Below are 57,417 nucleotides of genomic sequence, written 5' to 3'. Positions count from 1 at the left end.
TAAGGGCTCAGCATGCGCTAAGCCCGGAGGAAGTTAAGGATCACCCCGCGTTCATCCGCGACGTCATCATCATCGATGCGGGACATGGCGGCGTCGACGGAGGAACGTCATTCCAGAATATTTTGGAAAAAGACATCAACCTTGCCATCGCGCAAAAAGTGTTTATGCTCCTTCGCAGCATGGGCTACCATGCCGTGCTGAACCGGACAGGCGACTACGCGCTGAGCGAGGAAAACCATTGGCTCGGCACGAGGTCCAGGCATTTGCGGGATTTGGCGCAGCGAAAAGAGCTCAGCCGGCAAATCCCGACCCTGGTGGTCGTCAGTCTGCATGTCAATTGGGGACGAAACACCTCCAAACGCGGCGGACTCGTCCTTTTTCAAAACGAAGGCCGCAGCGTCCTGCTTGCTTCGGCCATTCAGCAGCAGCTGGATCAGCTATACGGCTTCAAAGGAAATATCGAGCATGGCCGTCCATTTTACCTGCTGAACCAAATTGCCGATCCGGCCGTCATTGTCGAAACCGGCTTTCTCAGCAATGCCGCAGACCGCGCCATGCTGACCGACCGCAGAGGCCAATTGCAAATCGCCAAAGCGATTGCGGACGGGATCAATTATTATTTGACGGTAATATAGGCGAAGGTTGCCAACCCCATATATCCCGCACCAAGTCGCTGATGCCGACGAAAGAGACATGCTCCTGCATTTTCGGGGCAACGTTTTTCAGCACTTCGGCCGTCTTTTTGCCTTGCGTTCCGACATGTCCGATCGTAATGCAGTTATCATGTTCGAGGGCATACGCTTCGACGGCTTTCATTTGTTTGGCAATATGGCTGACCGTGTGGGAGTCGTCGAGAAAAATATGGTTGGCGACCGGCGGCATGCCCATGTTTGCGGCCAGTTTGCCTACGACCGAGTGGTAGTTCGTTTTGCTGTCGACAAAAAACAGCCCCCGCTCGCGGCATACCTGCAGCACGATGGACATGATCCGCTCGTCGCCCGTAATTTTCGATCCCATATGGTTGTTCATCCCGATCGCATGGGGAACGTTATCGATTGCCTCTTCGACCTTTCTCCGCACCTCTTCATCGCTCATTTTGGACGTAATCGCTCCCGGTCCGAGCCATTTCGGGTTTCCATGCTTCGGTTCCATCGGCATATGGACAATGACGTCGTAACCTTTTTGATGAGCCAGCTCCGCATCGGTTTGCGTCGTCGGAAGGAACGGCATGATCGCGACGGTGAGCTTGATCGGCAAGGACAACATCTCTTGCGTCCCCCCCTGCCCGTTGCCGAAGTCATCGATGATTACCGCAACCTTTTTTTCTTTTTTCGCGGCCTTTTGCGCGGCTTCCCCGTGTTGTCCCTGTTCAAGGAACGTTTTCGAATCCGCATACGCACCGTACGACTGCTGCGCCGATGCGCCGAATGCGGGGACGGCGGCCAAAAGCAGGACCAGCCCGGCGGTTTTCATGCACATGCCCCAACGTGATGTCTTCGATGATTTCAAGAGCCCTCTTCCTCCTTTTCGCTTGCTGCAATACTTCTTCCCTCATTGTTTGAGAAAGCAGGTGGAAATATGTATTCGTCTCCAAAAAGGAAGAGATAAAAAAGCGACCAACGCGTATCATCGCGTCGATCGCTTCATCATGTTAGCCAAGGTTACGGTTTCGCCGGCAGTCCGTTCGCCTCCCGGATCAGGGTGAAGAACGGATCAGCGAGAACCGGCTGGAACTCCGGACCCAGCGAATCCGACAATTTTACCACATCGGTCGGCGTCATGCTCCAGGCCAGCAGTCCGAGCGATACGAACAGCGGCGATCGGCCGTCCCAGTCCGCTTTGGCTTCCGCCAGCACCTTTTGCCCGTCCTCTACCGTGCCGATGCCCCGGATCGTCGACACCGGCAGGTTCCCCTTTAGAATGTCCACGCCGAAACGATCTTCCCAACTCAGGAACAGTCCGTTCGGACGGTAATTGTCTGCATAGGCTTTCGCCACCGAATCGCTAAGCGGAACGTTTTGGTTCGCCACGCGGTTCAAGACATATGGAACGGTCATGCCGGTCTTTTTAAGATAGGAAGAAGTCTTCTTCAGGAAATCGGGCAGCGTCTTCTCCGGCCAGGCGTTCGGGTAGAAATAACCGCCGCCGGACGGGCCTGCGACCAATTGGTCGTTGGCGGTGGCGGTGCTCCGGTAATAGCTCAGCATCGCAGGCGCGCCGTCATAGAGCAGCGGGCTGGAGGTCCAATTGATCGGCACTTTGCCGCGGTTCGGGTCGTCCCACAAATGGCGCAAGCGATGCTGGTTGTACTGGAAGTTATCGCCTTCGCTGAAGGTATAAGTGACATATATTTTATTTTCAAGCTTCGGCGCCTTGACCTTTTCGTTCGGGAGCGGACCGAGACCTTTCGCCTGCGTGCCGGAGAATACCGTCAGGTTGCTGAACCAATCGGCAGCCAGCACGTATACGCTGTGATTCGACAAAAGCTCCACCCCGTTGAACTCGCCTTCGGTATCATTGCTGAACCAGCCGAGATAGGGCGTCCCTGCCGGAACGTCGGACAGGATTTTTTCGAACAACGCCTTTTGCTCCGGCGTATTGGTGCCCAGCCAGAACACCATCGCTTTGTTGGCGACCGCGTAATCGCGCAAATACCCGTAAGGCTCCTTCCGTTCCGAAGAAGGCGGCGCTTCGTTGCCGGCATATACCTTGAACTGGTTCCACATGTCCACCGAAGCCGTCAACGACTTGGTCCCTGCCGGCAATTTAAACGCGTAGACGAAGTACCGGCCGTTGTCCGCAAACCGGTGTCCGCCGCTGCCGCTCGAGAGCTGGGAGTTTTGGGCATCGTACAGGAAAGGGGTTTCGCCGTCGGTTCCAGGCACGAATCGGGCGATGGTCCGGCCGTCGGCCCGCACCGTTACTTCATGAACGGCGGAGCCCCATCCGTCCTGCTGGAAAGCATCCTCGAACCGAAGGTATACCGCATCCCTGCCCAAAAAAGAGGTCAGATCGAGATCATACGTGTTGCGGTTCTTGGCATCGCGTTCCTGGGTTTTCTCTTCCGCCACCACCTTAAACGACGGCGGCAGTCCCGGAGGCAGCTTCACCGGCGTATCCGGGCTGAGACCGATCAGCATCCGGTGCGTCGTCTGCTTCCATAAGTTCTCGTACTGCCAATTGTAGGCGTCCATCCGATCCTTGAATTTGCCTTGAAGATCATCGAGCACGTTCAGGCCGTATGGAGCGGACGTGAGCTTCGGCACAAGTTCCGGACTGGCCACAACGGCATCCTTCAATCCGGCCAGCGTCGTCGCCACGTTGATGCTGTCCGGCACCTTCGGATCGTATACGATAAGCCCCTTCGCTTCATGCTTGAATTCCGATACCACTTCCCAAGGGTCGTTATGCACCGTATAAGGCACCTGAAGATCGTTCAGCCAGGTCATTTTTCCTTCTTCCTCGTTTTCAAGCAAATAAATCCGCGGTTGATTCCGGTTGACGATGCCCTGCAGCGTCGCCAGCAAAATTTTGACATCCCCAGGCGCGTCGTAGACATCCGCCACATCCAGGTGTTTAACTTTGGCGAACGACGGGAGCGCTTGCGAATCGGGCCACTTGATCCCCTTGGAGGAGGATGACGGTCCGGCTGCCGGGTCGGCTGTTGCATGAAGGGACATGGACAGCACGCAAACCAATGCGAGACAAAGCGTGGTGAACTTTCGTAACATGAACAATGCACCTCAACTTTACGCTGAATTGGTCGGCAAATGAAAGAAACGACCTTGTTCTTCCGGCTGAACATTCAAGAATCCCGCACCCGCTGTCTCGCCTGAAACTGAACCGATATTTCTTTCACTGCAGATATATAATACATATTTAATATATTTAATATGCATATACAAGACATTCGACAAAAGTAGTGTAAAAATAGGGCTGTCGGCGCATCGTTAATCGGTTCAATCAGCCCGTCTCTTTCGATTGATATTCCGGCAGTACCCTAATCCGCATACGACTCTCTGGCCATGATGCCGGCCGGCTTATCGATCGATTGCGGCGGCATGACGCTTTTCACGAAATTTATTGCAATTGGGAATAAATGGAGACGAGTCGGCATGTTTATAAAATGATAGGGTACACGCCGATGGCCGGACCGATTCCGCTTGATATCGTCGTCCCCCGGCCAAGGCGGACCACTTCATATCAAGAGAGGGGTACGCTATGCGAACGAAACCAAAATCCATGCTGGCCGTGCTGTTATTAATGGCTGTAAGCGTTTTCATGAGTGCTTGCGGAAACGGCGGCCAGGACGCCAACTCTTCCGCGCCGCCGAAGACGACCAATGAAAAACCCGCCGATCCCGCGCCCGGGAACAAAACCGAAACGCCGAAGGAGCAGGTCTTCCGTTTCAATCTCCATTCGAATCCGCCAACGCTTGATCCCGGTCAGTCGCAAGACAACGTGTCGTTCGCCGTGCTTAACGGGCTGTATGAAGGGCTGACGCGGAGCAACCAAAACGGCGAAGTCCTTCCGGGTACCGCCGGGAAATGGGATGTTTCATCGGACGGAACCAAGTATACCTTCCATTTGCGGAAGGACGCGAAATGGTCGAACGGAGATCCCGTGACTGCGGCTGACTTCGAGTTTTCGTGGAAACGGGTGCTCGATCCGAAGACCGAACCTGCGCCGCCGTACGCCTATCAGCTGTACTACATCAAGGGAGCGGAAGCGTATAACACCGGAAAAAACGCCGATCCGAATTCGGTTGCCGTCAAAGCCGTCGATGCCCATACGCTTGAGGTCGAATTGGAGCACTCCACCCCGTATTTTTTAAGCCTTCTTTCATTCCAGACCTATTTCCCTGTTCATTCTTCGGCGAAAACCAATCCGAAATGGGCCTCCGACGCTAGCACCATCATATCGAACGGCCCGTTCAAAATCAGCGAATGGAAGCAGCAAAGCTCGCTTGTGCTGGTTAAAAACGACCAGTACTACGCCAAGGACGATATCAAATTCACGAAAGTGCAGATGACCATGGTCGACGATTCCGGTTCGGAGCTGAACATGTACGAGACCGACCAGCTCGATTTTGCCGGCATGCCGACCGGACGCATTCCGAACGAGCAGATTCCGGTCCTGAAACAGACAAAAGCGGACGAACTCGAGATTAAGGGCATCGCCTCCAGCTACTATTACTTGTTCAACAATAAACAGGTGCCGTTTAATAACGTCAATATTCGCAAAGCTCTTGCCATGGCGATCGATCGCCAGCAGATCGTCGACAAGGTGACCCTCGGCGGACAGCTGCCCGCATTTGGCATCGTTCCTCCGGGAATCGCGGGCGAAAACGGCGAATACCGCACGGAGCATAAGGACGATTATTTCAAGGAAAACGTAGAGGAAGCCAAAGCGCTGCTTCAGAAAGGGCTCAGCGAGTTGGGGCTGTCCGCCATGCCTGAATTCACGCTCGCCTACAATACCGACGAAAGCCACAAAAAGGTAGCCGAAGCCGTCGCCGACATGTGGAACAAAAATCTCGGCATCAAGGCGAAAATCGAAAACCAGGAATGGGGCGTCTTCCTGAAGAACCGCACCGCCCTTAATTATCAGATGGCCCGTGCCGGATGGATCACCGACTACAACGACCCGATGTCCTTCATCGATCTGTACATGACCGGAAGCGGCAACAACGATATCGGATACAGCAATCCGGAATACGACAAGCTCGTCCGCGAGGCGAAACAATCGCTGGATAACAAGGAGCGCATGGAGCTGATGGTGAAGGCCGAGCGCATACTGATCGAGCAGGATCAGGCTATTCTTCCGATATATTACTATACCAACGTCGCCCTAAAAAAACCGAATCTCAAAAACGTGTATGTCGACTATCAAGGAAATATCGTCTACAACCGGGGTTACTTCGAATAACAGCGCTTGCGCCCTTGCCGGTATGAGGCCCTCCGGGATGCATTGGCCAAGTGCCGGTGCGTCCCTCTTCTTCATACCCATGGGGAAGCAATGAACTGACTGGAAAGGAGGATGCAGCGATGTTTCGGTACTCCTTAACGAAACTGTTCTATCTCGTTCTGTCGCTGTGGGTATTGGCTTCGGTCACGTTTTTGCTCATGAAGTCCATCCCCGGCGATCCGTTCATGTCGGAAAAAGCGGTTCCCCCGGAAATTCGCGCCCGGCTCATGGCCCATTACGGACTCGACAAACCGCTTTACGAGCAATATTTCGTATACTTGTCCAACCTGGCGAAAGGCGATTTGGGGATTTCGATGAAAATGCAGGACCGGGAAGTCGGCCAGACGATACGCGATGCTTTTCCCTACTCCCTGAAGCTTGGCATCGTCTCCATCATCGTCTCGGTGATCGTCGGCATCGGCCTTGGCATGGTGGCGGCGCTGCGGCACCGCAAGCTGCTTGATTCCGCCTCGATGGTCATCGCAGTCTTGGGCGTATCGGTTCCCAGCTTCGTGCTGGCTTCGTTTTTTCAATATATTTTCGGCGTACAGCTGAAATGGCTGCATGTCGTCGGCCTGAACGGGCCGCTCGATTACATTATGCCTACCCTGGCGCTCTCCGCCTTGCCGATCGCCTTTATCGCGCGCCTGACCCGTTCGAGCATGCTTGAAGTGTTGACGGCCGATTACATTAAAACCGCCAAGGCCAAAGGCTTGTCCAGCAGCGCCATCATCCGGAGGCATGTGCTGCGCAACGGCATTCTGCCCGTTGTCACCTACCTTGGGCCGCTCACGGCCAACGTCGTGACAGGATCCTTCATCATCGAGCAAATTTTCGGGATCGGAGGGCTCGGCAAAATATTCGTCACGAGCATCAGCAACCGCGATTACTCGCTTATTATGGGCATTACCCTATTCTATGGACTCATTCTCATGTGCGCCCGTTTCATCACCGACATCGCGTACGGACTCATCGATCCCCGCATCACGCTCGTATCGGGAAAGGAGAAAGCGGTATGACCATGCCCCATTCCTCGACTGCCGAAGAACGCGCCTTGACTTTGGAAGATTTCCGGAAGGCCGACGTCGGCGAACATGCGGCGGAAGCGATCGGACAACCAAGCCTGTCCGCATGGCGCGAAGCCTGGCTGCGCCTGCTCGGCAACCGGGTTGCCATGGCGGCCCTTGCCTTCCTGCTGCTGATCATCTTGATGGCGATCATCGGCCCGGTGCTGACGCCCTACGATTATTACTCCAACAACTTGGAGCAGACGAATCTGCCCCCTTCCGCCGAACATTGGTTCGGAACCGACGATCTCGGCCGCGACATGTTCGCCCGAACGTGGATGGGCGCCCGCATTTCGCTCACCGTCGGCTTCTCCGCGGCGGCCATCAATCTCGTGATCGGCGTGGTCTACGGCGGCATCATGGGTTACGTCGGCGGACGCCTCGACGACGCGATGAACAAAATCTCCGAAATCATCTACTCCGTTCCCGATTTGCTGGTGGCGATCCTGCTCGTGGTGGTCTTCGAGCCGAGTCTGGGCACGATTATTTTGGCGCTGTGCGTGACCGGCTGGATCAATATGTCCTGGATCGTGCGCGGGCAGATGATGCAGCTCAAAAACCAGGAGTATGCCCTCGCCTCCCGTTCCCTGGGTTCGCCTCACATGCGCATTCTGTTCCGTCACCTCCTGCCGAATGCGATGGGCCCGATTATCGTCACCTTGACCTTGGCCGTGCCGACGGCCATCTTCAGCGAAGCGGTGCTGAGTTTCCTTGGGCTTGGCGTGCAATCCCCGGCCGCGTCCTGGGGGACGATGATCAATGACGCGCTGAAGACCATGATCATTTATCCTTGGCGCCTTGCTTTCCCTGCGCTGTTCATCAGCTTGATGATGTTGTGCTTCAATCTGTTCGGAGACGGGCTTCGCGACGCGCTCGATCCGAAAATGAAAAAATAAGGACAAGGAGGGTTCTCCCATGCAACCGTTGCTCGAAGTCCAAGATCTCCGCGTCTCCTTTCCCGTCCGCGGCGGCGAAGTGCAGGCCGTGCGCGGCATCGGATTCCATATCCAACCCGGCGAAGCGGTCGCCATCGTCGGCGAATCCGGCTGTGGCAAAAGCGTGACCGCCCAAGCGATCATGCGGCTTTTGCCGCAGCATCCCGCCCGAATCCGCGAAGGAACGATCCGGTTCCAGGGAAAAGATCTGCTGCGTTTGAAAGAGCGGGAGATGCAATCCATTCGGGGCAAGGATATCGGGATGATCTTCCAGGATCCGATGACATCGCTGAATCCGACGATGACGATCGGCCGCCAGATTACCGAAGTGCTGCACAAACATCAACGTTTGACGGCTAGCGAAGCCAAGCGGCGGGCGATCGATATGTTGGAGATGGTCGGGATTCCCCATCCCGCCTCGCGCTTCTCGCAATATCCGCACGAATTCTCCGGCGGGATGAGGCAGCGGGCGATGATTGCCATGGCACTGGCCTGCCGCCCGGCGCTGCTCATCGCGGACGAGCCGACTACGGCCCTGGACGTGACGATCCAGGCGCAGATTCTGCGAGTGCTAAAATCTCTGCAGCGCGAATTCGGGACATCGATCATCCTGATTACGCATGATTTGGGCATCGTGGCGGATCTGTGCGACCGCGTGATCGTCATGTATGCGGGCCAAATCGTCGAGACCGGCACCAAGCGGGAAATATTCAAGCAGCCGCAGCACCCGTATACCCGGGGATTATTGCGGTCCCTGCCGCGCATCGACCGGAGCAAGGATGAGCCCCTCGTGCCGATCTACGGCACGCCGCCCGATCTTTCCAATCCGCCGTCCGGCTGTCCGTTCTGGGCCCGCTGCGGGGATGCGATGCGCATCTGCCGGGAGCGGCTGCCGGAAAAGACCGCCATCGGGGAAACGCACAGCGCAAGCTGCTGGCTGCTGCATCCGCTGGCACGGGAGGTGGCCAGATGAACACAGAGCCATTGCTCCGGGTCCACCGGCTGAGCAAGCATTTTCACTTGGGACGGGGCCAGACCCTGAAGGCCGTCGATGACGTGAGCTTCAGCGTCCGCCAAGGAGAGACGCTTGGAATGGTAGGCGAATCGGGATGCGGAAAGTCGACGGCGGGACGGACGATCCTCCGCTTGTACGAGCCGACGGAAGGGGAAACCTGGTACGGAGGAACGAACATTTATCGGCTCAAGCCGCGCCAGCTGAAGGCGCTCCGCCGGGAGATGCAGATGATCTTCCAGGATCCCTACGCATCGTTGAATCCGCGCATGACGATCATGGACATTATCGGGGAGGCGCTGGACATTCACCGTCTCGCCGACAGCCGTTCGGCGCGCAGGCATCGGGTCGAGGAACTGCTCCACATGGTTGGCTTAAACCCCGATCATGCCACCCGCTACCCTCACGAGTTCTCGGGCGGACAGCGCCAACGTATCGGGATCGCCCGCGCGCTCGCGGTCGATCCGAAGTTCATCATTTGCGACGAGCCAATCTCGGCGCTGGACGTATCGATCCAGGCCCAGGTCGTCAACCTGCTGAGAGATTTGCAGAAACGGCTTGGACTGACGTACCTGTTCATCGCGCATGATCTGTCCATGGTCAAACATATCAGCGATCGCGTTGCCGTCATGTATTTGGGGCAAATCATGGAGCTGGCCGACAGCGAAACGCTGTATGCGGAACCGCTGCACCCGTACACGCGCGCGCTCATGTCCGCCATCCCCGTCCCGGATCCCGACGTGGAGGCGGGCAAGGAGCGGATCGTGCTCAGCGGCGAGCTTCCCAGTCCGCTCAAACCGCCAAGCGGCTGCCCCTTCCGGACGCGATGCCCTTACGCGGCGGCGGTCTGTACGGAAAGCAAACCCGAGCTCCGGGAAGCGAAACCGGGGCGCATCGTCGCCTGCCACCTCGTTTAAGAAACCGCGACTCGCCAATTTCTTTGCGGATTGCATAAAAAAACAGACCCGTAAATTATGAACATAATTTACGGGTCTGTTTATAAGCGATGCGGTCGAGAGGACTCGAACCTCCACGGGGGGTTAGCCCACACGGACCTGAACCGTGCGCGTCTGCCAATTCCGCCACGACCGCATATGTATTCATCGCTTAGCGCTTTCGTTGTTTTATAACTCTTTGGCGGCGACAAGATAGATCATACCATGATTTTAAAATATAGTCAACGCTTTTTCGATATTTTTTAGGGATCCATTTTATGTTTATGAAAATCGGAAGCAACTGCCAGCGAAAAAGCATTGATTAAAATGCGGCAGGCGGGATAAAATAAGAACATGAGTTCCCATGAAAGGCGGTGATCCTTACATGACTGCACCAGGCATAACCCGCGACGAACTGGCGCTGATCAAAAGTTATCTTCTGCTGCAATACATTCACAAAGTGTTTGAGCGGGACCTTCGCATCATGGAAGAAAGCGGCGTGTTCAAAACGCCCGAGCTGTACATGGAGGTGGTGGCCGGAGGCGACCGCCAAGCCTTAACGCTGCTGTCCGGCGTCAAACGCGAATTCAAAAGCCGCCGAATCCGCGTATACCGCATCCTTCAAGACGAACGCGGCATCGGCGCGGAATATGTATGCAGGGGTTACACGGGCGAAATGAACATTTTATGGCCGGCTTTCCGCAGCGAAATGATGGCCCGCATGAAGGCTTATCTGGGACTCGTTCCGAATGTCGGCACCGGCTTTTCTCCGGGCAACCCTCTTTCCCCTCCTGTTTCGACGACGTAAGGAATCCCTTGTTCTTCCCGGATCGGCGGCACAGAAGTTCGGGCTGAAGCCGGAACCTTTTTTGGCGCGCAGCGCCGGAATATGCATTCCCCAGCTGCAAAAAAGCCGCTTTAACACCGGAGAAGCCCTGCTCTGCCATGTAGGCAGGAGGATTCCTTAGGTTAAAACGGCTTTGCTTACAGCTATATCATCCCGAAAGCTCAAGCTTCGGGGTTTTTGCGGGGCTCGTCCGCCGGCTGGAACAAATAATTCCGGTCAAGCTTGACGACCTTCCGGTTGCGGCGCCGGATCAGCACATGATTGTCGTCCCACGCCACCACGATGCCTTTTACGTCGTTTTCTTCAAGACTGTCGCGAACCACCCTGACCATTTCTCCGGAAAGGCGGTAGTTGTTGAGCTGTTCGTCGGTAATCATCGCAAGCGGCCTCCTTTCCTTTGTTCGTATCACAAAAAAAGACCTAAATGGATTCATTTAGGTCATATCTTTTGCAGCGGCTTGCCGGCTGAATTCCACGTTCGTGCAAGAATTAGCGTTGCGCATGCTCTTTGCTGTCATTTTTCTCAAACCAAAAATCAAGCACTGTAGAAGACATCACCCGTTTTTCGACATACTCCACTTGATGAGGGGCGAACAAATCCTTCCAGGAAAAGTCAAGCTCATCACACATACGCACGATGGTCAGAAGTTCCGACCAGGCGACGTAACGTTTGTACCAGAAAAATTGAGGATGCTCCATCATGTAGGGATACAGATCATCAAACTCCGTATGTTTGCAATCCAATGCGCGTTCGAAATGATCTTTGGCTGCAGCCAGTTTATCGACGAAAAACTGTTCGGTTACCGGTTCTTTCCCCATTTCGCTGCCTCCCCTCTCGAGTTCTTAAGTATATTATAAGCGAAAAGGACGCCACTTGAAAGAAATTGTTTATATTTGGACGATCAGTCGGCAAAGGTGATGGTTCCGTGATCGAGCGACTCGATCCTTACAAGCGACTCCAAACGGATTCCCTGCTCGCGGATCGTGCGCGCGCCGGCCTGGAAGCATTTTTCGACGACGACGCCGAGGCCGGCCAGCTCCGCGCCCGAACGTTCGATAATTTTGACGAGCCCTCTGGCCGCATCGCCGTTGGCGATAATGTCGTCGATAAACAGCACCTTATCCTCTGGCCGGATGTACTTGCGCGACAGCATGATATCGGTGACGATCCCTTTCGTAAAGGACGGGACACGCTCGCATAACGCGTCGGGGTCGGCCAAAAGCGTTTTTTTGCGGCGCGCGAACACGAGCGGCACCCCAAGCTCCAGCGCCGTCGCAAACGCGACGGAAATGCCCGAGGATTCCACCGTGATGACGCGCGTGACGCCTGCATCCGCAAACCGCGCGGCAAATTCCCGGCCCATCTCCATCGTCAGTTCGGGATCCACCTGATGATTCAAAATGCCGTCCAAATTCAGCACCTGCTCCGACATGACCGTGCTTTCTTCAATAATCCTTTGCTTTAATTTTTCCATTTCATAACCCCCAAAACGATTAAGAAAAACGTCGATCGACGTCCTTTCAAAAAAATTCATACCCTGTAACGGAAACGGCGAACCACCGCGTTTAACGTCTCCGCCGCCAAACGAACCCCGCGACCGCAAGCATTGCAACGAGCAGCACGGTCACCAGCACCCCGACCTTGAGCGACGACCGCTGCATCATGATCGCGATTTCGTTCCAATGATACCCGACCGCATGCCCGATCAGCAGAAACGTCGAACAAAACAGCAGCGCGCCCAATGCCGCATAAGCGGCGTAACGTCCCACGGGCAGTTTGGATATCCCGGCCATATAGGAAGACAAGTGGCGCAATCCGGGAATGAAATACCCGATCACGATGCTGAAGGCGCCGTACCGCTTAAACCAGGCTTCGGCGGACTTCAGGCGCCCCGGCGTGAGCCGGACCCATTTGCCGTACCGTTCCAATAGCGGCTTCCCTACTTTTCTTCCCAGCGCATAGCTGATCATCATCCCCGTCATGCTTCCCGTAAACGTGACGGCAAGCGCGACGGCAAAATGAAAATGCCCCTGCGCGATCATGCCGCCGAAGGCCGCGATCAGCGTTTCGTCCGGAACCGGCACGCCCACGATTCCTAATGCCAGCAAAACAAATAATGCGATATAACCGTATTGTGTCAGGTAAACCATAATTTCCGTCAAACGTTATGCCTCTCTTTTCTCATGCTGTGGCAGCAGTTGGATATTTTTTCGAGGTCTAACCGATGGGGACACGCCTGAGTCATGTCCTACACAATCCCATCATAACCTGTACTAAGCGAAGTACACAATAGCGCCGCTTTAAAGCAGGGAGGAACCTAATGAAAACCGGGATACGCATCATCCAAATCGCATTTACATACATCGGAACGGTCGTCGGGGCCGGATTTGCCACCGGACAGGAAATCATTCAGTTTTTTACCCGATTCGGCAAATGGGGCGCCCTGACCATCTTGCTTGCGACGATTCTGTTCATATGGCTCGGCACCAAAATGATGCTGTTGTCGCGCCGGATTTCCGCCCGCTCTTACGAGGATCTGAACAAACATCTTTTCGGCCCGAAGGCGGGGTCCGTCATCAGCATCATCATGCTGTTGATTTTGATCGGGGTCAACAGCGTCATGCTCGCGGGGGCGGGCTCCGTATTCATGGAGCATCTCGGCATGCATTATCAAACCGGACTGCTCATCACGATCGTAGGGACGTTTTTTTTGCTGAAGCACGGCATGAATGCCATTATGCAGCTCAACAGCATCGTCGTTCCGCTAATGCTCTCCTTGTCGGTCGTCCTGATTCTCAATACGGCCAAGCTCCCCACCGCCGACCGTTTTCTCAGCCTGCCCGCCGATTCGCATTGGTCCGTGGTTTGGCTATCGCCGATCATTTATACCGCTTTTAACCTCGTTTTGGCCCAAGCCGTCCTCGTTCCGCTCGGAAGCAAAACCGAAAGCGCGGCCGCCGTCAAATGGGGAGGCATAGCGGGCGGAATCGGCGTCGGGCTGATGCTGCTCTCGGCCCATATCGCCATCTCGGCGCATATGCCCGGCATCCGGCAATACGAAATCCCTATGGGCAGCATCGCCTCCCATCTGGGAACGGCCGTCCATTTGATCTACGTCATCCTGATCTTCCTGGAAATCTTCAGTACGTTCGTGGCGGATTTGTACGGGGTGACGCTTCAGCTGCAGCAGCATATTTCCATTTCCCCGAGGCTCATTACGGCATCCGTTTTGTTCATCTGTTTCCTGCTCAGCCAAATCGGGTTTAGTTCGCTTTTATCCGTGCTGTACCCGCTGTTCGGCTGCCTGGCGATCGTCTGGGTGGTCAAGCTGATGCTCAAATCCGGATGATTTCGGCCTGAGGCAGCCTTTGCCTTACATGATCCAGAATATAACGGTGGCAGGTCAGCATGATGATTTGCCGCTCCGCCGCCAGCTTGCCCGCCAGATCGAGGGCGGAGCACATCCGCTCCTCGTCGAAGTTGACGAACAGATCGTCGAGCAGCAAAGGCACGGCCGTTGTGCCGTTCATGCTCCCGGCAAGGGCGAAGCGCATCGCCAGGTACAGCTGTTCGGCCGTTCCCCGGCTTAGCAGCGTGCTGTCGATTAGTCCGGCGCTGCGATGTTCGGCCAGCAGCCTTTTGTCGCCCAACTTCATGACGACTCTGGCGTAGCTCCCCCGCGTCAGCTCGGCAAAATAAGACGAAGCGAGCTTCAGCAATTGCGGTTGCTTCTCCCGTTCGTAAATGCTGCGCGTGTTCGCGATCATTTCGGCGCACAAGGCACGAACCGCGTATTGCCCGGCGATGTCCTTAAGCGCCGCCTTCTGTTCCTCAAGCTGCTGCAGAGCCGTATCCTGGGCGCATAACCGCGCCAGATCGTCCCGTTCCTGCAGCAGCCTGCCCTGCAGCTGCCGCAGCTCGCTTAGCAGCAGCTCCGCCTGACCGAGCTCCCGTTCCGCTTCCTTCACCGCTTCGTCGAGGGAGGCGGCGTCATGCTCGTCCAGGACGCAGCGAAGCGCTTCTCCCCGTTCCCGGGGCCAGCCGCCGAACATGCCGACCGCAAGCTGGCGGATGTTGCGCTCCAGCTCTTTGCGCCGCTCCGATGCGGCCCCGAGCCGCAAAAACTGCTCTCCGTCCGCCGCTTTCGCTTCGGCAAGCAGGGATGCCATGGACCGCGTGACCGCTTCGATTTCCCCGTTCACCCGGATACGCTCCTCCTGTACAGGCTCCAATCTGGAGATCACGATTTCCCTTTGGCGCAGCAGCTTTTTCTCTTCATCCCACGCCCGCTCGGCCGCTTCAAGCCGGAAAAACGTAGAGGGTCCGCTTTCTTCCCGATCGGGCAGAACCAGCCGGCATTCCTCTTCATAAGCCCGTATTTCCTGCTCAAGCCCCCGCATTTTTCTATCAAGCCAATCGAGACGCCGCACAAGCTCCATTCCCTGCTCGGCAAATCCGAACAGGTCCATCACCGTCTCGGGCGAGGAGGATGCCTGGAGTTCCCGCTCCGCCAGCCAGTGCTGCCACTCCTTTTCAAGCTCGGCGAAGATCCCCTGCTCCTTGTCCATTTTACGGCGGAGCGACGCCAGCTCATGCCGCAAAGCCTCGGTCCGCTGGCGCGCCGACAACGCTTCGGCTTTGCTTCTTTCCAGTTCGTCCTGCCACAACAGCCAGGCGTCCACCAGTTTGCGCAGTTCGCGCAGGGCCGATTCCAGATCCTGTTCGGCAAAGAAGGCGTCCCGTCTTCCTTCCCCTTTGCCCTCCGCCCGGGCGGAAGCGGCCAGCGGGTCGGCAACTAGCGAGGAGATGAGCGAAGACAACCGGCTTTCCTCGTTTCCCGGATCATAACTTTTTGCATGCCTTCTGCTTGTCCTCTCCGCTTTCGCGGAGGACCGCCTGCTTCCCAGCCATAGCCCGGCATCGGCTGCAGCCAACAAAGCCAAGGCCGCACCGGCTCCCAGGGGGGACTGCAGCAGCCACAGCGCGCCAGGGAGAAGCAACGTCAAGAGGACGCTCCCCCATAACAGCTTCCGGTACAAAGCCCTTATGCGTTTATCGACGGCGGCCTCGCGTTCTTCCATTTCCTGAAGGGAAAACCGTTCAAGACGGGTTTCGCGCCAACGTTCCGCCGCCGATTGGATTTCGTTCCAAACGGGGAGCAATTCGGCTTTGGATTTCGGGATGAACATCGCGAAACGGGCGGTTCCGTCTTCTTTTTTCTCGCCATAAGCGGCTTCCGCCCGCCGAAGCTCATATTCGGCCGCTTCCAGCTGCCTGCCCTTTTGCTCCCGCTCCCATGCAAGCGACTCCATGCGGCGGTCATACCCGGCAAATCCGGCGGCATACCGCCGGACAGCCTCCCGCTCCGCGGCGCTGCCCGAAAAAGCCCGCAGTTCGGCCATGCCCCACCGCGGGTCCATCTGCCGGAGCAATCGTTGCAGCTGCTCCCTTAAGGCCGCCTCCTCGCCGGAAAATTCCTGGAGTTCCTTGATCCTCACTTGGATCGGCTCCCGCCTTGCCGCCAGCCTATCAATCAGCGGCCCCTTGGCCAGCAAGCTTTCGGCGGGCTGAAGACGGCCCAACTGTTCGTTCATGGCGGCTTCCGCATGCTCCAGTTCTTTCTGCCGGATCCTCAGCCGGTCCAGCTCCTCTTGAAGCCGATGCCACCTCAAGACGCCTTCCTCGGGGTAACTTGCAGCTTCGGGAAGCCCGGCCAGCTCGAGCGCAGCCTCCTTCCACTTCAGCCACTGCGGCCGGATGTCCTGCGCCTTTCGAAGCAATACCAGCCTGTCGGATATCCCGGCCCGTTTTTGTTCCGTTTCTCCGATGCTCTTTCCGGTTTCCAGCAGCTTCGAATCCGCCGCCATATATTTGGAGAGATAAGCGCGGCTTTCCGAGATCTCCCGCTCAAGCCGCTCGATGGATTGCAGCACCTTTGCGCTTTCTTGAACCCGTCCCCGCGGCTTGTACAGCCTTTCCATCTCCTGAAACAGCCTCCGCTCGGCCCGGACGATCCCGGCGCCGCCGCCGAAACCGGCATGGAACAAGTAGCTGCCCATTTCCTCGGACTGCAGGGTCCGGATTTCCTGCAGCTCCGTCAAGGTCACGGCAAACAGCTGCTTGAACATGTCCCTCGACAATCCGCCCAGGAGCCCCTTTTCCAAATCGTCTTGCGTCATATGTACAGCCGTTCCTTGGGCGGTCGTTTTGACGATCGACAGCCGTTCTCCCCGTCCGGAGGCCGATCCGCCTTCCCTGGACGCAAACCGGGAGACGGTCCATGCCGAGCCGTCTTCGGCCCTGGCGGTCAATACGCCGCCATGCGCTCCGCCTCCCGGCGGTTCGAAACGCTCCCCGGGGTAGGACCGGCTCGGTATGCCGTACAGCATGGCCCGCACAAAATGCAGGATCGTGCTTTTGCCGGCCTCGTTCGGGCCCGCCAATACCGTGATCGGGGCGTTTAGCCGGATGTCGCGGTCCCGGATCCGGCCAAAACCTTGAATTTGCAAACGCTCAATGTGCATCCGATTCCTTATCCCCTTCCGTTTCCGGGCCAAGGTCCGCCAGCAGCATGACCGCCATCTCTTCGGCCCGCCGCAGCCACCCCATCCGCTCCTCTTCGCCGGTTTCGGCCAGCAGCCTGCGCAGCTCGCCGTTCGCCGCCAGAGGCTGCAGCGCGCCGCGGAACAACTCGGAACGGATCCGCTCGTCCTGGCCGGCCCGCTTTCCGTATCGCAGCAATTCGCCGAGAAAGCTGTCCTCCTGAAGCAGCGCTTCCCGGTCGATCCATGGGCCGGAACGGATCTCGAAGCTTTCGATCCATACGAGCCCGCGGAATCCGCCGGGCCCTTCCGCCGCTTGAACCGCTTGTCGGCGGAACGCATGCAGAAGCTCTTCCGCCATCCCTTCTTCCAGCCGATCATGAAGACGGCCTCGGCCGATCACGGTCAACCGGACGATGCTCATTTCCCCGGGACGTTCGCGGCGAATAGCCTCCAATCGAGCCTCCACCATCTGATGGAACGACTCTTCGCTTTCCAGGCCGCCGATGGCGAGCTCCTCCCGGAACCAACGCACCGTATCCAGCTCATGAAACCGCAGGCCGACGTTCCCTTCTTCATCCACCTGAACGGCATAACAGCCCTTCGCCCCGGTTTCCCGAATGCTGCGGCCCTGGATATTGCCCGGATAAACGATATGGGGGTTTTCCTGCAAGATTTGCCTTTTATGGATGTGTCCCAGCGCCCAATAATGGTAGCCTGCCGCATTCAGGTCGCTCCGGGTGCAGGGCGAATACGTTTCATGCGCGGGATCGCCGTCCACGTTGGCGTGGAGAAGCGCAATATGGAACAAGGATGAATCCTTGCTCCTTTCAAAATACCGGGACGTATTTTCGGTAACTTTGGCCGTCGGATAAGAAATGCCGCCGATGACCGCTGCCGGCCGGCGATCCTGCCTGCGGTATGCGACGACCCGTTCGAATTCGGGGCCAAACACGTGCACATGCTCTTTCGGGGAAGTGCCCATGCGCGGGCCATCAAGCGGATCGTGATTGCCGTGGATGACGTACACGCCGATACCGTGCTCGCCGAGCCGGTCCAGCGCCTCCCGGAAACGGAGCTGGGCCTGAAGCGACGCGTCCTTGGCATCGTATACGTCGCCGCTAATGACCATAAAATCGGCCCGCTCCCGGACGGCCAGCTCCGTCAGCCGCTCCAGGGAAGCAAAGGTGGATTCGCGCAAATATGCGCGGATGTTGTCCGAAAGCCCGCTGATGCCTTTAAACTGGCTGTCGAGATGAAGGTCCGCGGCATGGATGAATTTAAAAGAAACCATTCCATCACTCTTTCACCGGTGAGTATTGTAAATATAATTTCTTCAGTTCATTGACCGCATGGGTCAGCGAATAATGGCTTTTGGCTTTGTCCCAGGCCGAACGCGCCAGTTCGTAACGATAAAGCGGGTCGGCGATGACCTTCTCCAGCGCCTCGCTGAGCGCGACGTAATCCTCGGGCGGAACGAGAAGGCCGTTGACGCCGTCCTCGATCTGTTCGGCAATCCCGCCGACGTTCGTGCCGACGAGCGCCAGGCAGCTGAGCGCCGCTTCGGCAAATACCGAACCGAAAGCTTCCGCCCGGGAAGGCAGAACGAAAATATCGAAAAACGGCATAAACTCTTCGGGGTGCAGCGTATAGCCGTAAAATATCGTTTCATTGTAAATGCCGAGCTGCTTGGCCAGCGTTTCAAGCTCCGTGCGGTACGGGCCGTCGCCGATGATATGCAGGACATAATCGAGCCCTTTCTTTTTCAGCTCCGCGCACGCTTTAAGCAGGACGTCAAGTCCTTTGGCCGGGACGAGCCGGCAGACGGTGATCAGCTGCGGAACGTCGTTTTCGTGGGGAACCGGCTTAAACCGTTTCTCGTCGAATCCGTTCGGCGTTACCGCGATGCGCTCCGGATGTTCCACGTAGGCTCCCAGATAATCCGCAAACGAACGCGAAACCGTCAGCATCCGTTCGCTTTTCAGCTCGAGCTCGCGGTACAAGGACACCAGGAATCGGTGCTCGGGGCCGTCCGCCTTGATTTTGCCGTTCAAAATCAGTTCTCTTTCGTAGCTGGAATGGATAGTTTGGATGAGCGGCACGTCCGGAAACGCCTGTTTCATGGCGAGGCCCGCGATCGGATGGTGGGCATGGATCAGATCGTACGGCTTTTGGATCCGAAGCTTCGTCCACCATAAATAATCTTTGTAGGTTTGAATGTATTTTTGAACGATAGGATGGTCGCCGTATTCCGTCCAGTCAAAGGTTTCGAACCGGACGTCTTCATGTCCCTTGTTCCGGATCCGCTTCGGAAGCCAGAACATCTCCATGTCCCATCTCGAGGATTGAAAACGCTCCTGCATGTAAGGAATCATCGAGGATACGCCGCCCGGCTGTTCCGGCGGGAAAAAAAGTGCTTGCAGTAATCTCATGGGGAAACGCCCCTTTCTAGTATCTCTTTCTATCTGTTTTGTGCTGTCCACTCGTTTCGGGATCTTCGAAATTATGATATATTGGAACATATGTTTCAGTAAAGGAAAACCATTTCGGGAGCCGATGGAGGATGACGCCTTTCATGTCCGGATCACCCTACGCCGTTTCGGCCGGCATTGCTGCGGCATGCTGTTTCTATATCATACTCATCATGACGATGATGTGCCTCATTATGTACAGCAAGCAGCGGAAAAAGGCCTATGTGTCGATGATCGTCGCCTTTCTATTTATTATGACATACGAAGGTCTGAACATCCATTTCGCCTTGTCGCCTGCAGGCAGCCGGAGCGGGAGCTATTCCCGGATCGCCGATTTGCAAATTTTTTCGTTCCTGCTGCTCAACCTGGCCGTGTTTCAGCTTTACCGCCGGATGAGCCGATCCTCGACTCTGATTTTTGCATCGCTTGCGCTGCTGTTTCTCGTGCCGCTGGTCTCTTACGTCCTGCCGTTCGGAGGGACCGGATGGCAGAAGATCTACTTGGATGTCTACCAATTGGGCATCTTATATGCAGGCATTTCATTCATTCTGCCGCGGATCGGGCAGCGCGGAAAATATTTTGCCGGCATCGGCGTCTACTTCGTCTACGCGGCTGTCGGGATGCTGGCGCGTTACGCCGGCTGGCATGCCTCATGGATCGACGCCGCGACGGTCTGGCTTCCGCTTGCGTATTACACGATCGTGTTCCTGATCCTGTTCGAGCGGATCGTCGAGCTGATGCAGTCGATTTACCGTTCCTCCATCACCGACGGACTGACGAATCTGTATAACCGCCGCTTTTTCATGAAACAGCTGAACAAATATGCGGAGCAGGGCGTCAAGGTATCGATGCTCTTTTGCGACATCGACAATTTCAAAAAGCTGAACGATACCGAGGGCCACCAACGTGCCGATCAGGTATTGAAGCAGGTGGCGGCGATCATCGACGAGGAAGTGTCCGAGGTCGGCCTCAGCGGCCGTTTCGGCGGAGAGGAGCTTGTCGCCCTGATCGTGGACAAACGGGCTAATCCCGCCCAAATCGCGGAGCGGATCCGCGCCCGGGTCGCCGAAGAAACGATCGTTACCTTAAGCATCGGCTACAGCTCGCTCCGCAAAAACGGTACCGCGGAGGAATTGGTCAAACAAGCCGACCAAGCGATGTACCGGTCCAAAACGACGGGCAAAAACAAGGTGTCGCCTTACCGCACGCCCTCCTCGAAAAAGGAACCGGCGGAGGAAACCGGCTCATGAGGGCAACTCCCTAACCATAAAAAATTTTCCGGCCATCGCGGCATCACGAAACGAAAACTGCAAAAAGGAGCTTAAACGATGGGCAAAGAATCGCTGCCTTCCGCGTACATTGAACAAATGAAATCTATTCTGGGCGGGGATCTCCCCGCCTTTTTGCACTCCTACGATCTTCCGCGAACCCACGGATTGCGCTTCAATGAATCCAAGGCCACGGCCGCGCTTCAGGAAAACGTGATCCGAATGTTCGACCTGAAGCCCGTTCCCTGGTGTTCGACCGGTTATTATTACAACGAATCCGCGCGCCCGGGCAAACATCCCTACCACCAGGCCGGACTTTACTACATCCAGGAGCCTTCGGCCATGTCGGCGGTGGAGATGCTCGATCCGCAGCCGGGCGAAACGGTGCTGGATCTGGCGGCCGCTCCCGGAGGCAAAAGCACCCATATCGCTTCTAAAATGCGCGGCCGGGGGCTGCTGGTCTCCAACGAAATCCATCCGGAACGCGCCAAAATCCTTGCGGAAAACGTCGAGCGGATGGGCATCGCAAATAGCGTGGTCACCTGCGCCCCGCCGGACGAGCTGTCCCGCCGGTTTCCCGAGGCATTCGATCGGATCATGCTTGATGCGCCTTGCTCGGGCGAAGGCATGTTCCGCAAAGATCCGAACGCGCTCGAAGAGTGGTCTCCGGCCATGGTCGAACTCTGCGCCGCCCGCCAGCGCGACATTTTGGACCATGCCTACTTGATGCTGAAACCCGGAGGCACGATGGCCTATTCGACCTGCACGTTTAACCTGAGCGAAAACGAGGAGATGATGGCGCATTTCACAAGCGCCTATCCGGATATGGAGTTGGTCTCCATGAAACGGCTGTGGCCGCATGAGGAAAACGGAGAAGGGCATTTCGTGGCCGTGCTGCGCAAAAAGGATGACGGAGAGCGGACGGGAAAGCAAAAACGAACCCGCAAACCGCAAGACAAGGGCAAAAACAAAGCGGAGTTGGCGGCGTATCGCGACTTTGCCGCCTGGGCGGCGGAGGAGCTTCCCGGATTCGTCCCGCCGGCGGGAACGCCCGTCTTGTTCGGGGAAGCCTTGTATCTTCTCCCCTCCACCGAACCGCTGCCGATCGACGGGCTGAAGGTTCCCCGGGCCGGGCTTCATTTGGCCCACTTGAAGAAAAACCGCGTCGAACCGGCCCATGCGCTTGCGATGGCGCTGGCCCCCGAACAGGCCAAGCAGCGGCTCCTTCTGGAAGCGGACGGGCCGGAGGCGGCGGCCTATCTGCGCGGCGAGACGCTGCCCGTTGCGGCCGATCTCCGCGGCTGGACGCTCGTGACGGTGGACGGCCTTCCGGTGGGGTGGGGCAAAGCCAGCGGAGGGCAGCTGAAAAATCATTATCCGAAAGGACTCCGCCAATTCTGATCCCGAAGGGAACGCGTTCCCTTAACAAACGAAGGTACCTTGAAGGCTTGTCCGCAAGCCTTCAAGGTACCTTCGTTTTTATATATCCGTTACTCCATCAAGACAAGCAGTATTTGAGCAAAGCCGCATGCACGCCGTCTTCGTTGTTCGAGGCGGTTACCTCGTTGGCCGCCGCTTTCACTTCCAGCGGGGAATTGTCCATGGCGATGCCCATGCCCGCAAAGGTCAGCATCGTGATATCGTTATAGTAGTTGCCGATCGCCAGCACCTCTTCGGGGCGCACCCCGCGGCGTTCCGCCAGCTGCTTGAGCGCGTTGCCCTTCGATGCGTCCGGATGCATCAGGTCCAGGAAATATTCGCCGCTTCGCAAAATGTTGAATTCCGGCGTCCATTTGCCGATTTCCTCATGGACCTTGTCCAGCACGTCGGCGTAATCGAATGCCGTCACCTTTACGACCGGCTCGCCCAGCTCTTGAATCGGCGGCAGGTTGGCAGGCAGCATCAGGAAATTCTCGTACATGCTGCGGACCTCGACAGCCATCCCGTCCACGTCGTCCACATACATGCGAAATGCCGTATTGACGTCAAAATGAACCTTTTTATCGCGGAAATAATCCATATACGGCTGGATCGCTTTCGTATCCATGGAGAATTGGTGCACGACTTCCTTCGTGACGACGTCCACCGTCGCCGCCCCGTTATGGCTGATCACATAACCTTTAAGCCCGATCTCTTCCATGAACGGAATCGAGTTTTGCGGGCCTCTCCCGGTGCAGAGCACGATTTCCGCTCCGGTTCGCGATACCTCCTGAATGGTTTGTTTCGTTTGCTCGGTCAGTTCATGGTTGTCGTTCAGCAGCGTTCCGTCGACGTCGAGAGCGATCAGCTTGTATTTCATGTCTCCACCCATCCTTTTTCTCTATTTTAGGGATTTGGCTTTGAAACCCCTTCGATTGATGCAAAAAACCATTCCTTTGCTTTATACAGAAACGTCATCTAGTCATCTGCGCGCAAGTCGTTTTTTTACTGCGCTTTAATCCTGCGGGCCCGTTAGCAAGGCCAGTTCGTCTTCCGTTAATTCCCGGTATTCCCCGAGCTGCAGCGAAGGATCCAGATCCAACCGGCCCATGCGGATCCGTTTCAAATAGACCACCTTTTTGCCGACCGACTGGAACATCCGCTTGACCTGATGGAACTTGCCTTCATGAATCGTCAGCTCGATCCGGGAGACGACCTCTTCCCCTTGACGATCGTGCCCTAGCACGACGAGCTCTCCGGGTTGCGTCACGTAGCCGTCGTCCAGCGTAACCCCTTCGGCGAACCGCTCGACGTCCGCCTCGCCAACCTCTCCGAGCACCAATGCCATGTAGGTTTTCGGCACATGCCGCCTCGGGGACAACAGCTCATGCGCCAGCTTGCCGTCATTGGTCAGCAGCAGCAGCCCTTCGGTGTCCTTGTCGAGCCGCCCCACCGGAAAAGGTTCGAACGCCAAATACTCGGGCGCCAGCAAATCCAGCACGGTCCGGTCCCGGTTGTCTTCGGTCGCCGATACGACGCCGGGCGGCTTATGCAGCATCACGTAGATGTGCTCCCTGTAATGGATCCGCTCCCCGTCCAGCAGGATTACGTCCGTTTCCGGATCGACATGCATCCCGCTGTCTTTTGCCCGGACGCCGTTCACCGTAATCAGGCCCTGTTTCACGTATTTTTTGATGTCGCTTCGGCTCCCATACCCCAAATGGGTCAGCGCCTTGTCCAATCGCAGCGTATTTCTTCCTTTTGCGCTCACGCCGAGGTCCACCTCCACCCTGCCGGGTATTCGTTTTTCAGCATTCCGTCCTGCCATTTGCCAAACCCCGCCGAATAGCCGTCGATGCATACAAGCACGTATCCTTTGGGCAGGACCCCGTCCGTGCAGCGGATCCGGTCCGCTTCGACGTTCAGCGTTTCGCCCTTTAAATACCGGACCGCCTCGCCCGTTTCCGACGACAAGGAAAGCACGCGGCAAAACTCCTGCGGGCGCAGGGCGGTGGCCAGCGGATGGGCCGGCACGAAGCGGCCGTTTTTGGCATCGCCCATATACCACCCCGGACGAACAGCCTTCAGCCCGTCCAATGCTCCCGGCGGAAGCGGCGATTGATAGACATGCTGGCCGAACATGATCGTATACCCGCCCGGAACGAACCCAAGATGGTCGCGCACGAAATTCCCGTAGGCTTCCAGCTGGGCGGCCGGATCATCCCCGTCCGGCTTTTTCGCTGTTCTTTTGCCTTTTTTGGGTATTCCCTGGCTTCGTTCCTTTCGGTCTTTGCCTTTGCCGTCCAAACGTGCCCCGCCCGAGGAACCGCGATCCGTCGCAGCCAGAAAACGGCCGGGCTCGTCCGTGCCGGTTCCGTCATGCTGCAGCACGGCCACGAAATGGCCTTCGCCTTCGATCAGATGCGGCCATAAACGGGAGGTCTGCTCCGCCTGCTCCCAGATGTCATCCGGGATTTGGTCGGATTCCTCCATATGGCCGCGAAGCCAGCCGGCGGCTCCCGGAGCGAACAGCCCGCTCGGAGGCGGAGCGACGCTAAAACATGGTTGCTCCAGCAGGAATTCGGCGATGATCGCCTCGTTTTCTTCGGGAGAAAACGTGCAGGTGGAATACACGATCCGCCCGCCCGGCTTCAGCATGTTGGCCGCCGATTTCAAAATTTCCCGCTGCATGGCGGCGTATTTGTCCGGCGATTCTTCCGTCCACTGGCGAACCATGTCCTCGTCCTTGCGGAACATGCCTTCGCCCGAGCAGGGGGCATCCACGAGGATTTTATCGAAAAAGGCCGGGAAGCTGGCGGCGATCCGCTCCGGATGCTCCTGAAGCACGACGCCGTTTCTCACCCCGTAAAGCTCCAAATTTTTCGCCAGCGCCTTCGTCCGTTCCTGGTTCAGGTCGTTGCTGACCAGCAGTCCTTCCCCTTGCAGCTTGGCCGCAATTTGGGTCGACTTGCCTCCGGGAGCCGCGCAAAGGTCCAGCACCTTGTCGCCGGGACGCACATCCAAAAGCTCCACGGGCGCCATCGCGCTGGGCTCCTGGATATAATACAGCCCGGCATGATAATAGGGATGTTTGCCCGGCCGGTCGCCCGGCTCCGTATAAAATCCCGTTCCGCACCAAGGAATCGGCTTCAGCTGCCAAGGGCTCGACGCCAGTAGGTCGCCGACGGATATTTTTAACGTGTTGACCCGGATTCCGCTGTACGGATCATGGTCATATGAAGCGATGAAACGTTCGTACTGATCCTGCAACAGCGACTTCATGCGCTCCTGAAAAGCGGCAGGCAGCTGCAATGCCATGTTTCTCATCATCCTGTTCTGTCTTGTTAAAATCGGTTTCGCTTATGCACCATCAAAAACAACAACCCGCTGTTCCTAAGACAGCAGGTTGAACGTATGGATGATGTTCGTCTTGACGACAGGCTTCCGGAAGCCGGCGCCTAGTCTTCTTGCGAGTCGTTCTTGCGGCAACCCGCCATCACCCGTTTGACTTCTTCGAGCAGCTGCTTCATCTCATCCATGTCGGGGCGGCCGTCTTGGCTGGACCAGATCCGGTTGAACCGTTCTTGGAATTCCATCGCCTCGTTGACGAGATGATAAAAATACAGCTGGTGAATCAAGGTCAGCACCTGGGACGTCACGTTGGAATCGTCCTCGAATTTTTTCTGCGCCTCCAATATTTCTTCGCGGATGCCCGACATTTCATTATCCAGAATAGCCGCCGCTTCCGCCGTTTTTTGCAGGCGTCTGCGCACGTCCTCCGGCAGCATTTCGCGGTACTTATAACTTAAAGAATGCTCGATCGTCGCCCAAAAGTTCATCGCAAGCGTCCTGATTTGGATCTCGGCAAGCACCTTTTTCTGTCCAAGCGCCGTTTGCACGGGATATTCCACGATCATATGAAAACTGCGGTAGCCGCTTTCTTTGTAATTGGTAATGTAATCTTTTTCGTATAAGAGCTTCAGGTCCTTGCGGTTGCGGATATATTCGGCCACGCGCCGGATATCCTCCACGAACTGGCACATGATGCGAATCCCGGCGATATCCTCGATGCCGGTCTCCAGCTGGTCCATCGGGACGTTCAGCCGCTTCGCCTTCTCCAAGATGCTGGAAATCCGTTTGACGCGTCCCGTCACGAACTCGATCGGCGCATATTCTTCGCGTTTTTTGAGTTCGGCGCGCATCGTTTTGAATTTCACTTTCAGTTCCTCAACGGCTTGCTCATACGGTAGCAAAAATAATCCCCAATCCCTGCCGTCCATTCACATGCCTCCTGTCTGTCACCCTCAGCGATGGTCCGCTCCTACGGCTTCGGAAATATTCGAAAATCCGTCACGGCGCAGAAGCTCCCTGAGTCCGGCATGCAGCCGGCGGTTCACTTCGGGCCCTTCGTATATAAGAGCTGTATATATTTCGACCAGGCTGGCTCCGGCCCGGATCTTTTCGTACGCATCCTCCGCGCTGAAAATGCCTCCCGATCCGATAATCGGCAGCTTGCCGGCCGTCTGCCTGTAGACGCGCGAAACCACTTCCGTGGAACGCGCGCGGAGAGGTCTGCCGCTGATTCCCCCGGTTTCCTTTTTGTTCGGATGGGTCAGCCCGTCCCGCCCGACCGTCGTGTTTGTGGCGATAATGCCGGAAATCCCGCTCGCGGAAAGGGCGTCAACCATCATCTCGAGCTCCTCGTTGGCGACGTCCGGAGCGATTTTGACGAGAATCGGCTTGGATTTGCCGTGCTTTTGCGCCTGCAGACGCATCTCTTCCATAATATGCGCCATCAGCGAGGAAAGCTCGCTGCCGTACTGCAAATTCCGCAAATCAGGCGTGTTCGGCGAGCTGATGTTCACGACGAAAAAGTCGCCGTACGGATACAGCGTCCGAAGACAAGCCTGATAATCCTTGTACGCTTCCTCGTTGGGGGTCACCTTGTTTTTGCCGATATTGACGGCGACCGGAACGGGCCTTGTTTTCAGGCGGGACAGTCTGCCCGCCATCGCTTCCGCCCCTTCGTTGTTGAACCCCATCCGGTTCAGCAGCGCCTCGTCCGGAGGCAGGCGGAACAGGCGGGGCCGATCGTTGCCGGGTTGCCCTTTCGGCGTGACCGTCCCCACCTCCATGAATCCGAATCCGATGGAAGAGAACCCTTCCACTGCTGCCGCGTTTTTATCCAGCCCCGCCGCCAATCCTACCGGTGTGGGAAAGTGAAGTCCGAACAAATCGACCGCCAGATCAGGCGTTTCGGTGACGCCGTACATGCTTCTCAAAAAACCGGAGCCTCCCGGGAAGGAACCGGCCGTATGTAATCCTCCGATCACCAAATGGTGCGCTTTTTCCGGGTCCATCTTAAAAAAAATCGGTTTTGCCACGTTTCGGTACAGCACCAGTTACTCTTCCTCTCCATCCGCAAGTTTTTTCTCTACTCTCCAGTTTATCCTTTTCCGGGGTAAAAGAAAAGTTTTTTGCCTTCTTTCTTCCGCCGCCACTCCCTTTGTCCCGCTGGTTTTTTGGGGATAAACCCATTACAATTGAGGTGTCCACCGAAAATCGATAGAAAGAGGGTAGAACGGTATGGCAACCAAACGCAAGCCTCCGACACTTCGGCAAAAAAAAGAAGAAGTGAACAGAAAGGCGATATTTTGGTCCGGCCTTAGTTTATTGCTTCTCATTCTGCTGATCGTCGTGCTGATTGTTTGGAACACCTGATTTACAGCCAGTGGTATGTTTTACGGGGGTTTGTCTGATCCTGCTCCCGCTTCGTGCGGAACTTCTCCTGCGGAGCGAGCAGATCGTCGGGCAGGCCCCCTTTGCTAATGATAACCGGCGTCCCCATCGGCACCAGGTCGAACAATTCCTCCGCATCGGCTCTGCTCATCCGTATGCAGCCCTGGGATTCGTCCTTTCCGACGCTATCCGGCTCGTTTGTGCCGTGGATGGCGTAATTGGTGTCCGATAGCTGCATCCCCCTGCTGCCGAATTCCCCGTCGTCGCGTCCATTCGGATTCATCACTTTGTCCGTGATCGCAAACCGGCCTTCAGGCGTCCGTTCGCCCCCGAGTCCGACCTTATAATTCCGCAGCATAACGTTTCCGCTCACGACGGCCAGGCGGTGGTTCTGCTTGTCCACGAGAATGGTCAACGGGTCGTCGAAATAAGGCCCGCCTCCCCATGTATCGGCGAAAGGCCCTTTTCCCGCGGCCCCGCCTCCTTTTTCGGCGTCCGAAGAATCCTGCTTCTGTCCTGCCGCTTCCGCCCGCGCCCGCTGCACAAGAGGCAGGAACGCTTCCTTCATCCCTTCCGTCGTCCCGGAAATCCAGTTGTCCGGAAACGGGCGCACCAAATCCTCCAGCTTTTCGGGGTATTGGCCCGTTTGGCTTTGATATGCCCGAATCGCGCTGCTCAACAGCGCCAGCTCCTCCTGCTTCTCCGTCCAGGCGGACGCGGCTTTGGCCAGCTTGTCCCCATCCTCCGGGCGGCAGCTGCACGTTTTCGGATCGTATGACTGGTAAGCGACCGCTCCCGAACCTTTGTTTTCCAGCGTATATCCGACCGGCAGCCGGCGCTTCCACGCCAGCCAGTTCCCCTGTTTTTTCATCTCCAGGACGGCCAGACGGCTTCCAAGCAGCTTGGGGTGGGCTAACGGCCCCGGCGCGATCGGCGTCACGCCTTTTTCCAGACCGCCTTCCTTCACGGCCGTAAACATGACCGCCCCTTCCTCCGTCACCGGCTCCTTGCCGCCTCCTTGCGGGTCAGCCTGCGCCCTCTCCTTACCGGCAGCCGGATCTGGCCGATGAACGGCCGGCGCTTCTTGCGCCTTCCGATGCCGGCTTGGCGCATCCACCGACGGGACCAATGCGAGCAGCAAAACCATGACGGCCACCAGCAAGCGGCGCAGCCGAACGGACCGCCGTTCCCTTTCCTCGGCCTGCTGCAGCAGCCTTTGCTCGTATTCCTTCCATATATCGGATGGCATTTTGCTCGTTTCGAACGCTTCATAGATGCCGCCGGACCGGTTAAAACAGTAATTCGCCTTGCCCAGCTGCCCTTCTTTTTCGTACTCCTTGCCCAGCAAATACCATCCCATTTTGTTATCCGGGTGCATCTGGACGTATTTTTTCAAATAAAGTGAATTTCTCACGGGGTCCTCCATCCCTCACAACGTCTTTTCTATATATATCGGGTCGGGGCGTCAAAAAAAACACCCCCTTCCCGGACGGATCGGAAAGGGGGTGCCGCAGCAGCTTCCTCTTGCGCTTATTTCTCAATCAGGGCGCGAAAAGGGCTGTCCGCTACCTTAATGGAATCGGTCGGACATCCGTCCGCCGCATCCTGCATATCGTCGAACAGGTCCTCCGGAATTTCGGTCATGCCTTCATTGCCGTCTCCGCCGAAGACGACCTCGGCGAGACCTTCGTCATCATAATCGAAAATGTCCGGCGCCGTAGCCCCGCATGCCCCGCAGGAAATGCATGTATCTTTGTCTACCCAGCAGTATTTCGCCATGATTTCTTGAGAGCCTCCTCTTTCAACATCAAACGCGAGCGTTTCAAGTTGGCCTGATGCGGCCGCCAGACCTATCTTAATCCACCTTGGGCAAAATGCCAATGATCAATGTCACTTTCGCTGCCGGATATGTGATGAATATCGATGGGAATCAAGGAAGATCCAGCCCGTCTTTGCCTACGAAATCCATTTGAAGCGACGTTCCCCGCACCTTATGGTTGCGCAGCAGCACCGACGGATCGTCCCCCAGCATGCCGGCCGTGACCACGGCGTTTTCGCCGAATTTGTTGCGGAGCATATCCATCGTTTGCGTCAGCATTTCTTTTTTCGGCTGTTTTTCATATTCGAAAAGGTCCAGCTGGATCGCCGCTTCGCTTTTCGGCGTCAAGTGCTGCAGCGTAATGCCGAGCAGCCGCACCGGCTTATCCCAGCTCCAATGCTCCGCGTACAGGCGCCGGGCTTCATCGTAGATGTCGCCCGCGGTCTCCGTCGGCGTGTCCAGCATGCGGCTGCGGGTGATCGTTTTCATGTCCGGGGTCCGGATCGTGATTTGGACGCCCCCTGCGACAAGCCCCTGCCGCCTCAGCCGGCGCGCGACCTGGTCGCTGATGTTGAGCAGCACCCTATGGACGTCCTCGCGTTCCTGAATGTCGGCCGGCAGCGTGGTCGTATGCCCGATCGACTTATTGGGCTCGCGTTCCTCCAGCACGGGCGAATGGTCGATGCCGTTTGCCGCCTGCTTCATCCACACGCCCATCACGCCGAACGTGCGGATCAGCGCCTCTTCGTCGGTTTTTGCCAATTGCCCGATCGTATGGATCCCGATTTTGCGCAGCTTTTCGGCCGTTTTGCCGCCGATGCCGAACAATTCGCCGCAGGGCTTGTTCCAGAGCAGGCGCGGGACGTCGCGAATGCGCAGGACGGAAATGCCGCGCGGCTTTTTCATGTCGGATGCCATTTTGGCCAGCAGCTTGTTCGGAGCGATGCCCACCGAGCACGGCAGGCCGAGCTCCTCGTCGATCCGCCTTTGAATTTCCTCCGCGATCTGCTGCGGCGTGCCGAACTGCCTCGAACCGGTAATGTCGAGGTAACATTCGTCGATCGATGTCGCCTGCATCAGCGGCGTGTAGGAGTAGGCGATTTTCATGAACGCTTTCGAATATTTGCGGTATAAATGGAAGTCCGGTTTGATGAGGATCAGCTCCGGACATTGCTTCAGCGCGCGGTTGACGTGCATGCCGGTCGAAATGCCCCTCCGCCTTGCCGCATAGGAGCAGGTGACGATGATGCCTTTGCGCAGCTCGATGCTCCCGGCCACCGCCGTCGGTTTGCCGCGGTACTTGTCCGGCTCCTCCGCCTCATGGACCGAGCAGTAAAAAGCGTTCATATCCACATGCAAAATGACCCTTCCGTTCGTTGGATAATAAGCGTCTACGTCCCTATTCATGAGCCTTCTCACCTTCGAAAATTTCGTTACGTTCAGCATAACGTTCCCCCGGCAACAGGTCAAGAATGGGGAACACGCGAAAAACACGGAATTCTTTGTTACATTCCCGCGTAAAAATGCTATAATAATTTACTATATATGTGGATCGTTAGATTCCCGCTAAAACCAAAAACGAATTCATAAGACTTCCAAAGGAGGACGCTTTCATGTCAAAGTCCATATCCATCTTCGACACAACCCTGCGCGACGGCACTCAAGGAGAAGGGGTCAGCTTGTCGGCGGACGACAAACTCAAAATTGCCAAAAAGCTCGATGAACTTGGTGTTTCATATATTGAAGGCGGGATTCCGGGAAGCAACAGCAAGGACATCGAATTTTTCAAACGGGTGGGGCAGCTCGGCCTCAACGCCAAAATCACCGCCTTCGGCAGCACCCGGCGCAAGGACAGCATCGCCGATCAGGACGCGAACTTGAACCGGATCATCGAGTCCGGCGCCCAGGCGGCCACGCTTGTCGGGAAATCATGGGATTTCCATGTGCATACCGCGCTGCAAACGACGCTGGAAGAAAATCTGGCGATGATTTACGATTCGGTTGCTTATTTAAAGCGTAAAGGGCTGGAGGTCATTTTTGACGCGGAGCATTTTTTCGACGGCTACAAAAACAACCCCGAATACGCCGTCGCCGTGCTCAAAAAAGCGAAAGAGGCCGGCGCGGATTGGCTCGTCATGTGCGATACCAACGGCGGCACGCTGCCGCATGAAATCGGAAGCATCGTTGCCTCGTTCCATGCCAGCGTGCCGGATGCGAATCTCGGCATCCACACCCATAACGACTGCGAGCTGGCCGTCGCCAATACGCTTAGCGCCGTCCAGGCCGGCGCCCGCCAGGTGCAGGGCACGATCAACGGTTACGGCGAGCGCTGCGGCAACGCCAACCTGTGCTCGATCATCCCGAATCTGCAGCTCAAGCTCGGATATGAGTGCATCGGCGAGGAGCGCCTGAAGCAGCTGACGAACACCGCCCGTTACGTCAGCGAAATCGCCAACGTCAACATGCCGGTGAACCAGCCGTACGTCGGAAACGCTGCCTTCGCCCACAAAGGGGGCATCCACGTGTCCGCGATTCTCCGGGACTCCAGGACCTACGAGCACATCGTTCCCGAATGGGTGGGCAACAAACAGCGCGTCCTCGTATCCGACCTGGCAGGGCAAAGCAACATCGTTTCGAAGGCGCAGGATATGGGGCTCGACTTTGATCCGGCGAACGAACAGTCGCGCAAAGTAATCGACAAAATCAAGGATTTGGAGCACCAAGGTTATACCTTCGAAGCCGCCGACGCCTCCCTGGAGCTGCTGCTGCGCGAAGCCGGCGGGGAAATGAAGGAGCTTTTCACCTTCGAATCCTTTAAAATGCTCGTCGAAAAAACGGCAGGACAGCCGGTCATGTCCGAAGCCTTCGTGAAGCTGAACGTGGCCGGCAACAACGTATACACCGCCGCCGAAGGCAACGGTCCGGTCAACGCGCTGGACAACGCCTTGCGGAAAGCGCTCGTCCAATACTTCCCGGCGATCAAAGAGATGCATCTGTCCGACTATAAGGTCCGCGTGCTGGACGAAAAGGACGCCACGGCGGCCAAAGTCCGCGTGCTGATCGAATCGCGGGACATCAACAACTCGTGGAATACCGTCGGCGTATCGGGCAACGTCATCGAAGCGAGCTGGGAGGCGCTCGTCGACAGTATGCGGTATGCGCTTCTCGGGCAAGCCTTGAACGAACGGGATGCGGCGCAGGAATTGCCTGCCTCGGAGCAGCGGGGACTTGTCAATCATTAAGACGGCAGCACGGCAAAAAAACCTCGGACGTCCGCATAGGGCACCGAGGTTTTTTCGTATGGCGGCCGGCAAGGCCTGTCTGCATGTCAGGAGTTGATGAGTTTTTTTACCTTTTTCTCCAAATCCTTTTGCGGCAAAATGCCGAGCACGATTTCCTGCACGACCCCGCGCTTGTCGATCAGCACGTTCGTCGGGAAAACGACCCCTTTATACTGCTTTTCGTAAATGTCGGCTTTGAGGTCGAACATGACCGGGAATTGAACCCCGTATTTGTCGACGAACTTCTGCGCGTTTTTTTTGGTGTCGTATTTGGTCACGTTCACGCCGTAAACGGCCAAGCTGTCCTTGTATTTCTCGGCAATGGCGTTCAGCTCGGGCGCTTCCTGCTTGCACGGTTCGCACCAGGACGCCCAAAAATTCAGCAAAATCGCTTTATCCCGGGTTCCGCCCACATGATACTCCTTGCCGTCCAGTCCTTGGGCGGTGAATGCGGGAGCAAGCAGCCCGGCTTCGGGCCCCGTCTCGGTAGGCATCGGTTTTTCATGCTGGAACGCCGCCTGAATGCCGGGTCCCGCATTTTGGTAAAGCGCGATGCCGATTAAGACGATGACGCCAAGAAGAATATATAGATTACGCTTCATGGATGTCTTCGTTCCTTTTCGTATTGTAGTGGCTATTCTGTATTGTACCCTCTTTTCATCGGAACTTACAAATCGTTTGCAGAAAATGGCCAAAAAACGAAAAAACGTCGGACTGACGTTAAAAAAAATACCTCTGCTTCCATTGAGCAGAGGCCATCGAGAGGGGAGAACTACGGTTGGCAGATCCTCATACGGTCCGGCGGGAAATCCGGCTCAATGCCTCGTGCGGAAGGCAAATCGCCGAACACCTTGTTTCCGGACTGCCATATGAAACCTGCGGCGTGTTGCGGGGTAAAGCTGCAGCGGGCGGCATGCGAATCGACGCCTTTGCCCCGATTCGCAACGTAGCGCCTGACCCGCTGCACCGTTTCGTCCTGGACCCGGCGGAATGGACGCGGGAATGCTTGCGGGGCGGCGGCCTGATCGGCCTGTTCCACTCCCACCCTTCCTCGCCGCCCGTTCCTTCCGATGAAGATCTGCGGCAGCTGCCTTTATTCGCGGGCATGCTCAGCGCGTACCTCATCGGCAGTCCCGCAAAAACGGGGTGCGAAATCGAACTAAACGGTTATATGATCGAAAAAGGAAAAAACGGTTTATATCATTTGATTCCTGCGGACGTCACGCATGGCTGAGACAAGCGTACAGGTCGCCGAGCGTCTCCGCCTTGCGGCTTTCCGCAATGTCCCGCAGGTAGGAAACCCACAGCTTGGCCGTCATCCTCGCGTCTTCCAGCGCATGATGCCTGCCTTCAACCGGAATGCCTTTTTCCGAAAGCAGCGCATCCAGCGAATAACTCGGGAGGCCGGGACCGAGCCAACGGGCGATCATCATCGTATCCAGGACCCGGTGGCCGAGATTCACCTTGGACGTCTTCCACAAGGCCGCGTTCAGGAACGCTTTGTCATGCCCGCTGGCATGGGCGACCAGCACCCGGTCCCCGACGAAATGCATAAAGTCGTGCAGGCCTTCGATCAACGGCGGAGCCTGGTCGATCATCGGCTGCGTTATACCCGTGAGCTCCGTAATTTGCGGAGGGACCGGCCGCTTGGCTTTCACCAGCGTATAAAACGGCTCCTCTTCCACGATATGCTGGCCGTCGGCCTTCAAAGCGCCGATGGACAAAATTTCATCGCCCTGTTGGACGTTGAACCCGGTCGTCTCCAAATCGAAAATGACCGTCTTCAGTTTATGCAAAGGAGTATGCAGCATTTCCGGGCGGCGTTGTTCCCTCATCAGCGAGCGGATAAAAGCCATCTGCTGGGCGGAGGCGCCCCCCATGACGGAAGCGATCGCGGACGGGACGCCTCCTTGGCGCAGCAAACTCCAAAACCCCCCGTTTCCGCGTTCCGGAGCCTTCATAATCTCCCCTTCTCCGCAAAACGCAGCCTTCTTTGCAGCGCCCGGTGCGTGCGCCTGACCGTCGTCAGGCTTTCCCTCAGCTTATACAGAAGAGGTTTTTGCTTCAGCTCGGTCTGCGGCAAATAACCGCTGCTGGAGTACACGCCGTTCCGGAGCGTATATGTGGCCGATGCGCGGAGCGTCAATGCGGTCAAAAAAGCGCGCTGGCAATTTTCAAACAGAAGGTTTCCGCCGTCCAGCAGGGTCAGCTTTTCCAGCCGTTTCAACGTCGAGGTTTCATGGACCCCTTCCTGCAGCGCCATATAGCGGATGCTGTTGACGAGCGGTATATACACCCCGTATTTGACGTCGAATTCGCCGGCATGTTCGCCGAAACGTTCGGTCACCACCTGACCGAGAATGTTCAGCGTCGCTTTGTGCCTCACCGTATTCCGCAAAATGGCGGTCGCCGTTTCCGGCGATTCGTTCAAGCCATGGGCAAAACAACTTTTCCAGGCAGCCGCCAGCGACGGGTCGCCGGCGATCCAGCGCAGATCCGACGCGATCATCAGGTTGCGCACGTTCTCCCAGCTGAGATCCCGATGCCAGCCAGCCAGCCGATGTCTCCATTGCCCAAGCGTTTGGTTCCAGGCCGGCTCGGAGCACATAACCTTTCCCTTGCATTTCTCATATCCCGCATATTCCAGCAGATCGGACAGACGGCGCCCGAAAGCGGCGAAATACTTGTCCTTATGTCCACTGGCTTCGTCGCTGACGATCAGCCCGTTATCCTGGTCGCTCCAAGGCGTGGATTCCCGGCGGCCGGAGCTGCCGAACACGACCAAAGCATACGGAACCGGAGGCGGGCCGTAACCCGCTTCCTTCAGTTCCTTCTCGCACACCGCAGCCGCCCTGGCGGCCACCTCGTCATGCATGTCGTTCACAAGCGCCGTCCAGGCTGCAATCGGCATTTCCGCATATAAATATTCGATCCGGGACTGGCAAGCCCGCCTGCCTTCCCGAAGCTGCTCGCGCGTATCCGCATGCCTGATGAGCTCCAAATCCGGTTCATGTTTCGCGTTTTTCACCGGCTCCATACCCGATACCCCCCTGTCAAGCCGTCATGCTGCACTCGTCGACGAAACGCTGCGTCCTCGCCTGCTTTTTTCGGATTAAAAGGAATCGCCGGTCCCTACCGCCGGTTTGGAGACGGAAGGCATCTCGGAAGCGGATTTTCCCGCCTCGGCGCCGGCGATGAGCTTCATTTGCTCCGGATACCCGTAGGCGCCGTGTTCGCTGATGTCCAGCCCCATCATTTCTTCTTCCTCCGTGACGCGGATTCCCATCGTCGCTTTCATGATGCCGACGATCACAAACGAGATGACGAACACGAATACAAAGGCGCCGAGCACGCCCAGCAGCTGTACGCCCAGCTGCCCGAATCCTCCTCCGTAGAACAGCCCCGGTTTGCCGACCCCGGTTTTTTCCACGAGTTCCGGCGTCGCAAACAATCCTGTGGAGATCGCCCCCCAAATGCCGGCAATGCCGTGAACGGAAAAAGCATAGATCGGATCGTCGATGCCCGCTCTTTCAAACCACTGCGCCGTAAAGAAGGTGACGATGCCGGCGACGGCGCCGATGACAACGGCAGCCCATGCGTCGACGAACGCGCAAGCGCCCGTAATCGCCACGAGCGCGGCCAACACGCCGTTCAGCATGCTAGGAATGTCCGCTTTCCCGAATACCGCCCATGAGATGAACAGCGCCGCGATAGCGCCCGCCGCCACCGCCAGATTGGTCGTCAGCGCGACGTATCCGAAAAAGCCGTCCATCAGTGCCGAAAGCGTGCTGCCCGGATTGAAGCCGAACCAGCCGATCCACAGAATAAACACGCCCAGAACGGAAAGCACTTGATTATGACCCGGAATGCTGTTTGGTTTGCCATCCTTATTGTATTTGCCAAGACGCGGTTTAAGCAGGTAGGTAATGACCAGCGCCGCGGTCGCCCCCGTCAAATGTACGACGGCCGAACCCGCGAAATCCTGCATGCCGAGTTGGCCGAGCCAGCCGCCGCCCCACACCCAATGGGCCACCACGGGATAAATCACGATCATGAACAACGTGCCGAATACGATATATACGCTCAGCTTGGCGCGTTCCGCCATGCCGCCGCAGGCAATCGCCAGCGAAACGGCCGCAAACGACAGCTGGAACAAAAACTTCACCGATAAAGAGACCTCCGACGCCGAAAGCGCGTCAAAAGAGGAAGCCATCGAATCGCCGGTCATAAAAAATCCGGTCGTTCCGAAAAGGCTGTTGCCGTTTCCGAATCCGAGGCCAAACCCGAACGCCCAAAACACGACGATGGCGATTCCGAGGGTCAGCACCGTTTTCCCGGCAATATGGCCCGCGTTTTTCATCCGCACCGAACCGGCCTCCAGAAGGGCGAATCCCGCCTGCATAAAAAAGACGAGCATCGCGGCCATAAATACGAAAAACGTGTTCAGTCCCGTCTGAAGCACCATATTGCTTGCCCCGTCATCGGCAAATACCGTTGCCGGAAATGCCATCAGCGCAAGAAAAGCCAATCCACCGCCAAGCCACTTTTTGTTCATGTTCCCCACTCCTCTTTAATGTTAGTTTTTATAACATATTACGAAATTATTAATCACATTATAAACAGATAAGCAGGAAATTGACAATACAATTCTCGAAAAAATAATATATGTAAAAATATATTACATGAATTGTTATATTATAAAACCGTAACGTTTGACTGTACGGTTCGTTATCATGTATCATATTTTTATCTACAGGTCATTAAAATGAGTTACATAGATTGAACGAACCGGAGCATCCTTTTTTAGAAAACCGACAAAAATGAGACGTTCATTCTATAGAGCTCGGGATACTGCAACCAATCAGCATCCGCAAACTTTTTTCGGTGAGGTGGTTTAGATGGGGATATGAAACTTTACCGGATCGGTGAATTGGCTAAGGCCGGGGGCGTCAGCGAGCGTACGATCGACTACTATACCAAGCTGGGGTTGATCTCCCCCGAAAAGCGCACTCTTAAAAATTATCGTTTGTACAGCCATGAAACCTTGCTCCGTCTCAAACGTATTAATGAATTGAAACAAGAGAAATATACTCTGGAAGAGATTCGCCAGACGCTTGCCAAATGGGATGCCGCCCCCGAGATCCATCACGTATCCGACAGGCTTTCCCACCTGGAGCTGCAAATGCAGCAGCTGGAACGCGAGGTCAAGGAGCTCAGCCCCCTTCTCGAGAAGATGAAACCCGGGCAAGCGCGGCGCCTGCTGCTGAATTTGCTGCCGCAGGGCGCGGCATGCATCGAGGCGATCAGGCTTTTCCTCGAACAAGGACCTACCCTTTAGCGAGGTTCTATTTTACAGGTATCGACACAAGCAGGAGGTTGTAAGATGGGAATGTATATTCTTATTATCATTGCGTTCGGTTTTTCCTTGTGGGCGCAGTTCCGGGTCCAGGGAACGTTCAGAAAATGGTCGGACGTACCGGCGGCCAGCGGCATGACCGGCTACGATGCAGCCCGGCATATGCTTGACAGCAACGGTTTGCACGATGTTCCGATCGAACCGGTGCGCGGCGCGTTATCCGACCACTACGATCCGATTCACCGCGTGGTCCGCTTATCCGAACCGGTCTACTACGAAAATTCGATTTCGGCGGTTTCGGTCGCCTGTCACGAGGTCGGACACGCCATTCAGCACAAACAGCATTATCCGATGCTCGTGCTGAGACACCGGATATTCCCGATCGTCAACTTTGCGTCGGGGATCGCTCCTTTGCTGATTATCGCCGGCTTCCTGTTCCAGTGGATGGGGCTTCTCGGGATCGGGATCATCTTCTTCTCCGTTGCCGTCGCCTTCCAGCTCATTACGCTGCCGGTCGAATTTAATGCCAGCAACCGCGCCCGCGACATTATGGTGGCCGAAGGATATATCACAAACGAAGAAGAAAGAGGCGTCGCCAAAGTGCTGAACGCCGCGGCCCTGACCTATGTGGCTGCCGCGCTGATCTCCGTGCTGGAGCTTCTGCGCTACATCTTTATTTTCGTGAACAATAACCGCGATTAACGTTATGACGCCAAAAACCCCCTGGACGGTTGCCAACCGGCCAGGGGGTTTTATGATTGTTCAGGTTATGTTTTCGGTTTATCGCAAGTTCCGGCTTGCTGCTGCAGTCCGAAGTAGCTGAGCAAAAAGGAGCGGAAGGCCTGAGCCACCCGCGGCAGCTTGTCGTCCGACCGGTGGATCAGCCCGATGGTGCGCGTCACCTTCGGCTCCGAAATCCGTACCCGTGCAGGCTGGAGCGGATTCGTTTGGAATAATGCCATCTCCGGCAAAATGCTTACCCCCATGCCCGCGGCCACCAACCCCCGGATCGTGTCGGTTTCCTCGCCCTCAAACGCGATCTTCGGCGTGAATCCCGCCTCCAAGCAGGCATGCCATACGATCGGCCGCAGCGAGTACCCTTTGCTGAACAGGACGAATTTATCGTCCTTCAACTGGCTGAGCTTGATGCTCTCTTCCTTGGCCAGCGGATGGTTCGGAGGCAAAATCGCAAACAGCTCCTCCGTCAGCATAATCTCCCCTTCCACTTGATCATGCTTCTCCGGAAACGGGGAAATGAAGGCAAGATCCACTTCCGCCGAAATGACGTCGCGGATCAAGGATGGGAACATGCCCTGCTTGAACCTGAATTTCACGTTCGGATACCGCCGCTTGAATTCGGCCACGACAGACGGAATAAGATGGATCCCCAAACTGTGCGGAAAACCGATCCGGATTTCGCCTTGCTCCGGGTCCAAAAATTCATGAACCTCGGCCACCGCCCGGTCGAGATCTTTGAGGATGCTGTCCACCCGTTTGCAAAACAGCTGTCCTACCGGCGTCAGCTGCAGGTTTCTTCCCTTTTGCATAAACAATTGAACGCCCAGCTCTTCCTCCAGCTGATGAATCTGACGGCTGACCGCAGACTGGGCCACGTGAAGCTCCTCCGAAGCCTGGGTGACATGCTCTTTCTGCGCTACCTTCAAAAAATACTGCAACTGTCTTAATTCCACCTGTTACTCGCTCCATTCTGCTTTTTACGCGGGTCCTCTTGCTATGACCTTCCATACCGTTTCTTCAAAATCCTTGCCATTAAGCCGTAAACGAAAAATCCGCCGACCAATCCGCCCAAATGCGCCATCCAGTTGATTTTAATTTGTTCCCCCGAAGCAAACGAGAAAATAATCCCGATGGCAAGCAGGGCATAAATCGTCTTGCGCGAGGATTCGTCCATCAGGTTCCGCTGCAGCAGGGCGATGTAGAGGTAGGCTCCGTACACCCCGTAAACGGCCCCTGAGGCGCCTAACGTAAGGAGCGTTTCCCCCAGACGGTTATAATGCGCCACGGACAAAATATTGCCGATCACGCCGCTGAGCAGGTATAATAGCGCATATCGCCAAGCCCCAAGCAGCCGCTCGAGCGGCGGGCAAAAGACGAGGATGGCAAAATCGTTAAACAAAAGATGCGAAAAACCTCCGTGAAGAAAAAGCGACGTTACGTATCGCCACCATTCGTTCATTCCTTCCACGTTGGTCAGCGCCCCGAATCGGATGATCGTGATGTGATCGGAGGCCCCTCCGTTAAAGACCAGAATCAGGTACATCACTATATTCGCCACAAACAATATCGTCGTAATCGGATAATATTTCAAGTAGCTTTTCCAGTTTTCATAACGAACAAATAACATGCCGCACTTCCTTTTCTATCGCTATATCGGGACCGTCCCGGATATCGGGAAACCATGTTCGCATTCGCTGCGTCGCCATGCCGACATCCGGCTCATTGGACAATGCCTTTTTAAAAAGATTATAATGAATTGGCACGAATCACCAAAATTCCATATCCGAAAGGAGAATCAACCATGGCACAAGAACGCACAGGTGCTGCAACTTTTAAAGGCAATCCGATTACGCTGATCGGTCCCGAACTGAAGGCGGGCGATCAGGCTCCGGACTTTACCGTCAGCAAAAATCTGCTTGAACAGGCTACCCTCAAAGATTTCGCGGGAAAAATCAAGCTGATCAGCGTCGTTCCTTCCCTGGATACCGGCGTATGCGACGCCCAAACCCGCCGTTTCAACGAGGAGGCCTCCGCCCTTGGCGATAACGTGGTCGTACTCACCATCAGCGCCGATCTTCCGTTTGCCCAAGAGCGCTGGTGCGGCGCAGCCGGCGTAGACCGCGTCATCACGCTTTCGGATCACAAGGACATGTCTTTCGGCCAAGCCTACGGCGTCCACATCAAGGAATTCCGTCTGGACATGCGTTCCATTTTCGTTGTCGACCAAAACGACAAAATCACGTACGTGGAATATCTGAAAGAGATGGCCGAACATCCGAATTACGAAAAAGCGGTCGCAGCCGTCAAAGAGCTTCTGTAAGAAACCCTCGCCTTAAGTATATGCTTGCCAGGGCATAAGAAAAAGCCTATCGTCGTTTTTCGTTGAAGACAGACCGCTTTTTCATGTCCTCTGTTCATTCGGATCGGGAAGCGCGTCAACGACGCGTTTTCCCTACCTGAAAAAAAGCGGGAGAAAGCTTGTGTCTTTCTCTCGCTTTTTCATGCCTATCGTTAAGAGACTTTGTATTTGCCCAGTTTCTTGTCGAGTGCCGAAAATAAATTGAGAATAATGCGGTAGTTGGCCCCCAAATCCCCCAGGGAACCTCTGGAAGCGGAATACATGTCAACCGCGCTGCGCACCGGCCCGACCGATAGCACGGATACCGTGATGTCCACCGTTCGTCCGAAAGACGTTCTTTTCTCCAGCGTAATTTCGCCGACGGAAGGAACTTCATGCAAGACCTTATACCCCGGGATCTTTTTTAATGTCGAGGATATTTCCTCCCATGCCTTGTCTTTCGATAAATTGTAGTAGCGCGTCTTCATCTTCGGATCCTTCGCCCGGTCGCTTGTACCTTCCTGACTGCGAAAGATTCCCACTAGAACCCTTTTCAGCGACAAGACCTTTCCCCCTTTGTAGTAAGCATCATCAATACTTTACAGTGTATCATTGTTGGGACCAGAACAAAAGAGAAAGTAAGGGAAAATTCGGCGAAAAGGCAAATTAGCGCGGCTTTCCATAAAGCGTTTGCACGTTTTTGCCATCGCTTCCGAACAGAGTCCGCCGGGACGTTTTTCGTAAACCAAAAAGACACCCCGGTTTGCGGAAAAATCCGCAAGCACGGAGTGCCCTGCCATGTTCTAAAATAAAAACCCGCCTATGCCGTCCGGTTAAATTGTCTTCTGAACCTGCTTTGGCAGGTGGGTGATCGCGGACGCGTTTTTGAAGTCCCCTTGTCATATAGACAGGGCGTTCCAGCCGCGCATCGTAAAAATCTCCCTAGACATCATCATTGGTTCAAAACAACGATTAACCGTGGCGAACATCGCAGGATGTAGTCTTATTATAGACCTTTTTGCTCAAAAAGTAAATGTCGGGAGAAAAATTCCGAAACGAACCGGAGCAGGATCAGTCCTTTCTTGTCGCTTCCCCGCTCCGCCGATCGCCGTCGCCGGGTTCGCCACCGGCTGCATCGGATGAAGCTTCAAGATCAATGCCTGCCCCCGCGGCTTCTTGCTCCTCCAGTTCCTTTTGTTTGATCCGCTCGGCCTGTTCCTGCATTTTGGTGAACGTCGCGTAGAAATTAAAAAATGCCCAGTAAGCAATCAAGCTTCCGCCGAAAAAGAAGATGAGCGCCGGATATTTGGAGCCAATGAACAGCACGACCGCGCTTCCGAGCACCGTCGCGATGACCCGGAACGGGCGGATGATCGTGATCAGCACCGCATTTTTCATGATCTGCCGAATGTTCATATGATAATGGACGATCATGGAAAAGAAATTGAACAAGGACACGAACAAGACGATCAGCAGAATCAGCATCACGATGCCGATGATTTGCATGTTCTTGAACTGCGTCATGTAAACGGTGTAGTCCACCATCATGATCACCAGAAGCAGAACGTAAAAAATGCCTCCGATCATGCTTTGCTTGTAATTTTCCTTGTACGATCTGAAAAACAAGCTGAAAATTTTGACGTCCGGATCGCCCATCACCCATTTGCGCACGACCGCAAACAACGCCGCCGTGGCCGGAAACAATGTAAACGGTGCCACAATACCCATGGCCCAGTTCATTTGAAGCGATTCGTTTACGCCGGTCACCATCAGCCTGGTCACCAGAAAAAAGAAAAACGGAGACGAACAAACCAGCCATAGAATGTTGCTGTAAGCAAAGCGGGTGATCCATTCCGTTAATCTGTAAATACCGCCCATTGCGCCTTTAAATTCCAAGAAAAAGCCTCCTCCTCCACTATCTATGCTCGTACTAATGATATTTTACCGCATTTTAGCCTTACATTGCCAGAGCCTAATTTTTTCGCAAAATGGGTGATGGTCTATACCTCAAGGTGCTCACCCACATAAGATACACAGTAACCCAAAGGAATCAAACACTTAAGGAGGTAATTCTCAATGTCTCATGTTGGTGGATATGGTTATGGTCCTGGTCTTGGTTTGTGGGGTTCCACAGGTGCGATTTTGGTTCTCTTCATTCTGCTGGTCATCATCACGCGCGCATTCATTTTCTAATCCGAGCGAATCCATCCTTGGCAGCAACCAAAAAAGAGACGAAGGGCAGCAATGCCCCTCGTCTCTTTAAGTTTGAGCGGGTAACGTCCCCGCCTTCGGCTTAGCTGTTGTAGGATTCGTCGCGTTTGGACTGGCGTCTGCCCTCGCCGCCGCTGCTGCTGCTGGTGCGCGGCTTGCGGTCCCCGTCGCGGTAGGAATCGCTGCGGCCGCCGCTGCGGTTATAGCCGCCGCGGTTATCGCGGTCGCGGTTGTAGCCGCCTCTGCCGCCGCTGTTGCTGCGGAAACCGCCGTAGTTGCCCGAAGGTCTGCGGCCGTTCCGGAGATCAGGCTTGCCGCTGTTGTAACGGCGTTTCACGCGGATCGGTTCTTCCGGAGTCAGCTGGATTTCGGAATCGCGCTTCTCGCCGGTCAGCATTTTCATCGCCGCGGACAGCAGCTGCACGGAATCGTACTGCTCAAGCAGCTGGATCGCCAAACCTTTGTACTCGTTCAGCTCGCCTTTTTCGATCGTCTCAAGCAAACGCTCGGCAATGATGCGCTGTTTGCCTTCGATCGCTTCGGCCAGCGTCGGCAGCGGTTTGCGGGCGATGCGATGGCGCGTGATCCGTTCGATCAGGTGCAGATGGTCGATTTCGCGAGGCGTCACGAACGACCAAGCCGTTCCTTCCTTGCCTGCCCGGCCCGTACGGCCGATGCGGTGCACATAGCTCTCCGGATCCTGCGGAAGGTCGAAGTTGACGACGTGGGTAACGCCGGACACGTCCAGGCCGCGGGCGGCAACGTCCGTCGCAACCAGCACGTCGATGCTTCCGTCGCGGAATTTGCGCATCACGGTGTCGCGTTGGTTTTGGGACAAGTCCCCATGCAGGCCGTCAGCGGAATATCCGCGTTTTTGCAAAGCTTCCGACAGCTCGTCGACGCGGCGTTTGGTGCGTCCGAATACGATCGCAAGCTCCGGAGATTCCATGTCGATCAAACGGCAAAGCGCTTCGAACTTCTGGCGTTCAGGCACTTCGATGTAAGCTTGATCGATCAGCGGCGCGCTGACTTGTTTCGGCACGACCGACACGTGTTCAGGATCTTTCAAAAATTGCTGGGCAAGTCTTTGGATGTTAGGCGGCATTGTTGCGGAGAAAAGCATCGTTTGGCGATTTTCCGGAACCAGCTTCAGGATCGATTGGATATCTTCCATAAAGCCCATGTCCAGCATTTCATCGGCTTCGTCCAGAATGACGGTTTCGACGTCGTCGAGACGGATGGTTTTACGGTTGATATGATCCAGCAAACGGCCTGGAGTACCGATAATGATTTGCGGTTTTTTCTTCAAGGCGCGAATTTGGCGTCCGATGTCTTGGCCGCCGTAAATCGGCAGGGAGCCGATGCCTTTGAAGCGGGTAAGCTTTCCGATTTCCTCCGCCACCTGGATGGCCAGCTCGCGGGTCGGGGTCATGACAAGCGCCACGATTTTGTCCGTTTCCTTCGAGATTTTGTTGATCAGCGGGATGCCGAATGCGGCCGTTTTGCCCGTACCGGTCTGTGCCTGACCGATCAAGTCGCGTCCCGTCATTGCGATCGGGATCGCCTGTGCCTGAATAGGTGTCGCTTCCTCGAATCCAAGCTCGGTAATGGCCCGTAGAACCTTCGGCTCAAGGCCTAAATCTGCAAAATTTTTCAAAATATTCATACTCCTTCTATATAGTGGACATTCCACAATCTTGTCTGTATTCTTAAGTAGCGGTAAACATATATAGGTTAGCCATTCTTCATGATTTTTTGCATGGCTTATATTCTCTATAGCGTTTATTCAGGGCAAAAACGCCTACAGGGACTTTGCATGACATCGATTCAAGCCGCTCCGGAGCACAATGTGTAGACGAAGCACCCGCTTCCCGATCCATCAATTGCCAAACGAAACGCCGCTCATCGCAAAATCTCTTTTAAGTAAACGGTAATTTTCTCCTGAAACAATGTCAGAATAAAACTATTGTACAAGCCTACTCAAGAATATCCAATCCATTATATCACAAACTAAATTACAAACACCAGCGGCTTGAAACTAAGATTGAAAATTTTTATGAAAATGAATCGCATAGAAAATTGAGGTGAGGCTGTGAAGCTCCGTAATATTTGGAAATATATCGGCGTGATCGTCGGCGCGGCGTTTATCGCCTGCGGATTCAATCTGTTCCTGGTCCCCCACAAGCTGTTAAGCGGCGGGGTATCCGGCCTGTCGATGCTGGTCAATTATTTTACCCCGATGAATCTCAGCGTGCTGTATTTCGTGTTTAACGTGCCGATTTTGGTCGCGGGCTGGTTCCAGCTCGGGAAGCGGTTTATCGTGCTCAGCATTTTGTCGGTCGTGGCCACGACCGCATTTATCGCCGTCGTTCCGGTCAACCTGCTCGCGACCGATACGCTGATCGCTTCGGTGTTCGGAGGCGTCCTGGTCGGCGTCGGTGCAGGCATCTCCTTCCGGGCGGGCGGCTCCTCGGGCGGTTTTGACATTATCGGCTCCATCGTGACGCGATACCGGGACTTCCCTGTCGGCAACGTGCTGGTTGCGATGAACGGCCTGGTCATCCTTGCCGCGGGATACTTGCAGAACGACTGGAATCTTGCCCTGGCCTCGATGATCTCCATTTTCGTCACCGGCAAGATGGTCGATTTCATCCACGTCAGCCATTTCAAAGTCACCGTCTATATCATTACCAACGAAACGGAGGCCCTTTTGGAAAAACTGCTCGAACGACCGCGCGGCGTGACCAAAATCAAAACCGAAGGGGCTTTTTCCCACGAATCCAAGGACATGCTGATGACGGTAACCACCCGCTACGAGCTCCAAGAGCTGAAGCGGATCATCAAGCAGACCGACCCGAAAGCTTTCGTCAACATCGTCGAGACCGTCGGGGTCATGGGTTCGTTCCGCAGAAGTTGAATTTGGCTCCCTTTGTGTAAAAAGGATGCGTTTTGTGGTATATTAATGGTGCGCGGTACCTGCATGAGTTCCATGAGATTAGGATCGACAAAGGTTTTCCAGGCACTTACACGCTTTTCCGGTTCCTTGGCTTTAAAGATTTAGGGCTCTGAAGAATCCGAGAGGAAAGGGTGATTTTTGTGGAAATGGAAACGGTCAAATTGTCCCAAATCGTCATGAAGTGGTTCCCCGACATGATGCCATTTTTGAAGCAAAAAGAACTGAATTCACTCATCGTGCTGCGGGACGGACTGGGTATCCTGGAACAGGAAGATGCCATGGAAATTATCCAGTACAGCATCTGCGAACATCAAAGCTCTGCGCCTCTTCAATGAATGAAGATGTGGTTAGTTCACCGAAAGATCCGTGCCGCCTCGCAGTCAGTCCCTGAACCATACTGAGACAGGCGGCATTTTTAATCCGTTCATGTGATATATGCCATGAGGCCAAAAAGAACCGGCGGCTCAAGAATCTTGGGCTTCCGGTTCTTTGCGTTCTTCCGTTTGTCCCTGCAGTGAAAAACGTTCCCGCAAAAAAGGCTCTTTTAACCGACGACGGATCCTTTCGCTTGCGTTCTGGGGAACAACACTTCCCGTTCGTATCGCTTGACCTCCGCCAGCCATTCTTCCCTTACCGGCGTGCCCGATTTCCAGCAGTAGTAATCCCAGACCGCCCCGAACGGATAGGACTTGAATTCTTCAACAAGCGCCAGCCTGGACGTAAAATCCCCTTCCAGCTCGATCTCTTTCAGCCGGTCCACCGGCTCGAGCATCGCCCGCAGCAGCGCTTTCAGCGTGTTTCTGGTGCCGATGACCCATGCTGCCACATGGTTGATGCTGCCGTCGAAGAAGTCGAGGCCGATATGGGTTTTGTCCAGCAGTTCGCCGCGGACCAGCTCGCGGGCAATGTCGAGCAGCTCGTCGTCCATCGTCACGACATGGTCGCTGTCCCACCGCACCGGACGGCTGACGTGGAGCAGCAGCTGCTTGCCGAACAGCAGCCAGGACGAAAGCTTATTGGAGATCGTTTCCGTCGGATGGAAATGCCCCGAATCAAAGCAGATGGTTTTTCCGCGGCTCAGGGCGTACCCCATATAAAATTCATGGGAGCCTACCACGTAGCTTTCGGAGCCGAGGCCGAACAGCTTGCTCTCGACGGCATCGATATTATAGCTTTCGTCGATCGGTTCGCGGAATACCTCGTCAAGGGATTCCATCAGCCGGACGCGCGGCGACAAACGGTCGATCGGGGTGTCCTTGTACCCGTCCGGAATCCAAAGGTTCGTCACGCAGGGCTGCCCCAGCTCCCGGCCGAAATATTCGGCGATTTTCCGCGAGGCTTTGCAGTGATCGATCCAAAACCTGCGGATCCCCGCGTCCGGATGGCTGAGCGTAAAGCCGTCGTTCGCTTTTTCATGCGAAAAGCACGTCGGATTAAAATCCAAGCCGTAGCCTTTGGCCTTGGCCCATGCCACCCAATTTTCAAAATGCCTCGGCGCCAGCGCGTCCAAATCAACCCGCTCGTCCGTATCCGCGTAGATGGCATGCAAATTGACCTTATGCCTGCCCGGTATGAGCTCGAACGCCTTGTCAAGATCGGCCCGCAGCTGGTCCGGCGTGCCGGCGCGCCCCGGATAACTCCCGGTGACGGCAATGCCGCCGCCAAGCTCCCGGCTCTTGTTCAAAAATCCCCTGACGTCGTCCCCCTGCCAGCAGTGAAGCGATATCTTGATGCGGGAAAGCCGTTCGAGGACGCCGTCCACGTCGATGCCGTGCTTCCCGTAAAGCTTCTTGGCTTCATCAAAACTGTTTTGAATCGTCGACTCCATCTGTTTCCCCTCCGGATTCTTCAAATGAAATGGTGGCGTCCCACCCGGTTCGTTTCAGCCAAGCGACCGGTATTTCGCCCGAAGTTCGGCCAAAAGACCGCTGTCCATCGGCCGGGGCGCATACGCGCGGACCGGAAAGGAGCGGCGGATCAGATCCCTTGCCTCCTGGATGTCCCGGATGGCTCCGTCCGCGATCATCTGGACCGCAAGGTTGCCCAGCACCGTCGCTTCCGTCGGCCCGGCATAAATCGCCATGCCAAGCACGTCGGCGCTCAGCTGGCATAAAAACCCGTTGTTCGCGCCGCCGCCGACGACGTGAAGCTGCTTCAGCCGCTCCCCGGTCACCTCCTGCAACTCGCGGACATAGACGTCGTAAGACAGCGCCATGCTGTCGAAAATGCACCGGGCCAGTTCCCCGGCGGTCGCCGGCACCGGCTGGCCGGACTCCCTGCAGAAGCCGCGGATCGCTTCCGTCATTTTCGGCGGATTCATGAACCGGCTGTCGTTGCATGGAATAAGCGATCGGAAAGGTTCGGCCGCCGCAGCCATTTCCGCCAGTTCCGCAAAGGAATATGCGTCATCGGCTTCCTTGCGCACCTGCTGGATGAGCCACATGCCCATCATGTTTTTCAAAAACCGGTACGTGCCGAAGGCTCCCCATTCGTTGGTGTAATTGCGCTCCATGGCAAGCCGGCTCGTCAAGGGATGCTCCCGTTCCACGCCGATCAGGGACCAGGTGCCGCTGCTGAGATACCCCCATGACGTTCCTTGGGCCGGAACCCCAAGCACTGCCGATGCCGTATCGTGCGTTGCCGCCGAGATGACCTCGCAGCGGGGAAGGCCGTGCTCCCGGACAAGCTCGCCTAGGACGGCGCCCAGACGGACGCCCGGCCGGACAAGATCGGGAAATTGGCTTCTTTGCAGCCCAAGCAGCGCCAACAGATCGGAATCGTAATCCTGCGTTTGCCAATTGAGCATTTGGGTCGTCGAGGCGTTGGTCGCTTCGCTTGCCAAAACCCCGCACAGCCGGTAGTGCAGGTAATCGGGAACGAGAAGGATATGCTTCGCCGCCTCCAGCTCCTCCCGGTCATGCACGAACAACTGGTAAAGCGTGTTAAAGGATAATTGCTGGATGCCCGTTTTTTCATAGACTTCCTGAAACGAAAGATGCCGGTGCAGACGTTCCGGGGCGCCGTTCGTCCGGGGATCGCGGTACGCAAAAACCTCCCCGATCCTCTCCCCCTTCCGGTTCAACAGCACGTAGTCCACCGCCCAGGTATCGATGCCGAGCGTGCATTCGTCGACGCCGAGCGTTTTTGCCATTTGCAGTCCCGTAAGAATCTGCCCGAACAAATACTCGATATCCCAGCAAAACTTCCCGTCTTTTTCATGGAATCCGTTGCCGAACCGGTGAATCTCCTGTAAGCGGAGCGCTCCTTCCCGAAGCGTCCCCCAGATGACCCTGCCGCTGGAAGCGCCGATATCGACGGCCAAATAATGGTTCATATGCATGACTCCCGAAATGGATTTTTTCACACCCAAAATCATATGCGAAGCCCTTCGCGCTTTGAACGGTTTGTGCATGACGGCATAGCAAGTTTATTGGCGCACTTTCGCATAGCTGTTCAACCAATGGCAAAAAATGTATTGTATACTTTTTTTAATTAAGTATATTGAACACTTGGCGGTTATGCAATCATTTTTTGGATGAATCGGAAGATTTTATCGTTTCCGGGGCCTTTAAACCGATAATTAGCGTATACTTTGCTTTGGATTTTGAATATCGTCCATCTACGACAGGTTTTGTCATCGTTAACGTATATCCTAAAAGCGTCAAATGAATTTTTTGAAAGGGGAGACAGAACGTGAATTCATTAGAAGGAAAAGTAGCATTGGTCGCGGGAGCGACCCGTGGAGCCGGCAGGGGCATCGCCGTCGAGTTAGGGGCGGCTGGAGCCGTCGTTTATGTCACCGGACGAACGACGAGGGAGCAGGCTTCCGAGTACGGCCGTCCCGAAACCATCGAAGAAACGGCGGAGCTCGTCAACCGCGCGGGAGGCAAAGGCATTCCCGTACGGACGGATCATTTGGATCCGGAACAGGTTCGGGCTTTGATGAACCGCATCGAGGCGGAGCAAGGACGGCTGGACGTGCTCGTCAACGACATTTGGGGCGGGGAACATCTGATCGAGTGGAACATGCCCGTATGGGAACAATCGCTGGAAAAGGGATTCCGAATGCTGCGGCTGGCAATCGACACCCACCTCATCACGAACCATTTCGCGCTCCCCCTGCTGATCCGGAGCGGCAAGGGGCTGGTCGTCGAAATGACGGACGGGACGGCCGCGTACAACGACCGGAATTACCGGTTGTCCATGTTTTACGATTTGGCCAAAACCTCGGTCCTTCGAATGGCCAAATCGCTGGCCCACGAGCTGCGGCCCCATGGATGCACAGCCGTCGCGGTAACGCCCGGCTGGATGCGTTCCGAAATCATGCTCGACCACTACGGGGTGCGGGAAGAGAACTGGCGGGACGCGCTTGTGAAGGAACCTCATTTCATCATCTCGGAGACGCCGCGCTTCGTCGGACGTGCGGTTGCCGCCCTGGCCGGGGACCCGGAAGCAGGCCGCTGGAACGGCTGCTCGGTCTCCAGCGGAGAGCTGGCCAAAGTATACGGTTTTTGCGATGTGGACGGGTCGCGGCCCGATGCCTGGAGATATATCGAAGAGGTGCAGGAAAAAGGCAAGCCGGCCGATGCCGCCGGGTATCGCTAAGCGTCGGCATCCCGGGCCAAAGGCGCCGTCGAATCCCGCACGATGACCGTCGGGACGATTTCCTCGCGGAGCGGGCCGCTCTCTTCGTCCTTCACCCCGAGCAAAAGGATTTCGGCGGCACGCTCCCCAAGCTTGCGGGTGTTTTGGTTGACGGTCGACAAGGCGGGATTCGTAAATTCGCTGATGGCAAGATCATCGTAACCCATGATGCTGACATCCTCCGGGATGCGGATCCCCAACTCCTTGGCGGCGGTCATCGCCCCGATGGCTTTCAGGTCGCTGGCGCCAAACACGGCCGTCGGAGGGTGCTCAAGCGACATCAGCGCCTTGAATCCCCGGTATCCCGTATCCGCGAAGTCCTCCCCCGGCAATACGGCGATGAGATCCTGATTGAAGGGAATCTGATGCTGGGACAATGCCAGGCGGTAACCCTGCAGGCGCAAGGAGAATTCCTGGTTGATATCCATCATGGATTCTCCCGGCAGGATCATCCCGATCTCCCGATGTCCCAGCGAAATCAGGTGATGCGTCGCCAGATACCCTCCCGTCAAATTGTCGACGATGACGTAAGGAATGCCCAGATGCGGGTAAAAGAAATGAACGGTCACCATCCGCCGTTTTTCTTCCTGCCATCCGGTCAGATGCCGGATATCGAACGCATGGTTGCTCGTGAGCAACACGATTCCCGCGTTCAGGTCGTCCGGCAGCTTATACGTTTCGTCCAACCCCCACAGAAAAAAGCGGATGCCGTTGTCTTCGCATACCTCCCGGATCCCTTGAAACATTTCCGTGAAAAACGGATGGTTAAACGAAGCCACGGCCTCGTTTTTGTAGACTAAATATATGGTGCGCATCGCCCCCCGCTGCGGGGCTGCCACCTCTTCCTTCACAAAACTTCCTTTGCCGCGAATCCGGTAGATGTAGCCTTCCTGCACCAGATCGGCCAAAGCCCGCCGCGACGTGATTTCGCTGGTGTTGAATTGTTTGGCCAGCTCGACTTGCGTCGGCAGCGGATCATGCGCCTGCAATTCGCCGTTTTCGATCCGGCGTTTAATGTCATTGATAATATATTGGTACATCGGCGTCTTGTCCGATTTTTCCATGCCCATAATCGTAATCACTCCCTACAGAATGAATTAAGTATACTTTAGGAGATGTGCTTTCGCAAGATCAGGGCCTAAACCTCATTGCGATCATTTCCAGCATTGCGTAAATCCTGGCAATCCCCTTGCCCATATGTATTTCGTTTCCCCGCAGGCAAAGATACTCCATATAACGGCGAACCGCTTGAGGACCCCTTGCAAAACCGCGCAACTTTCGACGGTAATCATCGTCAAATTGTTACAAACCTGTTGTTTTTAAGCTTATGCGTTCTAATATAATCGTAATGTGAACGCTAACAAGGGAGAGAATTGTTATGAATATCATCTTTGCACTGCTGTTGTTGTTAGGCGGCAGCGCAGCCCATCATCCGCAGAGCGGCAGCGACCAAGCCGCCAATATGTTGAAGTCCGCCATTCATTCGGCCGTCGAGGCTTCCCGGCAAAACGAGGTCGCCGCAAGCGCGAACGGTTCGGCCGCCAAAACCGATCCCCAAACGGACGCCCCCAAAGTCAAAGGCGTGTACGTCACGGCCTACAGCGCCGGAGGGTCGCGCATGAACCAGCTTCTCGACCTCGTGGATCAAACGGACCTGAACGCCATGGTCATCGACATTAAAGACGATGCCGGATACATAACGTACAAAACGGACAACCCGGTGCTGATCAAAAACGGGCACCCGCAGCCGTTTATCCGCGACATCCGCGGGCTCATGGATCGCCTGAAAAAACACAATGTATATCCGATCGCGCGGGTCGTCGTGTTCAAAGATACGGTTCTTGCCAAAAAACGTCCTGATCTTTCCTTTGCCAAAAGCGACGGAACCGTATGGAAAAACGGCAAAGGCGACAGCTTCGTCAACCCGTTCAGCAAGGAAGTGTGGGATTACAACGTGGAAATCGCCAAAGAAGCGGCCAAGCTGGGCTTTAAAGAAATCCAGTTCGATTACGTCCGCTTCCCCGAGGGCTTCGAAAAACGGGCCGACTCCCTGAAATACGCCAAAAACGGCAAAACCCGCGTGGAAACGGTCGCCGATTTCGTGCAGTATGCCCGCAATCAGCTCTCCCCGATGGGCGTCCGCGTTTCGGTCGACATTTTCGGTTATGCGGCATCGGTGCCTGCGGCGGAAGGAATCGGCCAGGATTTCAACAAAATCTCCGCTAACGTCGACGTGATCAGCCCGATGGTGTATCCAAGCCATTACACGCAGGGCTGGTTCGGAGCCAAGGACCCCGACAAGGAGCCGTACCGCACGATCAAAGGCTCGATGGTCGACACCTTCAAAAAACTCGAGCCGCTCAAGGACCGGCAGCCGATCGTTCGCCCGTGGATCCAGGATTTTACCGCCAGTTGGCTGGGAAGCGGCCACTACGTCAAATACGGCAAAACGCAGGTCGAAGAGCAGATTCGGGCGTTGAAGGATATGCATATCGACGAATATTTGCTGTGGAATGCCACAAACCGCTATTCGCAAGGCGTGGTTTACAAATAATTTGCTCTATCGCGCAAATCCGTTTCACAGCCGAAACCCGGTCCCTCCAAGGCCGGGTTTCGGTCTTTTAAGATTTTCCCCGACAGGGCAAATCCCTGCTTCAAGGCTTGTGATCTCCGGCGGTTTCTTCATTTCCTGCACGGCTTTCCGGTTATTTAACAGTCATCCCTGTTCAAACGGAGGCTTATGTTTTACAATAGATTCCTGCCGTTCAAAAGCGCGAAATTTATATATACTGTGAGGCTTAACATGAAAACAACGGTAACGCTCAGTCAGAAATCGAAACAATTTCTCGTCATCTTGCTGCCGATCCTGATCACGCAAATCGCTCTTTCCGCCATTACGTTTTTTGATACGAACATGTCGGGGCATGCCGGTTCCACCGATTTGGCCGGCGTCGCCATCGGCTCCAGCCTGTGGGTCCCGCTGCAAACGGGCTTGAGCGGTATTTTGATGGGCATGACTCCGATCGTCTCCCATCTGATCGGCGGGGGTCAGGCCCAAAAGGTCGCCTATCACGTCATGCAGGGACTATGGCTGGCCCTGCTGCTTGCGGTCGCGATTTTAGCCATCGGCAGCATGCTGCTTCCCGTCATTCTGGACGGGATGAATCTCGATGCCCCGGTCCGCAGCGTCGCGTTCCGCTTTTTGAGCTTTTTGTCGATCGGCATCATTCCGATGTTCGGTTATACGGTGCTCCGCAGCTATATCGACGCTCTCGGCCATACGAAAATTTCCATGACGATTACGCTCATCTCCCTGCCGATCAACATTTTTCTGAACTATCTGCTCATCTTCGGTAATTGGGGATTTCCCCGCCTTGGGGGCGCCGGTGCCGGGATCGCCTCGGCGATTACGTATTGGTGCGTGTTTGCGGTCGCTGTCACGTTCGTGATCCGGCTGAAACCGTTCGCCGCTTACGGCATTTTCCGCAAGTTTCACGGCGTATCTTTAAAAGTATGGAAGGAACTGCTCAAAATCGGCGTGCCGATCGGCTTTTCGATTTTTTTCGAAACCGCCGTTTTTGCCGCGGTAACGCTTCTGATGAGCCGCTTTAACACGATAACGATTGCGGCGCACCAGGCGGCGATGAACTTCGCGAGCACGCTGTACATGATCCCGCTGAGCATCAGCATGGCATTAACCATCCTCGTCGGTTTCGAAAAAGGCGCCGGGCGGCTGAAGGATGCGCGGCAATACAGCATCCTCGGCATCGGTTCGGCGGTGGTCCTGTCGCTTGCAACCGCCGTGGTGCTGCTCGTCGCCGGCAAATACGTCGCCGGCTTGTATTCAGAGGAAAGCAACGTCATTGCGCTGACGCAGCATTTTCTGATCTATGCGATTTTCTTCCAGATATCCGATGCGATCGCAACGCCGGTCCAGGGCGCGCTCCGCGGGTACAAGGACGTCAATCCCGCCTTTATCATTACCTTTATTTCGTATTGGGTGATCGGGCTTCCCGTCGGGTACCTCCTCGCCTCCTTTACGTCGCTGGGCGCTTTCGGCTTTTGGATCGGGCTCATTGCCGGGCTCGCCGCAGGCGCAACCCTGCTGCTCTGGCGCCTTGTAAGGGTGCAGCGCGCGAGCCGGGAGAACAAAGCCATCGCCGCATGACTCTGCCTGAAACGTTCGTCCGGATTCAAGCGCATCCCTCCATCCATGAGCTGCGATCAAGCGAACAGAAAAAGCCGTCCCGGGTCGATTGATATGCTCCCATCATAGTAGACAGTAGAAAAAATAAAAACTTCTACTACTACAACGATGGGAGTATTTCTATGTCTAAAAGAAGTTCAACTTCAATTGAAACGAAACTGCATGCCATACAGCGATGCCTGGAGCACAGGTCAAATCCAAACTATGAAGCGAGACAACTAGGGGTTAGTTCCCACACAGTTAGAGAGTGGATAAGAAAATACAGAGCAGATGGTTTGGATGGATTGGGGGAATCGAGAACATGGAAAACGTATTCAAGGGAATTGAAAATTGCTGCTGTTCAGGATGTGTTATCTGGACATTGCTCCCTTGAAGAGGCGACAAGGAAGCATCGTATTTCCAGCAACAGTGTGTTGCGGAAATGGATTAACAAGTATACTAAGGAGATAGAATTAAAACCTACTCTTAAAGGAAGAGGACTATCTCAAATGAACAAAGGACGTAAAACAACTTACGAGGAACGTATTGAAATTGCGCAATATACAATCGCTAATGGTTTGGATTATCAGAAAGCCATCGAAAAGTACGGTGTATCTTATCAGCAAGTGTATGCCTGGGTTCGGAAGTATCAAGCAGGCAGTGAAGATGCTCTTAAGGACAATCGCGGTCGAAAGAAGCCTGTAGAGGAACTGGATGAGCATGAACGTCTCAAGCTGCGGATCAAGGAATTAGAAGCTCGAAACGAATACCTGGAGATGGAGAATGCCTTCGCAAAAAAGTTGGCGGAGATCAAGCGACGAAATACACGCTAACCCTTGTTCGACAAGTAAACTTGTATCAAGCGATTCAAGAACTGAACAAAGAAAAAGGTTACGCAATTAAGAAGTTGTGTGCGTTAGCAGGGGTTGCTCGATCTGCCTATTACAAGTGGTTAGGTTGGACGCCATCTACCAAGGAACTTGAAATTCAAGTGCTAGCCAAAGAAGTAAAGCTTCGTTATGACAAGCGAAACGGAATACTTGGCTACCGCCAAATGCGTACTCAATTAAACCGAAAGCTCAAAAAGCAGTACAACAAAAAGCGCTATTACCGAATTATGCGTGCGCTTGGCCTCAAAGCAGTCATTCGTAAGAAACGACCAAGCTATATGAAAGCCCCAGAGACCCATGTCGTTGAAAATGTAATGAACCGTAACTTTGAGGCCCAGTCTCCAAATACAAAGTGGTGTACAGATGTGACAGAACTGAAGTATGGAAATGGCCGCAAAGCCTATTTAAGCGCCATTATCGATGTATATGATAACTCCATTGTTTCATGGGTATTAAGCCATTCCAACAACACTAAACTCGTGGTGGATACGCTGAAGCAGGCTTATGAGAAGAATCCCGGTGTAACCCCACTCCTACACAGCGACAGAGGTTTCCAGTACACGTCCCACGAGTATAATCGGCTCCAACTAAAGTATGGATTTATGAAAAGCATGTCTCGTGTGAGCCGATGCTTGGACAACCAACCTATTGAGCGCTTTTGGGGTACTTAGGGCTTGCTGAATAATCAAAAAATCCTTATCTCACAAGGGTTTAGAGGCACTATTGTCGAATTCATCTGCAAAGAAAACACGGAAAATCGGTAAAAAACCTTGCAGATGGAGTGAGCGAAAGTGT

The 57,417-nt window shown here is 55.3% G+C and carries 53 protein-coding genes, 1 tRNA gene and 1 other RNA gene (1 of these 55 only partly in view); 24 read left to right on the top strand and 31 right to left on the bottom strand.

The window, feature by feature from the left end:
- A protein-coding gene (locus KI367_RS19290) for an N-acetylmuramoyl-L-alanine amidase (RefSeq protein WP_052146774.1) crosses the window boundary here: on the top strand, window positions 1–635 show its 3' portion. Its footprint begins 67 nt before the window's first position; 635 of the gene's 702 nt are visible here — the last part of the coding sequence; the start codon falls outside the window, past its left edge; its stop codon occupies window positions 633–635.
- On the opposite strand, the gene KI367_RS19285 is transcribed toward KI367_RS19290, so the two are convergent.
- Both KI367_RS19285 and KI367_RS19280 read right to left on the bottom strand, forming a co-directional pair.
- Entirely contained in the window at window positions 610–1,509 is a 900-nt protein-coding gene (locus tag KI367_RS19285) for a divergent polysaccharide deacetylase family protein (protein WP_246537114.1), read from the bottom strand. The two genes, KI367_RS19290 and KI367_RS19285, sit on opposite strands and share 26 nt — an antisense overlap.
- A gap of 152 nt (window positions 1,510–1,661) precedes the next feature.
- Window positions 1,662–3,731 carry a GxGYxYP domain-containing protein gene (locus KI367_RS19280; protein WP_212951715.1) on the bottom strand — a complete coding sequence of 690 codons (2,070 nt, stop codon included), beginning with the start codon at window positions 3,729–3,731 and terminating at the stop codon, window positions 1,662–1,664.
- A gap of 490 nt (window positions 3,732–4,221) precedes the next feature.
- On the opposite strand from KI367_RS19280, the gene KI367_RS19275 reads away from it, so the two are divergent.
- The 5 genes from KI367_RS19275 (at window position 4,222) to KI367_RS19255 (ending at window position 9,898) form a co-directional block, all read left to right on the top strand.
- Window positions 4,222–5,928 carry a peptide ABC transporter substrate-binding protein gene (locus KI367_RS19275; RefSeq protein ID WP_212951713.1) on the top strand — a complete coding sequence of 569 codons (1,707 nt, stop codon included), beginning with the start codon at window positions 4,222–4,224 and terminating at the stop codon, window positions 5,926–5,928.
- Window positions 5,929–6,047: 119 nt separating this feature from the next.
- Complete coding sequence (locus KI367_RS19270; protein ID WP_036706751.1) at window positions 6,048–6,986, top strand: ABC transporter permease; 939 nt, start codon at window positions 6,048–6,050, stop codon at window positions 6,984–6,986.
- Window positions 6,983–7,930 carry an ABC transporter permease gene (locus KI367_RS19265; RefSeq protein WP_246537112.1) on the top strand — a complete coding sequence of 316 codons (948 nt, stop codon included), beginning with the start codon at window positions 6,983–6,985 and terminating at the stop codon, window positions 7,928–7,930. The genes KI367_RS19270 and KI367_RS19265 overlap by 4 nt, the downstream gene beginning before the upstream one ends.
- 19 nt (window positions 7,931–7,949) lie before the next feature.
- Window positions 7,950–8,942: an ABC transporter ATP-binding protein gene (locus KI367_RS19260; RefSeq protein WP_212951711.1), complete on the top strand. Its 993-nt coding sequence runs from the start codon at window positions 7,950–7,952 to the stop codon at window positions 8,940–8,942.
- Window positions 8,939–9,898 (top strand): ABC transporter ATP-binding protein, encoded by a 960-nt coding sequence (locus KI367_RS19255; protein WP_212951710.1) that lies wholly within the window; start codon window positions 8,939–8,941, stop codon window positions 9,896–9,898. The genes KI367_RS19260 and KI367_RS19255 overlap by 4 nt, the downstream gene beginning before the upstream one ends.
- A 90-nt stretch (window positions 9,899–9,988) precedes the next feature.
- Here KI367_RS19255 and KI367_RS19250 read toward each other — a convergent pair.
- A tRNA-Leu gene (locus KI367_RS19250) sits at window positions 9,989–10,073 on the bottom strand.
- Between the two features lie 228 nt (window positions 10,074–10,301).
- Here KI367_RS19250 and KI367_RS19245 point away from each other — a divergent pair.
- Window positions 10,302–10,724, top strand: coding sequence for a YhjD family protein (locus tag KI367_RS19245; protein WP_212951708.1), 423 nt, complete (start codon window positions 10,302–10,304; stop codon window positions 10,722–10,724).
- A 200-nt stretch (window positions 10,725–10,924) separates the two neighbouring features.
- Here the strand turns inward: KI367_RS19245 and KI367_RS19240 are convergent, their stop codons facing one another.
- The 4 genes from KI367_RS19240 to KI367_RS19225 form a co-directional block, all read right to left on the bottom strand.
- Complete coding sequence (locus KI367_RS19240; RefSeq protein ID WP_036706742.1) at window positions 10,925–11,140, bottom strand: hypothetical protein; 216 nt, start codon at window positions 11,138–11,140, stop codon at window positions 10,925–10,927.
- A 112-nt stretch (window positions 11,141–11,252) separates the two neighbouring features.
- A complete protein-coding gene (locus KI367_RS19235) occupies window positions 11,253–11,582 on the bottom strand; it encodes a hypothetical protein (RefSeq protein ID WP_036706737.1) in 330 nt (109 codons plus the stop codon).
- An 83-nt stretch (window positions 11,583–11,665) separates the two neighbouring features.
- Window positions 11,666–12,238, bottom strand: coding sequence for a xanthine phosphoribosyltransferase (locus tag KI367_RS19230; RefSeq protein WP_036706864.1), 573 nt, complete (start codon window positions 12,236–12,238; stop codon window positions 11,666–11,668).
- A gap of 91 nt (window positions 12,239–12,329) precedes the next feature.
- Complete coding sequence (locus tag KI367_RS19225; RefSeq protein ID WP_036706734.1) at window positions 12,330–12,926, bottom strand: DedA family protein; 597 nt, start codon at window positions 12,924–12,926, stop codon at window positions 12,330–12,332.
- Between the two features lie 158 nt (window positions 12,927–13,084).
- Between KI367_RS19225 and KI367_RS19220 the strand changes: the two genes are divergently transcribed.
- Entirely contained in the window at window positions 13,085–14,113 is a 1,029-nt protein-coding gene (locus KI367_RS19220; protein ID WP_212951706.1) for a YkvI family membrane protein, read from the top strand.
- Here the strand turns inward: KI367_RS19220 and KI367_RS19215 are convergent.
- Genes KI367_RS19215 through KI367_RS19205 form a run of 3 tightly spaced genes read right to left on the bottom strand, consistent with a single transcriptional unit; the run spans window position 14,100 to window position 19,738 of the window.
- Complete coding sequence (locus KI367_RS19215) at window positions 14,100–17,288, bottom strand: AAA family ATPase (RefSeq protein ID WP_212951704.1); 3,189 nt, start codon at window positions 17,286–17,288, stop codon at window positions 14,100–14,102. The two genes, KI367_RS19220 and KI367_RS19215, sit on opposite strands and share 14 nt — an antisense overlap.
- The gene (locus KI367_RS19210; RefSeq protein WP_212951702.1) at window positions 17,278–18,600 is read right to left on the bottom strand and encodes a metallophosphoesterase family protein; all 1,323 of its coding nucleotides are present in this window, start codon (window positions 18,598–18,600) and stop codon (window positions 17,278–17,280) included. The genes KI367_RS19215 and KI367_RS19210 overlap by 11 nt, the downstream gene beginning before the upstream one ends.
- A 4-nt stretch (window positions 18,601–18,604) precedes the next feature.
- Window positions 18,605–19,738 (bottom strand): glycosyltransferase family 4 protein, encoded by a 1,134-nt coding sequence (locus KI367_RS19205; RefSeq protein WP_036706728.1) that lies wholly within the window; start codon window positions 19,736–19,738, stop codon window positions 18,605–18,607.
- 143 nt (window positions 19,739–19,881) lie between these two features.
- On the opposite strand from KI367_RS19205, the gene KI367_RS19200 reads away from it, so the two are divergent.
- Window positions 19,882–21,027 (top strand): GGDEF domain-containing protein, encoded by a 1,146-nt coding sequence (locus KI367_RS19200; RefSeq protein ID WP_246537110.1) that lies wholly within the window; start codon window positions 19,882–19,884, stop codon window positions 21,025–21,027.
- 78 nt (window positions 21,028–21,105) lie between these two features.
- Window positions 21,106–22,446, top strand: a complete 1,341-nt coding sequence (locus KI367_RS19195; protein WP_212951698.1) for an RsmF rRNA methyltransferase first C-terminal domain-containing protein — start codon at window positions 21,106–21,108, stop codon at window positions 22,444–22,446.
- A 97-nt stretch (window positions 22,447–22,543) separates the two neighbouring features.
- On the opposite strand, the gene KI367_RS19190 is transcribed toward KI367_RS19195, so the two are convergent.
- The 5 genes from KI367_RS19190 to KI367_RS19170 form a co-directional block, all read right to left on the bottom strand.
- A complete protein-coding gene (locus KI367_RS19190) occupies window positions 22,544–23,344 on the bottom strand; it encodes a Cof-type HAD-IIB family hydrolase (protein ID WP_036706724.1) in 801 nt (266 codons plus the stop codon).
- Window positions 23,345–23,479: 135 nt separating this feature from the next.
- Window positions 23,480–24,235, bottom strand: coding sequence for a pseudouridine synthase (locus KI367_RS19185; protein ID WP_212951696.1), 756 nt, complete (start codon window positions 24,233–24,235; stop codon window positions 23,480–23,482).
- On the bottom strand, window positions 24,232–25,782 hold the full coding sequence (locus KI367_RS19180) for an RsmB/NOP family class I SAM-dependent RNA methyltransferase (RefSeq protein ID WP_036706720.1): 1,551 nt from the start codon (window positions 25,780–25,782) through the stop codon (window positions 24,232–24,234). Before KI367_RS19180 ends, KI367_RS19185 begins: the two co-directional genes overlap by 4 nt.
- Before the next feature lie 140 nt (window positions 25,783–25,922).
- Window positions 25,923–26,744 (bottom strand): GTP diphosphokinase, encoded by an 822-nt coding sequence (gene yjbM / locus KI367_RS19175; RefSeq protein ID WP_036706717.1) that lies wholly within the window; start codon window positions 26,742–26,744, stop codon window positions 25,923–25,925.
- Window positions 26,745–26,768: 24 nt separating this feature from the next.
- Window positions 26,769–27,863 (bottom strand): quinone-dependent dihydroorotate dehydrogenase, encoded by a 1,095-nt coding sequence (locus KI367_RS19170; RefSeq protein ID WP_212951694.1) that lies wholly within the window; start codon window positions 27,861–27,863, stop codon window positions 26,769–26,771.
- Between the two features lie 187 nt (window positions 27,864–28,050).
- On the opposite strand from KI367_RS19170, the gene KI367_RS27480 reads away from it, so the two are divergent.
- Complete coding sequence (locus KI367_RS27480; RefSeq protein ID WP_281422516.1) at window positions 28,051–28,185, top strand: hypothetical protein; 135 nt, start codon at window positions 28,051–28,053, stop codon at window positions 28,183–28,185.
- 1 nt (window position 28,186) lies between these two features.
- On the opposite strand, the gene KI367_RS19165 is transcribed toward KI367_RS27480, so the two are convergent.
- From KI367_RS19165 to KI367_RS19155, 3 genes are all read right to left on the bottom strand, one after another.
- Complete coding sequence (locus KI367_RS19165; protein ID WP_212951693.1) at window positions 28,187–29,617, bottom strand: L,D-transpeptidase; 1,431 nt, start codon at window positions 29,615–29,617, stop codon at window positions 28,187–28,189.
- 116 nt (window positions 29,618–29,733) lie between these two features.
- The gene (locus tag KI367_RS19160; RefSeq protein ID WP_036706709.1) at window positions 29,734–29,982 is read right to left on the bottom strand and encodes a ferredoxin; all 249 of its coding nucleotides are present in this window, start codon (window positions 29,980–29,982) and stop codon (window positions 29,734–29,736) included.
- Window positions 29,983–30,133: 151 nt separating this feature from the next.
- On the bottom strand, window positions 30,134–31,429 hold the full coding sequence (locus tag KI367_RS19155; RefSeq protein ID WP_212951691.1) for a DNA polymerase IV: 1,296 nt from the start codon (window positions 31,427–31,429) through the stop codon (window positions 30,134–30,136).
- A 206-nt stretch (window positions 31,430–31,635) separates the two neighbouring features.
- Between KI367_RS19155 and cimA the strand changes: the two genes are divergently transcribed.
- Window positions 31,636–33,264, top strand: a complete 1,629-nt coding sequence (cimA, locus tag KI367_RS19150) for a citramalate synthase (protein ID WP_212951689.1) — start codon at window positions 31,636–31,638, stop codon at window positions 33,262–33,264.
- An 86-nt stretch (window positions 33,265–33,350) separates the two neighbouring features.
- On the opposite strand, the gene KI367_RS19145 is transcribed toward cimA, so the two are convergent.
- On the bottom strand, window positions 33,351–33,905 hold the full coding sequence (locus KI367_RS19145; protein ID WP_212951688.1) for a TlpA family protein disulfide reductase: 555 nt from the start codon (window positions 33,903–33,905) through the stop codon (window positions 33,351–33,353).
- A gap of 176 nt (window positions 33,906–34,081) precedes the next feature.
- Here KI367_RS19145 and KI367_RS19140 point away from each other — a divergent pair, with 176 nt between their 5' ends.
- Window positions 34,082–34,537, top strand: a complete 456-nt coding sequence (locus KI367_RS19140) for a Mov34/MPN/PAD-1 family protein (RefSeq protein WP_212951686.1) — start codon at window positions 34,082–34,084, stop codon at window positions 34,535–34,537.
- On the opposite strand, the gene KI367_RS19135 is transcribed toward KI367_RS19140, so the two are convergent.
- From KI367_RS19135 to KI367_RS19125, 3 genes are all read right to left on the bottom strand, one after another.
- A complete protein-coding gene (locus KI367_RS19135) occupies window positions 34,524–35,264 on the bottom strand; it encodes an exonuclease domain-containing protein (protein WP_036706707.1) in 741 nt (246 codons plus the stop codon). The genes KI367_RS19140 and KI367_RS19135 overlap by 14 nt on opposite strands.
- A complete protein-coding gene (locus tag KI367_RS19130) occupies window positions 35,261–36,340 on the bottom strand; it encodes a DUF294 nucleotidyltransferase-like domain-containing protein (protein ID WP_212951684.1) in 1,080 nt (359 codons plus the stop codon). Before KI367_RS19130 ends, KI367_RS19135 begins: the two co-directional genes overlap by 4 nt.
- A 75-nt stretch (window positions 36,341–36,415) precedes the next feature.
- Window positions 36,416–37,858: an ammonium transporter gene (locus KI367_RS19125; protein WP_212951682.1), complete on the bottom strand. Its 1,443-nt coding sequence runs from the start codon at window positions 37,856–37,858 to the stop codon at window positions 36,416–36,418.
- Between the two features lie 351 nt (window positions 37,859–38,209).
- On the opposite strand from KI367_RS19125, the gene KI367_RS19120 reads away from it, so the two are divergent.
- Both KI367_RS19120 and KI367_RS19115 read left to right on the top strand, forming a co-directional pair.
- Window positions 38,210–38,641 (top strand): MerR family transcriptional regulator, encoded by a 432-nt coding sequence (locus tag KI367_RS19120; RefSeq protein ID WP_212951680.1) that lies wholly within the window; start codon window positions 38,210–38,212, stop codon window positions 38,639–38,641.
- A 45-nt stretch (window positions 38,642–38,686) separates the two neighbouring features.
- Window positions 38,687–39,361, top strand: a complete 675-nt coding sequence (locus tag KI367_RS19115; protein ID WP_036706702.1) for a zinc metallopeptidase — start codon at window positions 38,687–38,689, stop codon at window positions 39,359–39,361.
- 65 nt (window positions 39,362–39,426) lie between these two features.
- Here the strand turns inward: KI367_RS19115 and gltC are convergent, their stop codons facing one another.
- Both gltC and KI367_RS19105 read right to left on the bottom strand, forming a co-directional pair.
- Window positions 39,427–40,350, bottom strand: a complete 924-nt coding sequence (gltC, locus tag KI367_RS19110) for a glutamate biosynthesis transcriptional regulator GltC (RefSeq protein ID WP_036706700.1) — start codon at window positions 40,348–40,350, stop codon at window positions 39,427–39,429.
- A gap of 41 nt (window positions 40,351–40,391) precedes the next feature.
- Window positions 40,392–41,024 (bottom strand): rhomboid family intramembrane serine protease, encoded by a 633-nt coding sequence (locus KI367_RS19105; RefSeq protein WP_212951673.1) that lies wholly within the window; start codon window positions 41,022–41,024, stop codon window positions 40,392–40,394.
- Window positions 41,025–41,198: 174 nt separating this feature from the next.
- Here KI367_RS19105 and tpx point away from each other — a divergent pair, with 174 nt between their 5' ends.
- The gene (tpx, locus tag KI367_RS19100; protein ID WP_036706695.1) at window positions 41,199–41,717 is read left to right on the top strand and encodes a thiol peroxidase; all 519 of its coding nucleotides are present in this window, start codon (window positions 41,199–41,201) and stop codon (window positions 41,715–41,717) included.
- Window positions 41,718–41,908: 191 nt separating this feature from the next.
- Here the strand turns inward: tpx and KI367_RS19095 are convergent, their stop codons facing one another.
- From KI367_RS19095 to KI367_RS19085, 3 genes are all read right to left on the bottom strand, one after another.
- A complete protein-coding gene (locus KI367_RS19095) occupies window positions 41,909–42,298 on the bottom strand; it encodes a DUF1499 domain-containing protein (RefSeq protein ID WP_036706691.1) in 390 nt (129 codons plus the stop codon).
- Window positions 42,299–42,544: 246 nt separating this feature from the next.
- Window positions 42,545–42,735, bottom strand: a non-coding RNA gene (gene ssrS, locus KI367_RS19090) — 6S RNA.
- Window positions 42,736–42,806: 71 nt separating this feature from the next.
- On the bottom strand, window positions 42,807–43,631 hold the full coding sequence (locus KI367_RS19085) for a YesL family protein (RefSeq protein WP_052146767.1): 825 nt from the start codon (window positions 43,629–43,631) through the stop codon (window positions 42,807–42,809).
- A 180-nt stretch (window positions 43,632–43,811) separates the two neighbouring features.
- Between KI367_RS19085 and KI367_RS19080 the strand changes: the two genes are divergently transcribed.
- Window positions 43,812–43,928: a sporulation protein YjcZ gene (locus tag KI367_RS19080; RefSeq protein ID WP_081992025.1), complete on the top strand. Its 117-nt coding sequence runs from the start codon at window positions 43,812–43,814 to the stop codon at window positions 43,926–43,928.
- Between the two features lie 100 nt (window positions 43,929–44,028).
- On the opposite strand, the gene cshA is transcribed toward KI367_RS19080, so the two are convergent.
- Window positions 44,029–45,612 carry a degradosome RNA helicase CshA gene (cshA, locus tag KI367_RS19075; protein WP_212951671.1) on the bottom strand — a complete coding sequence of 528 codons (1,584 nt, stop codon included), beginning with the start codon at window positions 45,610–45,612 and terminating at the stop codon, window positions 44,029–44,031.
- A gap of 426 nt (window positions 45,613–46,038) precedes the next feature.
- Between cshA and KI367_RS19070 the strand changes: the two genes are divergently transcribed.
- The gene (locus tag KI367_RS19070; RefSeq protein WP_036706684.1) at window positions 46,039–46,863 is read left to right on the top strand and encodes a YitT family protein; all 825 of its coding nucleotides are present in this window, start codon (window positions 46,039–46,041) and stop codon (window positions 46,861–46,863) included.
- Window positions 46,864–47,048: 185 nt separating this feature from the next.
- Window positions 47,049–47,237 carry a hypothetical protein gene (locus tag KI367_RS19065; RefSeq protein ID WP_197069903.1) on the top strand — a complete coding sequence of 63 codons (189 nt, stop codon included), beginning with the start codon at window positions 47,049–47,051 and terminating at the stop codon, window positions 47,235–47,237.
- A gap of 209 nt (window positions 47,238–47,446) precedes the next feature.
- On the opposite strand, the gene rhaA is transcribed toward KI367_RS19065, so the two are convergent.
- Window positions 47,447–48,730, bottom strand: a complete 1,284-nt coding sequence (gene rhaA / locus KI367_RS19060) for an L-rhamnose isomerase (RefSeq protein WP_212951669.1) — start codon at window positions 48,728–48,730, stop codon at window positions 47,447–47,449.
- 54 nt (window positions 48,731–48,784) lie between these two features.
- Window positions 48,785–50,236: a rhamnulokinase gene (gene rhaB, locus KI367_RS19055; RefSeq protein WP_212951667.1), complete on the bottom strand. Its 1,452-nt coding sequence runs from the start codon at window positions 50,234–50,236 to the stop codon at window positions 48,785–48,787.
- Window positions 50,237–50,595: 359 nt separating this feature from the next.
- Between rhaB and KI367_RS19050 the strand changes: the two genes are divergently transcribed.
- Window positions 50,596–51,507 (top strand): SDR family oxidoreductase, encoded by a 912-nt coding sequence (locus KI367_RS19050; RefSeq protein ID WP_212951665.1) that lies wholly within the window; start codon window positions 50,596–50,598, stop codon window positions 51,505–51,507.
- Here the strand turns inward: KI367_RS19050 and KI367_RS19045 are convergent.
- A complete protein-coding gene (locus tag KI367_RS19045; RefSeq protein WP_212951663.1) occupies window positions 51,504–52,616 on the bottom strand; it encodes a GntR family transcriptional regulator in 1,113 nt (370 codons plus the stop codon). The two genes, KI367_RS19050 and KI367_RS19045, sit on opposite strands and share 4 nt — an antisense overlap.
- Window positions 52,617–52,924: 308 nt before the next feature.
- Between KI367_RS19045 and KI367_RS19040 the strand changes: the two genes are divergently transcribed.
- The 4 genes from KI367_RS19040 to KI367_RS19025 all read left to right on the top strand — a co-directional run bounded on the left by KI367_RS19040 (window position 52,925) and on the right by KI367_RS19025 (window position 57,293).
- On the top strand, window positions 52,925–54,100 hold the full coding sequence (locus KI367_RS19040) for a putative glycoside hydrolase (protein ID WP_212951662.1): 1,176 nt from the start codon (window positions 52,925–52,927) through the stop codon (window positions 54,098–54,100).
- Between the two features lie 249 nt (window positions 54,101–54,349).
- Window positions 54,350–55,714 carry an MATE family efflux transporter gene (locus KI367_RS19035; RefSeq protein ID WP_036706850.1) on the top strand — a complete coding sequence of 455 codons (1,365 nt, stop codon included), beginning with the start codon at window positions 54,350–54,352 and terminating at the stop codon, window positions 55,712–55,714.
- Window positions 55,715–55,875: 161 nt separating this feature from the next.
- The gene (locus KI367_RS19030) at window positions 55,876–56,565 is read left to right on the top strand and encodes a helix-turn-helix domain-containing protein (RefSeq protein ID WP_212951660.1); all 690 of its coding nucleotides are present in this window, start codon (window positions 55,876–55,878) and stop codon (window positions 56,563–56,565) included.
- Window positions 56,481–57,293, top strand: a complete 813-nt coding sequence (locus KI367_RS19025) for an IS3 family transposase (protein ID WP_306433250.1) — start codon at window positions 56,481–56,483, stop codon at window positions 57,291–57,293. The genes KI367_RS19030 and KI367_RS19025 overlap by 85 nt, the downstream gene beginning before the upstream one ends.
- Window positions 57,294–57,417 lie beyond the last annotated feature (124 nt).

It is taken from the genome of Paenibacillus cookii (genome assembly GCF_018333375.1).
GTDB classification, from domain to species: domain Bacteria; phylum Bacillota; class Bacilli; order Paenibacillales; family Paenibacillaceae; genus Paenibacillus_AQ; species Paenibacillus_AQ cookii.
Note: the sequence above shows the minus strand (reverse complement) of the source record. Positions and strands in the feature narration are given on the sequence as shown.

Coding starts and splice junctions, on each gene's coding strand:
- KI367_RS19270 (WP_036706751.1), top strand. CDS start 6,048: ATGTTTCGGTACTCCTTAACGAAACTGTTCTATCTCGTTCTGTCGCTG.
- KI367_RS19220 (WP_212951706.1), top strand. CDS start 13,085: ATGAAAACCGGGATACGCATCATCCAAATCGCATTTACATACATCGGA.
- KI367_RS19215 (WP_212951704.1), bottom strand. CDS start 17,288: ATGCACATTGAGCGTTTGCAAATTCAAGGTTTTGGCCGGATCCGGGAC.
- KI367_RS19200 (WP_246537110.1), top strand. CDS start 19,882: ATGTCCGGATCACCCTACGCCGTTTCGGCCGGCATTGCTGCGGCATGC.
- KI367_RS19190 (WP_036706724.1), bottom strand. CDS start 23,344: ATGAAATACAAGCTGATCGCTCTCGACGTCGACGGAACGCTGCTGAAC.
- KI367_RS19130 (WP_212951684.1), bottom strand. CDS start 36,340: ATGGAGCCGGTGAAAAACGCGAAACATGAACCGGATTTGGAGCTCATC.
- KI367_RS19265 (WP_246537112.1), top strand. CDS start 6,983: ATGACCATGCCCCATTCCTCGACTGCCGAAGAACGCGCCTTGACTTTG.
- KI367_RS19255 (WP_212951710.1), top strand. CDS start 8,939: ATGAACACAGAGCCATTGCTCCGGGTCCACCGGCTGAGCAAGCATTTT.
- KI367_RS19035 (WP_036706850.1), top strand. CDS start 54,350: ATGAAAACAACGGTAACGCTCAGTCAGAAATCGAAACAATTTCTCGTC.
- KI367_RS19045 (WP_212951663.1), bottom strand. CDS start 52,616: ATGGGCATGGAAAAATCGGACAAGACGCCGATGTACCAATATATTATC.
- KI367_RS19135 (WP_036706707.1), bottom strand. CDS start 35,264: ATGAAGGCTCCGGAACGCGGAAACGGGGGGTTTTGGAGTTTGCTGCGC.
- KI367_RS19030 (WP_212951660.1), top strand. CDS start 55,876: ATGTCTAAAAGAAGTTCAACTTCAATTGAAACGAAACTGCATGCCATA.
- KI367_RS19240 (WP_036706742.1), bottom strand. CDS start 11,140: ATGATTACCGACGAACAGCTCAACAACTACCGCCTTTCCGGAGAAATG.
- KI367_RS19280 (WP_212951715.1), bottom strand. CDS start 3,731: ATGTTACGAAAGTTCACCACGCTTTGTCTCGCATTGGTTTGCGTGCTG.
- KI367_RS19210 (WP_212951702.1), bottom strand. CDS start 18,600: ATGGTTTCTTTTAAATTCATCCATGCCGCGGACCTTCATCTCGACAGC.
- tpx (WP_036706695.1), top strand. CDS start 41,199: ATGGCACAAGAACGCACAGGTGCTGCAACTTTTAAAGGCAATCCGATT.
- KI367_RS19120 (WP_212951680.1), top strand. CDS start 38,210: ATGAAACTTTACCGGATCGGTGAATTGGCTAAGGCCGGGGGCGTCAGC.
- KI367_RS27480 (WP_281422516.1), top strand. CDS start 28,051: ATGGCAACCAAACGCAAGCCTCCGACACTTCGGCAAAAAAAAGAAGAA.
- KI367_RS19125 (WP_212951682.1), bottom strand. CDS start 37,858: ATGAACAAAAAGTGGCTTGGCGGTGGATTGGCTTTTCTTGCGCTGATG.
- KI367_RS19160 (WP_036706709.1), bottom strand. CDS start 29,982: ATGGCGAAATACTGCTGGGTAGACAAAGATACATGCATTTCCTGCGGG.
- rhaB (WP_212951667.1), bottom strand. CDS start 50,236: ATGAACCATTATTTGGCCGTCGATATCGGCGCTTCCAGCGGCAGGGTC.
- yjbM (WP_036706717.1), bottom strand. CDS start 26,744: ATGGACGGCAGGGATTGGGGATTATTTTTGCTACCGTATGAGCAAGCC.
- KI367_RS19080 (WP_081992025.1), top strand. CDS start 43,812: ATGTCTCATGTTGGTGGATATGGTTATGGTCCTGGTCTTGGTTTGTGG.
- KI367_RS19275 (WP_212951713.1), top strand. CDS start 4,222: ATGCGAACGAAACCAAAATCCATGCTGGCCGTGCTGTTATTAATGGCT.
- KI367_RS19105 (WP_212951673.1), bottom strand. CDS start 41,024: ATGTTATTTGTTCGTTATGAAAACTGGAAAAGCTACTTGAAATATTAT.
- KI367_RS19145 (WP_212951688.1), bottom strand. CDS start 33,905: ATGAAGCGTAATCTATATATTCTTCTTGGCGTCATCGTCTTAATCGGC.
- KI367_RS19245 (WP_212951708.1), top strand. CDS start 10,302: ATGACTGCACCAGGCATAACCCGCGACGAACTGGCGCTGATCAAAAGT.
- KI367_RS19195 (WP_212951698.1), top strand. CDS start 21,106: ATGGGCAAAGAATCGCTGCCTTCCGCGTACATTGAACAAATGAAATCT.
- KI367_RS19115 (WP_036706702.1), top strand. CDS start 38,687: ATGGGAATGTATATTCTTATTATCATTGCGTTCGGTTTTTCCTTGTGG.
- cshA (WP_212951671.1), bottom strand. CDS start 45,612: ATGAATATTTTGAAAAATTTTGCAGATTTAGGCCTTGAGCCGAAGGTT.
- rhaA (WP_212951669.1), bottom strand. CDS start 48,730: ATGGAGTCGACGATTCAAAACAGTTTTGATGAAGCCAAGAAGCTTTAC.
- KI367_RS19180 (WP_036706720.1), bottom strand. CDS start 25,782: ATGGCATTGCAGCTGCCTGCCGCTTTTCAGGAGCGCATGAAGTCGCTG.
- KI367_RS19155 (WP_212951691.1), bottom strand. CDS start 31,429: ATGAATAGGGACGTAGACGCTTATTATCCAACGAACGGAAGGGTCATT.
- KI367_RS19230 (WP_036706864.1), bottom strand. CDS start 12,238: ATGGAAAAATTAAAGCAAAGGATTATTGAAGAAAGCACGGTCATGTCG.
- KI367_RS19235 (WP_036706737.1), bottom strand. CDS start 11,582: ATGGGGAAAGAACCGGTAACCGAACAGTTTTTCGTCGATAAACTGGCT.
- KI367_RS19065 (WP_197069903.1), top strand. CDS start 47,049: ATGGAAACGGTCAAATTGTCCCAAATCGTCATGAAGTGGTTCCCCGAC.
- KI367_RS19040 (WP_212951662.1), top strand. CDS start 52,925: ATGAATATCATCTTTGCACTGCTGTTGTTGTTAGGCGGCAGCGCAGCC.
- KI367_RS19260 (WP_212951711.1), top strand. CDS start 7,950: ATGCAACCGTTGCTCGAAGTCCAAGATCTCCGCGTCTCCTTTCCCGTC.
- KI367_RS19205 (WP_036706728.1), bottom strand. CDS start 19,738: ATGAGATTACTGCAAGCACTTTTTTTCCCGCCGGAACAGCCGGGCGGC.
- cimA (WP_212951689.1), top strand. CDS start 31,636: ATGTCAAAGTCCATATCCATCTTCGACACAACCCTGCGCGACGGCACT.